At 73.0% G+C, this 55,373-nt stretch carries 52 protein-coding genes, 2 tRNA genes, 2 pseudogenes and 1 riboswitch; of the genes and pseudogenes, 27 read left to right on the forward strand and 29 right to left on the reverse strand.

The window, feature by feature from the left end:
• A partial coding sequence (locus C6N75_RS32070) for a CGNR zinc finger domain-containing protein (RefSeq protein ID WP_322888035.1) occupies positions 1 to 165 on the forward strand: 165 nt, incomplete at its 5' end.
• 41 nt (positions 166 to 206) lie between these two features.
• On the opposite strand, the pseudogene sodX reads toward C6N75_RS32070, so the two are convergent.
• Positions 207 to 773, reverse strand: a pseudogene (gene sodX / locus C6N75_RS32075) (nickel-type superoxide dismutase maturation protease); the annotation flags it as partial.
• Here sodX and sodN point away from each other — a divergent pair.
• Both sodN and C6N75_RS07680 read left to right on the forward strand, forming a co-directional pair.
• On the forward strand, positions 661 to 1,056 hold the full coding sequence (sodN, locus tag C6N75_RS07675; protein WP_105868096.1) for a superoxide dismutase, Ni: 396 nt from the start codon (positions 661 to 663) through the stop codon (positions 1,054 to 1,056). The pseudogene sodX and the gene sodN sit on opposite strands and share 113 nt — an antisense overlap.
• Positions 1,057 to 1,287: 231 nt before the next feature.
• Positions 1,288 to 2,106 (forward strand): hypothetical protein, encoded by an 819-nt coding sequence (locus tag C6N75_RS07680; protein ID WP_105868097.1) that lies wholly within the window; start codon positions 1,288 to 1,290, stop codon positions 2,104 to 2,106.
• 15 nt (positions 2,107 to 2,121) lie between these two features.
• Here the strand turns inward: C6N75_RS07680 and C6N75_RS07685 are convergent, their stop codons facing one another.
• A complete protein-coding gene (locus C6N75_RS07685) occupies positions 2,122 to 3,072 on the reverse strand; it encodes a LysR family transcriptional regulator (protein WP_105868098.1) in 951 nt (316 codons plus the stop codon).
• Between the two features lie 179 nt (positions 3,073 to 3,251).
• Here C6N75_RS07685 and snpA point away from each other — a divergent pair, with 179 nt between their 5' ends.
• A complete protein-coding gene (gene snpA, locus C6N75_RS07690) occupies positions 3,252 to 3,905 on the forward strand; it encodes a snapalysin (protein WP_105868099.1) in 654 nt (217 codons plus the stop codon).
• Between the two features lie 112 nt (positions 3,906 to 4,017).
• Here snpA and C6N75_RS07695 read toward each other — a convergent pair whose 3' ends face one another.
• From C6N75_RS07695 to C6N75_RS07710, 4 genes are all read right to left on the reverse strand, one after another.
• Positions 4,018 to 4,479 carry a DUF6304 family protein gene (locus C6N75_RS07695; RefSeq protein WP_105868100.1) on the reverse strand — a complete coding sequence of 154 codons (462 nt, stop codon included), beginning with the start codon at positions 4,477 to 4,479 and terminating at the stop codon, positions 4,018 to 4,020.
• A 175-nt stretch (positions 4,480 to 4,654) separates the two neighbouring features.
• Complete coding sequence (locus C6N75_RS07700; protein ID WP_105868101.1) at positions 4,655 to 5,239, reverse strand: dihydrofolate reductase family protein; 585 nt, start codon at positions 5,237 to 5,239, stop codon at positions 4,655 to 4,657.
• Positions 5,240 to 5,341: 102 nt separating this feature from the next.
• Positions 5,342 to 6,397, reverse strand: coding sequence for a family 2 encapsulin nanocompartment cargo protein polyprenyl transferase (locus C6N75_RS07705; protein WP_105868144.1), 1,056 nt, complete (start codon positions 6,395 to 6,397; stop codon positions 5,342 to 5,344).
• An 89-nt stretch (positions 6,398 to 6,486) separates the two neighbouring features.
• A complete protein-coding gene (locus tag C6N75_RS07710; RefSeq protein WP_105868102.1) occupies positions 6,487 to 7,923 on the reverse strand; it encodes a family 2B encapsulin nanocompartment shell protein in 1,437 nt (478 codons plus the stop codon).
• Positions 7,924 to 8,361: 438 nt separating this feature from the next.
• Here C6N75_RS07710 and C6N75_RS07715 point away from each other — a divergent pair, with 438 nt between their 5' ends.
• Entirely contained in the window at positions 8,362 to 8,952 is a 591-nt protein-coding gene (locus C6N75_RS07715; protein ID WP_181160391.1) for an N-acetylmuramoyl-L-alanine amidase, read from the forward strand.
• 38 nt (positions 8,953 to 8,990) lie between these two features.
• Positions 8,991 to 9,950, forward strand: coding sequence for a 1-aminocyclopropane-1-carboxylate deaminase/D-cysteine desulfhydrase (locus C6N75_RS07720; protein WP_105868104.1), 960 nt, complete (start codon positions 8,991 to 8,993; stop codon positions 9,948 to 9,950).
• On the opposite strand, the gene C6N75_RS07725 is transcribed toward C6N75_RS07720, so the two are convergent.
• Entirely contained in the window at positions 9,923 to 11,524 is a 1,602-nt protein-coding gene (locus C6N75_RS07725) for a Na+/H+ antiporter (protein ID WP_105868105.1), read from the reverse strand. The genes C6N75_RS07720 and C6N75_RS07725 overlap by 28 nt on opposite strands.
• 69 nt (positions 11,525 to 11,593) lie before the next feature.
• Here C6N75_RS07725 and C6N75_RS07730 point away from each other — a divergent pair, with 69 nt between their 5' ends.
• From C6N75_RS07730 to C6N75_RS07740, 3 genes are all read left to right on the forward strand, one after another.
• Positions 11,594 to 11,854: a UBP-type zinc finger domain-containing protein gene (locus C6N75_RS07730; protein ID WP_105868106.1), complete on the forward strand. Its 261-nt coding sequence runs from the start codon at positions 11,594 to 11,596 to the stop codon at positions 11,852 to 11,854.
• Positions 11,855 to 12,169: 315 nt separating this feature from the next.
• Positions 12,170 to 12,583: an ATP-binding protein gene (locus C6N75_RS07735; RefSeq protein ID WP_105868145.1), complete on the forward strand. Its 414-nt coding sequence runs from the start codon at positions 12,170 to 12,172 to the stop codon at positions 12,581 to 12,583.
• On the forward strand, positions 12,580 to 13,632 hold the full coding sequence (locus C6N75_RS07740) for an RNA polymerase sigma factor SigF (protein WP_105868107.1): 1,053 nt from the start codon (positions 12,580 to 12,582) through the stop codon (positions 13,630 to 13,632). The genes C6N75_RS07735 and C6N75_RS07740 overlap by 4 nt, the downstream gene beginning before the upstream one ends.
• Before the next feature lie 11 nt (positions 13,633 to 13,643).
• Here C6N75_RS07740 and C6N75_RS07745 read toward each other — a convergent pair whose 3' ends face one another.
• A complete protein-coding gene (locus tag C6N75_RS07745) occupies positions 13,644 to 14,111 on the reverse strand; it encodes a hypothetical protein (protein ID WP_407703204.1) in 468 nt (155 codons plus the stop codon).
• Positions 14,112 to 14,201: 90 nt separating this feature from the next.
• On the opposite strand from C6N75_RS07745, the gene C6N75_RS07750 reads away from it, so the two are divergent.
• Positions 14,202 to 15,170: a diacylglycerol/lipid kinase family protein gene (locus C6N75_RS07750; RefSeq protein WP_105868108.1), complete on the forward strand. Its 969-nt coding sequence runs from the start codon at positions 14,202 to 14,204 to the stop codon at positions 15,168 to 15,170.
• Positions 15,171 to 15,488: 318 nt separating this feature from the next.
• Positions 15,489 to 15,746, forward strand: coding sequence for a WhiB family transcriptional regulator (locus tag C6N75_RS07755; RefSeq protein WP_003953983.1), 258 nt, complete (start codon positions 15,489 to 15,491; stop codon positions 15,744 to 15,746).
• A 177-nt stretch (positions 15,747 to 15,923) separates the two neighbouring features.
• On the opposite strand, the gene C6N75_RS07760 is transcribed toward C6N75_RS07755, so the two are convergent.
• Positions 15,924 to 17,393: a sensor histidine kinase gene (locus C6N75_RS07760; protein ID WP_105868109.1), complete on the reverse strand. Its 1,470-nt coding sequence runs from the start codon at positions 17,391 to 17,393 to the stop codon at positions 15,924 to 15,926.
• A 553-nt stretch (positions 17,394 to 17,946) separates the two neighbouring features.
• On the opposite strand from C6N75_RS07760, the gene nagB reads away from it, so the two are divergent.
• Entirely contained in the window at positions 17,947 to 18,732 is a 786-nt protein-coding gene (gene nagB, locus C6N75_RS07765; RefSeq protein ID WP_105868110.1) for a glucosamine-6-phosphate deaminase, read from the forward strand.
• A gap of 84 nt (positions 18,733 to 18,816) precedes the next feature.
• Here nagB and C6N75_RS07770 read toward each other — a convergent pair whose 3' ends face one another.
• From C6N75_RS07770 to C6N75_RS07785, 4 genes are all read right to left on the reverse strand, one after another.
• Complete coding sequence (locus tag C6N75_RS07770; protein WP_105868111.1) at positions 18,817 to 20,406, reverse strand: glycoside hydrolase family 3 protein; 1,590 nt, start codon at positions 20,404 to 20,406, stop codon at positions 18,817 to 18,819.
• 7 nt (positions 20,407 to 20,413) lie between these two features.
• Entirely contained in the window at positions 20,414 to 21,292 is an 879-nt protein-coding gene (locus C6N75_RS07775) for a carbohydrate ABC transporter permease (RefSeq protein ID WP_105868112.1), read from the reverse strand.
• Positions 21,289 to 22,296: a carbohydrate ABC transporter permease gene (locus C6N75_RS07780; protein ID WP_105868113.1), complete on the reverse strand. Its 1,008-nt coding sequence runs from the start codon at positions 22,294 to 22,296 to the stop codon at positions 21,289 to 21,291. The genes C6N75_RS07775 and C6N75_RS07780 overlap by 4 nt, the downstream gene beginning before the upstream one ends.
• 187 nt (positions 22,297 to 22,483) lie before the next feature.
• The gene (locus C6N75_RS07785) at positions 22,484 to 23,788 is read right to left on the reverse strand and encodes a sugar ABC transporter substrate-binding protein (RefSeq protein ID WP_105868114.1); all 1,305 of its coding nucleotides are present in this window, start codon (positions 23,786 to 23,788) and stop codon (positions 22,484 to 22,486) included.
• A gap of 306 nt (positions 23,789 to 24,094) precedes the next feature.
• On the opposite strand from C6N75_RS07785, the gene C6N75_RS07790 reads away from it, so the two are divergent.
• Positions 24,095 to 24,859 (forward strand): GntR family transcriptional regulator, encoded by a 765-nt coding sequence (locus C6N75_RS07790; RefSeq protein ID WP_105868115.1) that lies wholly within the window; start codon positions 24,095 to 24,097, stop codon positions 24,857 to 24,859.
• Between the two features lie 68 nt (positions 24,860 to 24,927).
• Here the strand turns inward: C6N75_RS07790 and C6N75_RS32200 are convergent.
• Positions 24,928 to 25,670 (reverse strand): annotated as a pseudogene (locus C6N75_RS32200) (aldo/keto reductase).
• Between the two features lie 281 nt (positions 25,671 to 25,951).
• Between C6N75_RS32200 and C6N75_RS07800 the strand changes: the two are divergent.
• From C6N75_RS07800 to C6N75_RS07820, 5 genes are all read left to right on the forward strand, one after another.
• Positions 25,952 to 26,260, forward strand: a complete 309-nt coding sequence (locus C6N75_RS07800) for a DUF3311 domain-containing protein (protein WP_105868116.1) — start codon at positions 25,952 to 25,954, stop codon at positions 26,258 to 26,260.
• On the forward strand, positions 26,257 to 27,921 hold the full coding sequence (gene mctP / locus C6N75_RS07805; RefSeq protein WP_105868117.1) for a monocarboxylate uptake permease MctP: 1,665 nt from the start codon (positions 26,257 to 26,259) through the stop codon (positions 27,919 to 27,921). The genes C6N75_RS07800 and mctP overlap by 4 nt, the downstream gene beginning before the upstream one ends.
• Before the next feature lie 97 nt (positions 27,922 to 28,018).
• Complete coding sequence (locus C6N75_RS07810; RefSeq protein WP_105868118.1) at positions 28,019 to 28,519, forward strand: GNAT family N-acetyltransferase; 501 nt, start codon at positions 28,019 to 28,021, stop codon at positions 28,517 to 28,519.
• Positions 28,520 to 28,575: 56 nt separating this feature from the next.
• Positions 28,576 to 28,740, forward strand: a riboswitch (cobalamin riboswitch).
• A 138-nt stretch (positions 28,741 to 28,878) separates the two neighbouring features.
• Complete coding sequence (locus tag C6N75_RS07815) at positions 28,879 to 31,290, forward strand: ribonucleoside-diphosphate reductase subunit alpha (protein ID WP_105868119.1); 2,412 nt, start codon at positions 28,879 to 28,881, stop codon at positions 31,288 to 31,290.
• Positions 31,290 to 32,309, forward strand: a complete 1,020-nt coding sequence (locus C6N75_RS07820; RefSeq protein ID WP_181160392.1) for a ribonucleotide-diphosphate reductase subunit beta — start codon at positions 31,290 to 31,292, stop codon at positions 32,307 to 32,309. The genes C6N75_RS07815 and C6N75_RS07820 overlap by 1 nt, the downstream gene beginning before the upstream one ends.
• Before the next feature lie 73 nt (positions 32,310 to 32,382).
• Here the strand turns inward: C6N75_RS07820 and C6N75_RS07825 are convergent, their stop codons facing one another.
• The 3 genes from C6N75_RS07825 to C6N75_RS07835 all read right to left on the reverse strand — a co-directional run bounded on the left by C6N75_RS07825 (position 32,383) and on the right by C6N75_RS07835 (position 35,094).
• Positions 32,383 to 33,081, reverse strand: coding sequence for a D-Ala-D-Ala carboxypeptidase family metallohydrolase (locus C6N75_RS07825; RefSeq protein WP_105868147.1), 699 nt, complete (start codon positions 33,079 to 33,081; stop codon positions 32,383 to 32,385).
• A gap of 247 nt (positions 33,082 to 33,328) precedes the next feature.
• On the reverse strand, positions 33,329 to 33,961 hold the full coding sequence (gene def, locus C6N75_RS07830) for a peptide deformylase (protein WP_105868148.1): 633 nt from the start codon (positions 33,959 to 33,961) through the stop codon (positions 33,329 to 33,331).
• A 152-nt stretch (positions 33,962 to 34,113) separates the two neighbouring features.
• Positions 34,114 to 35,094 (reverse strand): tetratricopeptide repeat protein, encoded by a 981-nt coding sequence (locus C6N75_RS07835; RefSeq protein WP_105868121.1) that lies wholly within the window; start codon positions 35,092 to 35,094, stop codon positions 34,114 to 34,116.
• Positions 35,095 to 35,372: 278 nt separating this feature from the next.
• On the opposite strand from C6N75_RS07835, the gene C6N75_RS07840 reads away from it, so the two are divergent.
• On the forward strand, positions 35,373 to 36,602 hold the full coding sequence (locus C6N75_RS07840) for a glycoside hydrolase family 64 protein (RefSeq protein WP_105868122.1): 1,230 nt from the start codon (positions 35,373 to 35,375) through the stop codon (positions 36,600 to 36,602).
• An 81-nt stretch (positions 36,603 to 36,683) separates the two neighbouring features.
• On the opposite strand, the gene rsrA is transcribed toward C6N75_RS07840, so the two are convergent.
• The 4 genes from rsrA to C6N75_RS07860 all read right to left on the reverse strand — a co-directional run bounded on the left by rsrA (position 36,684) and on the right by C6N75_RS07860 (position 39,430).
• Positions 36,684 to 36,986, reverse strand: a complete 303-nt coding sequence (rsrA, locus tag C6N75_RS07845; protein ID WP_105868123.1) for a mycothiol system anti-sigma-R factor — start codon at positions 36,984 to 36,986, stop codon at positions 36,684 to 36,686.
• Positions 36,983 to 37,645 (reverse strand): sigma-70 family RNA polymerase sigma factor, encoded by a 663-nt coding sequence (locus tag C6N75_RS07850; RefSeq protein WP_181160393.1) that lies wholly within the window; start codon positions 37,643 to 37,645, stop codon positions 36,983 to 36,985. Before C6N75_RS07850 ends, rsrA begins: the two co-directional genes overlap by 4 nt.
• A 272-nt stretch (positions 37,646 to 37,917) precedes the next feature.
• Entirely contained in the window at positions 37,918 to 38,568 is a 651-nt protein-coding gene (locus C6N75_RS07855) for an alpha/beta hydrolase family protein (protein ID WP_105868149.1), read from the reverse strand.
• Positions 38,569 to 38,614: 46 nt separating this feature from the next.
• A complete protein-coding gene (locus C6N75_RS07860; protein WP_105868125.1) occupies positions 38,615 to 39,430 on the reverse strand; it encodes an SOS response-associated peptidase in 816 nt (271 codons plus the stop codon).
• Positions 39,431 to 39,590: 160 nt separating this feature from the next.
• Between C6N75_RS07860 and C6N75_RS07865 the strand changes: the two genes are divergently transcribed.
• The 7 genes from C6N75_RS07865 to C6N75_RS07895 all read left to right on the forward strand — a co-directional run bounded on the left by C6N75_RS07865 (position 39,591) and on the right by C6N75_RS07895 (position 45,304).
• Entirely contained in the window at positions 39,591 to 40,340 is a 750-nt protein-coding gene (locus C6N75_RS07865) for a M50 family metallopeptidase (protein ID WP_105868126.1), read from the forward strand.
• Between the two features lie 107 nt (positions 40,341 to 40,447).
• The gene (gene aroA / locus C6N75_RS07870) at positions 40,448 to 41,794 is read left to right on the forward strand and encodes a 3-phosphoshikimate 1-carboxyvinyltransferase (protein WP_105868127.1); all 1,347 of its coding nucleotides are present in this window, start codon (positions 40,448 to 40,450) and stop codon (positions 41,792 to 41,794) included.
• A 12-nt stretch (positions 41,795 to 41,806) separates the two neighbouring features.
• Entirely contained in the window at positions 41,807 to 42,817 is a 1,011-nt protein-coding gene (gene rsgA, locus C6N75_RS07875) for a ribosome small subunit-dependent GTPase A (protein ID WP_105868128.1), read from the forward strand.
• Between the two features lie 87 nt (positions 42,818 to 42,904).
• On the forward strand, positions 42,905 to 43,228 hold the full coding sequence (locus C6N75_RS07880; protein ID WP_105868129.1) for a DMT family transporter: 324 nt from the start codon (positions 42,905 to 42,907) through the stop codon (positions 43,226 to 43,228).
• An 80-nt stretch (positions 43,229 to 43,308) separates the two neighbouring features.
• Positions 43,309 to 44,121, forward strand: coding sequence for a histidinol-phosphatase (gene hisN / locus C6N75_RS07885; protein WP_105868130.1), 813 nt, complete (start codon positions 43,309 to 43,311; stop codon positions 44,119 to 44,121).
• A 164-nt stretch (positions 44,122 to 44,285) separates the two neighbouring features.
• Positions 44,286 to 44,714, forward strand: coding sequence for a CBS domain-containing protein (locus C6N75_RS07890; protein WP_105868131.1), 429 nt, complete (start codon positions 44,286 to 44,288; stop codon positions 44,712 to 44,714).
• Between the two features lie 170 nt (positions 44,715 to 44,884).
• Complete coding sequence (locus tag C6N75_RS07895; protein WP_105868132.1) at positions 44,885 to 45,304, forward strand: Fur family transcriptional regulator; 420 nt, start codon at positions 44,885 to 44,887, stop codon at positions 45,302 to 45,304.
• A 125-nt stretch (positions 45,305 to 45,429) separates the two neighbouring features.
• On the opposite strand, the gene C6N75_RS07900 is transcribed toward C6N75_RS07895, so the two are convergent.
• The 4 genes from C6N75_RS07900 to C6N75_RS07915 form a co-directional block, all read right to left on the reverse strand.
• Positions 45,430 to 45,503: transfer RNA gene (locus C6N75_RS07900), tRNA-Met, on the reverse strand.
• Between the two features lie 66 nt (positions 45,504 to 45,569).
• The gene (locus C6N75_RS07905; RefSeq protein WP_105868133.1) at positions 45,570 to 47,420 is read right to left on the reverse strand and encodes an SEL1-like repeat protein; all 1,851 of its coding nucleotides are present in this window, start codon (positions 47,418 to 47,420) and stop codon (positions 45,570 to 45,572) included.
• Between the two features lie 337 nt (positions 47,421 to 47,757).
• A tRNA-Met gene (locus C6N75_RS07910) sits at positions 47,758 to 47,831 on the reverse strand.
• 95 nt (positions 47,832 to 47,926) lie between these two features.
• On the reverse strand, positions 47,927 to 50,917 hold the full coding sequence (locus C6N75_RS07915) for a UPF0182 family membrane protein (RefSeq protein ID WP_105868134.1): 2,991 nt from the start codon (positions 50,915 to 50,917) through the stop codon (positions 47,927 to 47,929).
• Positions 50,918 to 51,087: 170 nt separating this feature from the next.
• On the opposite strand from C6N75_RS07915, the gene C6N75_RS07920 reads away from it, so the two are divergent.
• Positions 51,088 to 51,645 (forward strand): PPA1309 family protein, encoded by a 558-nt coding sequence (locus C6N75_RS07920; protein ID WP_105868135.1) that lies wholly within the window; start codon positions 51,088 to 51,090, stop codon positions 51,643 to 51,645.
• 58 nt (positions 51,646 to 51,703) lie between these two features.
• Here the strand turns inward: C6N75_RS07920 and C6N75_RS07925 are convergent, their stop codons facing one another.
• The 4 genes from C6N75_RS07925 to C6N75_RS07940 all read right to left on the reverse strand — a co-directional run bounded on the left by C6N75_RS07925 (position 51,704) and on the right by C6N75_RS07940 (position 55,200).
• Positions 51,704 to 52,792 carry a YlbL family protein gene (locus C6N75_RS07925; RefSeq protein WP_105868136.1) on the reverse strand — a complete coding sequence of 363 codons (1,089 nt, stop codon included), beginning with the start codon at positions 52,790 to 52,792 and terminating at the stop codon, positions 51,704 to 51,706.
• 120 nt (positions 52,793 to 52,912) lie between these two features.
• A complete protein-coding gene (locus C6N75_RS07930; RefSeq protein WP_105868137.1) occupies positions 52,913 to 53,155 on the reverse strand; it encodes a hypothetical protein in 243 nt (80 codons plus the stop codon).
• A 265-nt stretch (positions 53,156 to 53,420) separates the two neighbouring features.
• On the reverse strand, positions 53,421 to 53,882 hold the full coding sequence (locus C6N75_RS07935) for a molybdenum cofactor biosynthesis protein MoaE (protein ID WP_105868138.1): 462 nt from the start codon (positions 53,880 to 53,882) through the stop codon (positions 53,421 to 53,423).
• A 208-nt stretch (positions 53,883 to 54,090) separates the two neighbouring features.
• The gene (locus tag C6N75_RS07940; protein WP_105868139.1) at positions 54,091 to 55,200 is read right to left on the reverse strand and encodes an SDR family oxidoreductase; all 1,110 of its coding nucleotides are present in this window, start codon (positions 55,198 to 55,200) and stop codon (positions 54,091 to 54,093) included.
• Positions 55,201 to 55,373: the final 173 nt, after the last annotated feature.

Consider the following 55,373-nt stretch of genomic DNA (forward strand, 5'->3'; position numbering starts at 1 on the left):
CCCCCCCCCCCCACCCCCCCCCGCCGCTACTGCTCGGACCGGTGCGCGACCCGGGCCAACGTCGCCGCCTACCGGGCCCGCAAGCGCCGCGAGGCCGGCGGGCCGGAGGACACCGGCCGCACCGCCGTCGCCAGCCAGGAGGCCACCGCGCCGATCGAGCGCTGACGCCCCGGCCGCATCCCCCGGTAGCGGGCCCGCACCCGCCCGAGGACCAGCTCCTCCGGCACGGGGCCGAAGGCGCGGCTGTCGGTGCCGTCGGCGGCCTCGCTGTCGCCCAGCACCCACCAGCCGCCGGGCCGCCAGTCCGCCAGCCGCTTCACGATCAGCAGGTCCTGCTGGAGCGGGTGGCGCAGCACCGCCACGTCCCCGGCGCGCAGCGGCGCCCCGTAGTGCACCAGCAGTCTGTCGCCGTGCAGCAGGGTGGGCACCATCGAGGGCCCCGCCACCTCGGCCAGCCCGAACACCGGGCCCCCGCCGCCCCCGCGCCGCCCGCTCATCGGCCCCGCTCCCTCACGTCCTGTTCCGCGCCTCGGATCATCCTCCACCGGTCCCATCCTCACCCTGGACTTTTGTCGTAAGCGCGCGGGGGCACCCGAGAAAAGCGCCGCCTCAGGGAGTAATGTCCCACCTGAGAAGACGATCACGAGGAAGGACGGCACCATGCTTTCCCGCCTGTTCGCCCCCACGGTGAAGGTCAGCGCGCACTGCGACCTCCCCTGCGGCGTGTACGACCCTGCCCAGGCCCGTATCGAGGCCGAGTCGGTCAAGGCCATCCAGGACAAGATGGCCGGCAACGACGACCCGCACTTCCAGGCCCGTGCCACCACCATCAAGGAGGAGCGCGCGGAGCTGGCCAAGCACCATGTCTCGGTGCTGTGGAGCGACTACTTCAAGCCGCCGCACTTCGAGAAGTACCCGGAGCTGCACCAGCTCGTCAACGACACCCTCAAGGCCCTCTCGGCCGCCAAGGGCTCGAAGGACCCGGCCACCGGCCAGAAGGCGCTGGACTACATCGCCCAGGTCGACAAGATCTTCTGGGAGACCAAGCAGGGCTGACCTGCCGCGCCACCCGACCGCACGGGGCCCGTCCGACACAGGACGGGCCCCGTCGGCGTACCGGCCGCGCACCGGCCGTGCGCCGGGGAGGGCCGGGGATGATCACCCGTCGTGGATCAGTCCTCGCGGCGGAAGGCCGCCGTCCACAGAAACCCGCGCCGCGCGGCCACCGGCCGTCCAGGGGGCGGGCGTTGGCGCATGCGCAGCGTGTCCGGAGGGTAACGTCGAGCCATGTCGACACCTCCGCCGCCCTATCCGCCCGGCCCCCACCAGCCCGGCGTGCCCGCGCCGCACAACCCCTACACGCAGCCCCTCGGGCAGGTGCCCGGCCGGCCCGGACCGGACGGCGGCCACCCGCCGATACCGCCGGGCGCGCCCGGGGCCCCGCCGCCCGGCGGCCGCCGCGCCCCCGGGTGGCTGTGGGGCGCGGGCGGCGCGGTGGTGGCGTCCGCGGTGTGGGCGGCGGCGCTGTTCGGCTTCGGGGTGCTGGGCGGTCCCAGACCGGAGTTCGGCGGGCACCGCTTCGCCTCGGACCTGTGCGGGACGCTGCCCTTCGACGGCTTCGAGGAGCGCTACGACTTCCAGGACCTGGAGGACGACGACGGGTTCGACTCCCGGCAGAAGGGCATCGACCAGAGCTCGTGCAGCCGCGGCATCAACGACAGGGACGCGGAGGACAAGGAGTTCGCCGACGGCTATGTCTCCGCGTACGCGAACTGGCACAAGGGCTCCGACCCGGCGGGCGAGTTCGCCTCGCTTCAGGCCGCCTCCGAGGACCGGTCGGACGGCGACCGCACCTACGAGACGGAGCCGGTGCGCGGCCTCGGCGACGAGGCGTATGTGACGACGTCGACGCAGAAGGACACCGCCACCGGCGACAAGGAGCTGGACAGCATGTCCCTGGCGGTCCGGGACGGCTGGTTCACCCTGGAGCTGTCCTGGAGCTGGTACGGCTCCGACGACGACGGCGAAGTGCCTTCCCGCGGCGAGCTGCGGGAGCTGCTGGAGCAGGAGACGCGCACGGCCCTGGCGGCCCTGCGCGAGCGGTGAGCGGGTCCGCTCCTCTCAGGCGGCCTTGATCAGCGGGCTGCCGTGGCAGCGCAGCCACTGCCGGTAGGCGCGGGCGCGCAGGGCCGCCTCCCGGTAGGCGGCGACGAGTTCGGCGTGGACGGCCGGGCCGGCGGGGAAGCCGGGTCTTCCGTACAGCAGCAGCCGTACGCCCAGCGGGTCGCCGAGTAACGGGCGGATCGCCATGTCGTCGCGCGGGCCGGAGGTGGGCTGGCAGGGGGCGACGGCCTCGCCGGCGACGATCAGCGAGGTCGCGGTGTGGTAGTCGGCGTGCAGGATGGGCGGGTCGATGCCGGCCTCGTCCAGCACCCGGCGCAGCCCGTCCCACTCGCCGTCCACGGTGGGGTCGACCATCCAGCGGTCGCCCGCGAGGTCGGCGAGGTCCACGACCGGCGAGGACGCGGCCGGGTGGTCCAGCGCCATGGACACGAACTGCGGCTCGCGTTCGACCAGCACGTGCCGCTCCAGGCCCTCCGGCACCCGCAGCGGGCAGCCCTCCACCTCGTGCACGAAGGCCACGTCGAGCTGGCCGGCGGCCAGCGCCCGCAGCAGGGCGTTGGCGGAGACGTCCATGTGCAGGGTGATGTCGGTGCCGGGCAGCCGTTGCCGCAGCTTGCGCAGCCAGCTCGCCAGCGCGCGGCTGGCGGTGGAGCCGACCCGCAGCAGCGCCCCGTCCGGGCAGGCGGCCGCCGCCCGGGTCTCGATGACCAGCGCGGCCATCTGCGCGACCAGCGGGCGGGCCCGGCTGAGGACGGCCAGCCCCAGCGGGGTGGGCCGGCAGCCGCCCCGGGCGCGGGCGAACAGCTCGGCGCCCAGCGCGTGCTCGATGCGCCGGAGCTGCGTCGTCAGCGACGGCTGGCTGACGCCGAGCTGCCGGGCCGCCTTGTGCAGGCTGCCGGTGTCCGCGATGGCGCACAGCGCCCGAAGGTGCCTCACCTCCAGTTCCATGCCCGCAGAGTAGGGCTGGCACCGCGCGCCACACCAGACACGGCAAGGGAGTCGGGAGCGGTGATACGCCGGGGTTATCACCCGTTGGCATCATCCGTGGGGGGCCAGGTTTCCCCGAGACTCATGGCTGACCGGACGGCCTACCCAACCGTTCCGGCATTCCCCCCAAGGAGCCCCCCATGAAGCACACCAAGGCCGGGCTGGCCGCCGCCCTGGGCCTCGTCGCCGCGATCGCCGCCGTGCCGTCGGCCGCCGTCGCCGCACCCGCACCTGCCGCGCCCACCGCCGCGTTCGCCGCCTACAACGGCTCGGGCGAGGAGGCGAAGGCGAACAAGGCGTTCTTCGACGCGGTGATGAAGTCGGTCGCCGAGAAGCGGGCCGCCAACCCGGCCGCGCTGGCCGTCACCGTGCGCTACTCGACCGCCAACGCCCCGAGCTTCCGCAGCCAGATAGCCAACTCCACCAGGATCTGGAACAGCTCGGTCACCAACGTGCAGCTCCAGGAGTCCAGCTCCAGCCCGGACTTCCGCTACTACGAGGGCAACGACTCGCGCGGCTCGTACGCGTCCACCGACGGGCACGGCCGGGGCTACATCTTCCTGGACTACCGGCAGAACCAGCAGTACAACTCCAACCGGGTCACCGCGCACGAGACCGGCCACGTGCTGGGCCTGCCGGACACCTACTCCGGCCCGTGCAGCCAGCTCATGTCCGGCGGCGGCCCCGGCCCGTCCTGCACCAACGCCGTCCCGGACTCGCGCGAGCGCTCCCGGGTCAACCAGCTCTGGGCGAACGGCCTGGCGTCCGCCGCCAAGGCCGCCAAGGTCGGCTGACCCGCACCTCGGCGGGCGGCCGGCCGGCGGCCGGCTGACCGCCCGTGACACACCGGAGCACCGGAGCCCCTCGCGGCCCGGTGCTCCGGTGCGTGCGCTCCCTGCAACCGGGTCAGACGGACGCGGCCGCCGGTGCGCCGGCCCGCTCGAAGCGCGTGCCAGGCGGCAGTTGACGGCGGACGCGGTCCAGGGCCTGCTCGAAGTCGCCGCCGGCCAGGCCGGACTCGTAGGCCGCGCCGCCCCAGTGCAGGGTCAACTGGAGGTCCACCCGCTCGGGAGTGCCGTCGGACGCCGGCTCGCCCAGCGCCAGCAGGCAGCACAGGGTGGCGGGCTGGACCGAGCCGTCGGCGAGCGCCACCGGCAGCGGCAGGTCCCACTCCAGTACGCAGTCGGCCAGCGGCAGTCCGCCGTCCGCCTCGGCCGCGGTGAGCGCGTCGAGCCTCGTGCCCGCGTATTCCACGCCCCTGACCCGGACGGCGGTGCGCCGCCCGCTCTCCGCCGTGACCGCGACCGCTTCCGCGCCGCGGCGGTCCCGGTACCAGCCGGTCCGGACTTCCGTCGACTCCGATGACATGGCGCGGACTGTAGCGGTACGGCGGGCCCCGGTGCGCGGGCGGTGGTCCCGGCCGCCGGACTTCAGCCGTTCTCGGACCGGTTGTCCCCGGCCGGCGGTCAGCGGCTCGCGGGCGGCGGTCGGCGGCTCGCGGGCGGCGGTCGGCGGCTCGCGGGCGGCGGTCGGCGGCTCGCGGTCAGCGCTTGCGCTGGTAGGTGCGCACCATCACGCCGTTGGCGAAGGTCTTCACGTCGTCCAGCGCGAAGTCGGTGACGGAGAAGACCGCGCCGAACATCGGCATGCCGGAGCCGTACACCTGCGGGTAGGTCTTGATGACCAGTTCGTCGATCTCGTCCAGCAGCAGGCCGGCGACCTCCGCGCCGCCGCACAGCCAGACGTCCAGCGGGCCGTCCTCCGCCTTCAGTTCGCGCACCCGGCCGGGCAGGTCCTCGCGGACCAGCTCGACGTTCGGGTGCGGGGACCGGGCAAGGCTGCGCGAGGCGACGATCTCGCGCAGGTGCCCGTACGGGCTGGTGATCCCCAGGTCCAGCCCGACCTGGTAGCTGCCGCGGCCCTGGATGACCGTGTCGAACCGCTTCAGCGGCAGGTCCTCCAGGCCGTTCATCGCCCGGTAGGCCGACGGCAGGGTGTCCGGGTACTCGGCGGTCAGCCAGTCGAGGTAGTCACCGGTCGTGAACGCCTGCATCGAGGTGGCGTCGCCGCCGACGTCCCCGATGAAGCCGTCCAGCGAACAGGCGATGAGGTAGACGAGCTTGCGCACGAGGGGGCCTCCGGGCCGTGGGTCCGAGCCACCTCGGCGCCGTCGCCTCGGTGACACTGGGTCAACGACCCTACTGGACGGGTGAGACCGCCGCGGACGGGTTCAGCGGGTGCGGCGGGTGACGTACTCGGCGAGCGCCAGCAGGTCGCCCGCGGCGGTGAGGTCCGGCACCGCCCGGGAGAGCTGGTGGACGGCGAGCGCCATCCGGTCGGCCGCCTCCGCCTGCGCCCAGTCCCGGCCGCCGGCCCGTTCGACCGCGTCGGCCGCCCGCCGCACGCCGTCCGGGCCGAGCGAGGGCCGGGCGTACAGCTCGGCCAGCTCCCGTCCGGCCGGCGTCCCCGAGCGCAGCGCGGCGACCACCGGCAGGGACTTCTTGTGCGCGGCCAGGTCCGCGCCGGCGGGCTTGCCGGTGCGGGCCGGGTCGCCCCAGATGCCGATCAGGTCGTCGATGAGCTGGAAGGCGAGCCCGGCCTCCCGCCCGAAGGCGTCCAGCGCGGCGACGTCGTCGGGGCCGGCGCCGGCGAACAGCGCGCCGACGGCGCAGGAGCAGCCGAGCAGCGCGCCGGTCTTGGCGGTCGCCATGGCCAGGCACTCGTCCAGGGTGACCTCGTCGGGGGCGCGGTCCTCGAAGGCGCAGTCGTCCTGCTGGCCGGCGCACAGCTCGATGACGCAGTCGGCGAGGCGGCCGGAGGCGGCGGGCGCGGCCGGGTGCGGGCCCTCGGCGAGCATCCGCAGCGCCAGCGCCAGCATGGCGTCGCCGGCGATCAGCGCGTCCGGTATGCCGAACACCGCCCAGGCGGTTGCCCGGCCGCGCCGGGTGGCGTCCTGGTCCACGATGTCGTCGTGCAGCAGCGTGAAGTTGTGCGCCAGCTCCACGGCGGCGGCCGCGCGCACGGCGGCGCGCGGGTCCCCGCCGAGGGCCCGGGCGGCGGCGAGCACCAGGGCGGGCCGGATCGCCTTGCCGACGGGCGGCCCGGTCTCCGGGCTCCCGTCGGGCTGGGTCCAGCCCAGGTGGTAGAGCGCGATCCGCCGCACCGGCGGGGGCAGCGTCTCCACGACGGCCCGCAGTTCGGGGCCCACCGCGCCGCGGGTGCGGTCCAGGAGCCCGGCGGCTCCCCGCCCGTCGTCCCCGGTCACGGCGTCCGCCGGGGTGGTCATGGTCACGGTCTTCTCCTCAGCGGTACGGGAGGGGGCGGCCCGGTCCGGCGGGCGGGGCGCCGGCTGTGCGCCCCGCCGCGGTCCGGCGCTCAGCGCCAGCGGCTGACCTCGACGTTCTCCAGGACGCCCAGGGCGTCCGGGACCAGGACGGCGGCCGAGTAGTAGGCGGTGACCAGGTAGGAGATGATCGCCTGCTCGTCGATGCCCATGAAGCGGACGGACAGGCTGGGTTCGATCTCGTCGGGGATGCCGGTCTGGTGCAGCCCGACGACGCCCTGCTCGTCCTCGCCGGTGCGCAGGCACAGGATGGAGGTGGTGCGGGCGTCGGAGACCGGGATCTTGTTGCACGGGAAGATCGGCACCCCGCGCCAGGTCGGGATGCGGTGCCCGCCGACGTCGACGGACTCGGGCACCAGGCCGCGCCGGTTGCACTCGCGGCCGAAGGCGGCGATGGCCTTGGGGTGGGCGAGGAACATCTTGTTGCCGCGCCGCCGGGAGAGCAGTTCGTCCATGTCGTCCGGGCTGGGCGCCCCGTCGTGCGGCTGGAGCCGCTGCCCGTAGTCGCAGTTGGCGAGCAGCCCGAACTGCGGGTTGTTGATCAGCTCGTGCTCCTGGCGCTCGCGCAGCGCCTCGACGGTGAGCCTGAGCTGCTGCTCGGTCTGGTTCATCGGGTGGTTGTAGAGGTCGGCGACCCGGCTGTGCACCTTCAGGACGGTCTGCGCGACGCTCAGTTCGTACTCGCGCGGGGCGGCCTCGTAGTCCACGTAGGTGTTCGGGATGACCGCCTCGCCGACATGGCCGGCGGACAGGTCGATGGCCTTCTCGCCGTGGCTGTTGGTGCGCTGGTGCGGGAGGGCGCTCTGCTGCTCCAGGTGGCCGGCCAGGGACGCCGCCCGCTCGGCGAGGTTGCGCACGTCGGCGTGGGTGAGCTCCAGGACGGTGCACCGGGTGGCGGCCCGCACGGTCGCCTCCCAGGTGCCGTCCGCGCTGGTCAGCGCCGTGTCGCCGAAGTAGGCGCCGTCGGCGAGGACGCCGAGCACCGCCTCGTCCCCGTACGGTCCGGTCCCGATCCGCTCGACCCGGCCGTGCGCCAGCAGGTACACCCGGTCGACGCTCTCGCCCTCCCGGGCGATGACGTCGCCGGGCGCGAACTCCTGCTGCGTGCAGCGCTGCGCCAGCTCGTCGAGCGCCGCCTGGTCCTCGTAGCCGCGCAGCGCGGGCAGTTCGCGCAGCTCGGCCGGGATGACCGCGACCCGGTCTCCGGTCTGCACGAAGGTGACCCGCCCGTCGCCGACCGCGTAGCTGAGCCGCCGGTTCACCCGGTACGCGCCGCCTTGGACCTGCACCCAGGGGAGCATCTTGAGCAGCCAGCGGGAGGTGATCTCCTGCATCTGCGGCACGGACTTGGTGGTGGTCGCCAGGTTCCTGGCCGCGGCGGTGCCGAGACTCTGCTGTGCGGATCCCTGCCCGCCGCCGGTCTCGCCGCCGCCGACCGAACCCGTCGTATCGACCGAACCAACCGTCATGAACTGTTCCCCTCGACCCTGTCGGACCCTGCCGGTCCGCCCACTGCTTCTCTGCACGGGCCGCCGACGACCGGGAGATCACTGGGCGACCTACGGGGACGAGCCTGTCAGCGCGTCGGGTGACGGCGCCATTACACGAAGGAGTGGGAATGAAGACGTGAGCGGCGGGGCAACATGCCTGTCCCTCACCCGGCCGGCCCAGCCCGGGAACCCCTCGCGGGCGATGGCCGAAACCTTTCGCCGTCGTGGACGCTCTGCGCACGATTGGGGACGGAGGGTGTTCGAACGGGTAGGGAACCGGTACCGGCAGCACCGGTTCCGCCGCCCTCACCGCCTGCCCCCCGTCCCCGGGGCCCGACGCGGTCGAGACACGGCCGGGCGCCGTCCGTACCACCTTCCGATCCGCTCCCCCACGGTCGCTCACGTAAGGAGGCGGTCATGGCCACACCCATGTCCGCGAGTTCGTTCCTCGACGCCCTACAGGACGAGGGGCTCACCGTCGTCCAGGTCGGCTCCTGGCGCACCCACAACCGCAACCACAAGGGCCCCTGGGGGCCCGTGCACGGCGTGATGATCCACCACACCGTCACCAGGGGCTCCGCCGCCACCGTGCGGATCTGCCGGGACGGCTACGCCGGACTGCCCGGGCCGCTGTGCCACGGGGTCATCACCAAGGACGGCAGGGTCCACCTGGTCGGCTACGGCCGCGCCAACCACGCCGGGCTCGGCGACGACGACGTGCTGCGGGCCGTCATCGCCGAGACGTCCCTGCCGGCGGACAACGAGTCCAACACCGACGGCAACCGGCACTTCTACGGCTTCGAGTGCGAGAACCTCGGCGACGGCCAGGACCCCTGGCCGGAGGCGCAGTTGCTGGCCATCGAGAAGGCCGCCGCCGCGGTCTGCCGCTGGCACGGCTGGAACGAGCGGTCGGTGATCGGCCACCTGGAGTGGCAGCCCGGGAAGATCGACCCGCGCGGCTTCTCCATGAACACCATGCGCGGCCGGATCGGCCGCCGGCTGGGCTGACCGCCCGGCGCCGCGGGGCGGGGCGGGACAATGGGCGGGTGACCGACCCCGCCGCGCTCCGCCCCGCCCTGCCGTCCCCGCTGACGGAGGCCGCGGACGAGCGTTTCGCCCGGCACGGCGTACGGCTGCTGCTGAAGCGGGACGATCTGATCCACCCCGCGCTGCCCGGCAACAAGTGGCGCAAACTGGCCCCCAACCTCACCGCCGCGGCGGGGCGTCCGGTGCTCACCTTCGGCGGGGCCTACTCCAACCACCTGCGGGCGGTGGCCGCGGCCGGCCGGCTGCTGGGCTTCTCCACGACCGGCGTGGTGCGCGGCGACGAGCTGGCCGGCCGGCCGCTCAACCCGTCGCTGGCCCGGTGCGCCGCCGACGGGATGCGGCTGCTGTTCGTGGACCGCGCGACCTACCGGGCCAAGGACGATCCGGCGGTGCTGGCCGAGCTGCTCGGCCAGGCGCCGGAGGGCAGCACGGTGGTGCCCGAGGGCGGCAGCAACGCGCTCGCCGCGCGCGGCTGCGCCGAGCTGGGCCGGGAGCTGCGCGGCCGGGCCGACGTGGTCGCGGTGGCCTGCGGCACCGGCGGCACGCTGGCCGGGCTGGCCGCCGGCCTGGGGCCCGGGCAGCGGGCGCTCGGCGTACCGGTGCTGCGCGGCGGCTTCCTGGGCGGCGAGGTCCGCGCGCTCCAGCGGGCGGCGTTCGGCGGCCCGGCGGGCGTCTGGAGCCTGGACGAGCGGTTCCACCACGGCGGCTACGGGCGGACCACCCCGGCCCTGCACGCCTTCGCCGACGACTTCGCCGCCCGGCACGGCCTGCCCGTGGAACGGCTGTATGTGGCCAAAATGCTGTACGGGTTGACGGTGCTGGCGGACGAGGGCGCGTTCCCCGCCGGTTCCACCGTGGCCGCCGTGGTCACCGGGTCGCCGGGCCCCGGCGACCCGGGCGGCCCGCGCGACCCGGGCGCGGAGCCGCCGGATCAGGCCGCGCCGCCGGCCTCGCGGTAGGCGGCGGCCTCCTCCAGATCCAGCTTGCGCAGCAGGGTGCGCATCATCTCGTCGTCGATCCGCCGTGCGTCGCGCAGCTTCACGAACACCTCCCGCTCGGTCTCGATCATCTCGCCGGCCAGCCGCCGGTAGGTGTCGTCGGCGGACTCCCCGGTGATCTCGTTGACCGCGCCGAGGCGCTCCCAGACCGCGTTGCGGCGGCGCTCCAGCACCGCGCGCAGCCGGTCGGCGAGCGGCCCGGGCAGGGTGTTGCGCTCGTCGGCGAGGAGTTCGTCCAGCTTCCGCTGGGAGGCGGCGGACGCCTGGCTCTGGGCCTGCGCCTCGGCCAGCGTCTCGGCCTGCGCGTTGCGGCCGGGCAGCTTCAGCAGCCGGATCAGCGGCGGCAGGGTGAGCCCCTGCACCACCAGGGTGCCGATGACGGTGGTGAAGGTCAGGAAGAGCACCAGGTTGCGGGCCGGGAACGGCTCCCCGCCGGCGGTGACCGGGATGGAGAAGGCGATGGCCAGCGACACCACGCCGCGCATCCCGGCCCAGGAGAGCACGATGGGCGAGGTCCACGGCAGCTCGGAGCGGCGCTCGCGCAGGGTCGGGGAGAGCACCCGGATCAGGTAGGTGACGGGGAAGACCCAGATGAACCGGACGACGACCACCGCCAGGAAGACGGCCAGCGCGTACCAGGCGGCCTCGCCGACGCCGTACGCCCCCAGGCCCCGTACGACGTAGGCGAGCTGGAGTCCGATCAGCGCGAAGACGGAGGACTCCAGCACGAAGGCGACCACCTTCCACACCGCCTCCTCCTGGATGCGGGTGGCGAAGTCCACCTGCCAGGAGCGGTGGCCGAGGTAGAGGGCGACGACCACCACGGCCAGCACCCCGGAGGCGTGCACCCGCTCGGCGACGGCGTAGGCGACGAACGGGATCAGCAGCGAGAGGGTGTTCTTCAGCAGCGGGTCGCGCAGCTTCCGGCGCAGCCAGTGGATCGGCACCATCAGCACCAGGCCGACGCCGACGCCGCCGAGCGCGGCGAGGGCGAACTCGGCGATGCCGCCGGCCCAGCTCACGCCCTCGCCGACGGCGGCGGCCAGCGCCACCTTGAAGGCGGTGATCGCGGTGGCGTCGTTCACCAGCGACTCGCCCTGGAGGATGGTGGTGATCCGGTGCGGCAGTCCGAGCCGGCGGGCGATGGCGGTGGCGGCGACCGCGTCCGGCGGGGCGATCACCGCGCCGAGCACCAGGGCCGCTGTCAGCGGCAGGTCGGGCACCACCAGGTAGGCGAGGTAGCCGACGACGACGGTGGCGAACAGCACGTAGCCGACCGACAGCAGCGCCACCGGGCGGATGTTGGCCCGCAGGTCCAGGTAGGACGAGTCCAGCGCGGCCGTGTGCAGCAGCGGCGGCAGCAGCAGGGGCAGCACGATGTGCGGGTCCAGGGTGTAGTCCGGCACCCCCGGCACGTAGGAGACGGCCAGGCCGACCGCGACCAGCAGCAGCGGCGCGGGGACGGGTGTGCGGCGGGCCGCTCCGGCGATCGCGGCGCTGGCCGCGATCAGCGCGACCAGTGGCAGTACGTCCATGGGCCCCGTCCCTCTCCCCGCTCGCCGCCGCCGTGGCCTCGTCGCCGCGACCGTCGTAACCTGGCCATCATGATCGAGTGTGCGCACCTGGGGGAACTGCCGCGCCCCGAGCCGGGGCCGCTGACCGACACCTGCCCCGAGTGCCGGGCGGCCGGCACCCACCCCGTGCAGTTGCGCAAGTGCCTGGTGTGCGGGCACGTCGGCTGCTGCGACTCCTCGGCCGGGCAGCACGCCACGGCCCACTTCGAGCAGACCGGCCACCCGGTGATGCGCACCTTCGAGCCGGGCGAGGACTGGCGCTGGTGCTTCGCGGACGCTTCCCTGGTGTGAGCCGGCGCGCGGCCCGCGCCGGCACGGAAGGTGGGTGCGGCGTCACGATCCGGCACCGCCGCGGTTCGGCGGCGCGGCGCCTGGGTACGTCAACCCTCCGCCGGATTCTCGCGATTGGTGACCGCAGACCCCTAGCCACAGAGCGTACTCATATGCTTACCATGAGTGACAACGGCCGGGGCAGGGCTCTGGCGACACGGCACCACGGATCGCGATAGCGTCACGCGGGTCACGCATATCCGCGTACCGCACCGGTTCCCGGCGGGCTGTCTCCCCCGGGGCCATGAGAGAGCTTGTGCCACCTTGGAGGTGAAGGTGTCCCAGATCGCAGGCGAGCCCGGGACCCAGGACTTCGTGGAAGTCCGGCTGCCCGCTGCGGGTGCCTACCTGTCCGTGCTGCGTACGGCCACGGCCGGACTGGCGGCCCGGTTGGACTTCACCCTGGACGAGATCGAGGACTTGCGCATCGCGGTGGACGAGGCGTGCGCGATCCTGTTGCAGCAGGCCGTGCCCGGCTCGGTGCTGAGCTGCGTCTTCCGCCTCGTCGACGACGCGCTGGACGTCACCGTCTCGGCCCCGACGACCGACGGGCGGGCCCCGGAGCGCGACACGTTCGCCTGGACGGTGCTGTCCGCACTGGCCGGCAAGGTCGACTCGTCCGTCGCCGACGACCGGACGGTCTCCATCAGCCTGTACAAACAGCGCGGCGCGGGTCCCGGGCCGGCGTGAGGAACGGGGACGGTCCGGTGCGAGACGAGGAGCGCGAGGAGCGCGGCCCCCGGGCGCTGAGCTCGCCGGAGGGCATCCCGGAACAGCAGGCACGGCCGCACCCGGTGGACGGCCTCGACGACGCGCCCGCGCCGGCGCGTCCGGGGGTCGCCTCCCGGACGGACCGGCGGGGGAGGGCGGAGCCGATGAGCGAGCAGGCGGACGAGCGGAGCCGGCAGGAGCCGGCCGAGCGCGTGGCGGAGCCGGGCCGGCAGCAGCGGCGCGGCCGGGCCGACGGGCGGGCGGAGCGCCAGGCCGCCGACCGGGGCGGGGCGAAGGAGCTGTTCCTCCAGTTGCGGGATCTGCCGGACGGGTCGCCGGCCCGGGCCGAGCTGCGCAACCAGTTGGTGCGGATGCACCTGCCGCTGGTGGAGCACCTGGCCCGGCGGTTCCGCAACCGGGGCGAGCCGCTGGACGACCTGACCCAGGTCGCCACCATCGGGCTGATCAAGTCGGTGGACCGGTTCGACCCGGAGCGGGGCGTGGAGTTCTCCACGTACGCCACCCCGACGGTGGTCGGTGAGATCAAGCGGCACTTCCGGGACAAGGGCTGGGCGGTGCGGGTGCCGCGCCGGCTCCAGGAGCTGCGGCTGTCGCTGACCACGGCCACCGCGGAGCTGTCGCAGTTGCACGGCCGCTCCCCCACCGTGCACGAGCTGGCCGAGCGGCTGGGCATCTCGGAGGAGGAGGTCCTGGAGGGCCTGGAGTCGGCCAACGCCTACTCCACGCTCTCGCTGGACGTGCCGGACACCGACGACGAGTCGCCGGCGGTCGCCGACACCCTGGGCGCGGAGGACGAGGCGCTGGAGGGCGTGGAGTACCGCGAGTCGCTCAAGCCGCTGCTGGAGGGGCTGCCGCCGCGCGAGAAGCGCATCCTGCTGCTGCGGTTCTTCGGCAACATGACCCAGTCGCAGATCGCCCAGGAGGTCGGCATCTCGCAGATGCACGTCTCCCGGCTGCTCGCCCGCACCCTGGCGCAGTTGCGGGAACGGCTGCTCGTCGAGGAGTGATCCCGGCGCGCTCAGGCGCGTGGGCGGATGTTCAGCGCCCTGGTGGTGGACGGGTGAAACAGCAGCACCAGCCCGGTGACCGCCAGGGCCGCCAGCACGATCCCGGCCGGGATGGCGGTGCTGTCGGCCTGGAGCAGCGTCCAGGCCACCGGCAGCGCCATCAACTGGGTGACCACCGCCGGGCCGCGGCTCCAGCTCCGGCGGCGCAGCAGCCCGCGGGCGGCGATCAGCGGGATCACGCCGAGCGCGAGCAGGGTGACGCCGCCGGTGACCGCCTGGGTCAGCCCGTCGGGGTGCCCGGTGACGCTGGTCACCAGCAGGTAGATCCCGCCGGCGAAGAGGGCGAGCGCCTCCGCGCCGGCGATGGCCGCCGCGCCGGTCAGCCGGGCGGCGCTGCGGCCGGGGGCGGCGTCGGTCGCCTGCTCGGCGGTCGGGTCCGCGGCGGGCTGCTGGTCGGGGCTCTGCTCGGCACTGCTCACCCCTGAAGCGTATCCGCCGGGACGGCGGCACAGGCCGGGCGGGCCGGGCGGCCCTGGGATCGGTACCGCGCGGTAGGTAACCTGGCGGGCATGCGCGCGCTTCTCGTGGTCAATCCGGCAGCCACCACCACCAGTGCCCGCACCCGCGACGTGCTGATCCACGCGCTGGCCAGCGAGATGAAGCTGGAGGCGGTGTCCACCGAGCACCGGGGCCACGCCCGCGACCTGGCCCGGCGGGCCGCCGAGTCCGGGGACGTCGACCTGGTGGTGGCGCTGGGCGGCGACGGCACGGTCAACGAGGTGGTCAACGGCCTGCTGCACCACGGCCCCGACCCGGACGGCCTGCCGCACCTGGCGGTGGTGCCCGGCGGCTCCACCAACGTCTTCGCGCGCGCCCTCGGGCTGCCCAACGACCCGGTGGAGGCGACCGGGGCCATCCTGGACGCCTTGGCCGAGAAGCGGGACCGCACCGTGGGCCTGGGCCTGGCGTCCGGGACGCCGGACACCGAGGACGAGTCGGTGCCGGCCCGCTGGTTCACCTTCTGCGCCGGCCTCGGCTTCGACGCCGGGGTGATCGGCCGGGTCGAGCAGCAGCGCGAGCGCGGCCGGCGCTCCACCCACGCGCTCTACATCCGGCAGGCGATACGGCAGTTCCTGGGCGAGCCGCGCCGCAGAGCCGGCAGCATCTCGCTGGAGCGGCCCGGGCACGACCCGGTCGAGGGCCTGGCGCTGTCGATAGTCTGCAACACCTCCCCCTGGACCTACCTGGGCAACCGCCCGGTGTACGCCTCCCCCACCGCCTCCTTCGACACCGCGCTGGACGTGCTGGGGCTGGACCGGCTGTCCACCCCGACGGTGGCCCGGTACGCCACCCACCTGCTCACCTCCACCCCGGAGCGCGGGCCGCACGGCAAGCACGCGGTGGCCTTCCCGGATCTCACGGACTTCGCCTTGCATTCGAAGGCGCCTCTCCCCTTCCAGATGGACGGAGACCACCTCGGGGTGCGTACGAGCGTGACGTTCACAGGCGTTCGCCGTGCACTGCGTGTGATTGTGTGAGTAGAAGGGCCATTGGCCCTTTATCTCGAACGCATGGGCGCGCATCCACCCCATAGAAGTACGGCTGTGACCTACCCGACACCGAGGAATCAAAAAAAATCTTCCGGAAGGGGTTGTATCCGTTCCCGAGGTTTGGGAATCTCTACATGGCGATCGGGACGGCCCGCAGCACCGGCCTCCTCTGAAAGCCAGAATCCCTCCTCACACCCAGGACCTCCACGGTTCCTTCAACCGTCGGCCCTTCCCTTGTCGGGGGATTCGTGAAAGCGTTCACATTCACAAGCAACTATGCAGCAACACCAAGGAGAGGTAGCAGCCATGGACTGGCGTCACAACGCCGTATGTCGTGAGGAAGACCCCGAGCTGTTCTTCCCCATCGGCAACACCGGTCCCGCGCTGCTGCAGATCGAGGAAGCCAAGGCTGTCTGCCGTCGCTGCCCCGTCATGGAGCAGTGCCTGCAGTGGGCGCTCGAGTCCGGCCAGGACTCCGGCGTCTGGGGTGGCCTCAGCGAGGACGAGCGCCGTGCCATGAAGCGCCGCGCCGCCCGCAACCGGGCGCGTAACGCCAGCGCCTGACCGACGCCACCGCTCACGGCCCCACCGGCGGCGCGCACAGCGTGTGCGCAACACCCGCCACTTCGAGCCGCAGCACGCGGAAGTAACCAGCAGTACCCCACAGCATTCGAGCCCCGGCCGAGAAAGAGACGGCCGGGGCTCGCTGCTGCACTGGGCTGAATAGCTATACGGCTGACGCTATTTCTGCGGACTCACCGGTACGTCGAGAACGACGCGGGTGCCGCGCTCCGGAGCGGGCCGCATGTCGAAAGTGCCGCCCAACTCGCCTTCCACGAGTGTCCGTACGATCTGCAAACCGAGATTCCCGGCCTTCTGCGGATCGAATCCGGCGGGCAGGCCCCGGCCGTCGTCCTGCACGGTGATCAGCAGCCGCGCGTCCGCCGCCCGGCTGTCGCCGCGCACCGCCGACACCTCCACCGTGCCCTGCTCGCCGGGGGCGAAGGCGTGCTCCAGGGCGTTCTGGAGGATCTCGGTCAGCACCATGGACAGCGGGGTGGCGACCTCGGCATCCAGGATGCCGAAGCGGCCGGTACGCCGGCAGGCGACCTTCCCGGGGGAGATCTCGGCGACCATCGCGATCACCCGGTCCGCGATCTCGTCGAACTCCACCCGCTCGTCGAGGTTCTGCGACAGCGTCTCGTGCACGATGGCGATCGAGCCGACCCGACGCACCGCCTCGTTCAGCGCCTCCCGGCCGCGCGCGGAGTCCATCCGCCGGGACTGGAGCCGCAGCAGCGCGGCCACCGTCTGGAGGTTGTTCTTCACCCGGTGGTGGATCTCCCGGATGGTGGCGTCCTTGGTGATCAACTCACGCTCGCGCCTGCGCAGTTCCGTCACGTCCCGGAGCAGCACCAGCGAGCCGATGCGGGCGCCCTTGGGCTTGAGCGGGATGGCGCGCAACTGGATGACGCCGCCGTTGCCCTCCACCTCGGTCTCCCGGGGGGCGTAGCCGCTGGCCAGCTTGACCAGCGCCTCGTCCACCGGCCCCCGGGACGGCGCCAGCTCGGCGGTGATCTGCCCCAGGTGCTGACCGACCAGGTCGGCGGCCAGCCCGAGGCGGTGGTACGCGGAGAGGGCGTTCGGCGAGGCGTACTGCACCACCCCGTCGGCGTCCAGCCGCAGCAGCCCGTCGCCGGCGCGCGGGGAGGCGTCCATGTCGACCTGCTGCCCCGGGAAGGGGAACGTCCCGGCCGCGATCATCTGCGCCAGGTCGGAGGCGGACTGGAGATAGGTCAGCTCCAGCCGGCTGGGGGTGCGGACGGTGAGCAGGTTGGTGTTGCGGGCGATCACGCCGAGCACTCGCCCCTCCCGGCGCACCGGGATGGACTCCACCCGGACCGGGACCTCCTCCCGCCACTCCGGGTCGCCCTCGCGCACGATCCGCCCCTCGTCCAGCGCCGCGTCCAGCAGCGGCCGGCGCCCGCGCGGGACCAGGTGGCCGACCATGTCGTCCTGGTAGGAGGTGGGCCCGGTGTTGGGCCGCATCTGCGCCACCGACACGTACCGGGTCCCGTCCCGGGTGGGCACCCAGAGCACCAGGTCGGCGAAGGAGAGGTCGGAGAGCAGTTGCCACTCCGACACCAGCAGGTGCAGCCACTCCAGGTCGGAGTCGCCGAGGGCGGTGTGCTGGCGGACGAGGTCGTTCATGGAGGGCACCCGGCGAGCGTACCCGTGCCCGCACCCGTGCTTCCCGGCCACCCGCGCTTCCCCACCGCCCCGGCCGAGGCCCCAGGGGCGCGCCGGCGGCGAAGCCGACGCCGAAAAACAGCGGGCCGCGGCGCCCGGGGCGGGACCCTCAACCCGCCGGGGCACCGCAGCCCGGAGTTCCCGGCCATCGGGTGTGCGGTCCCATGGCCGTGGATGAGGTCTCGGCGCAGTCAGGGCAGAGAGCACCGGGACCCCGTCCCATCCTCCTGTGCGGGGAGGATGGAAGTCGCTGTACCGCCATTGTGGACTAGACCATTCGGCGTGTCCATCCTGCGGGCGGCGGCCCCCATCCTCCCCCACGCCCCCGGTAAACGCCAGATTCCCGCACGGCGGCGGCCAGGCGGCCCTCCGGGGCGCTTCCCCGCCCGTGTGGCAGCGCCTCCCGCCCCCTGTTCCCCTGGAAGGGAGAGGCCGGAAGAGAGGGCCATCCGAGGGAGGCGTTCTGCTAGATTGGTCTATACCACATGTCCCTCAGCTGATCGGCAGGCCCAGCGTGGAAATCGTCATCGTCCCCGACGCCCCGGCAGGCGGCGAAATCATCGCCGAGGGCATCGCCGCCCTGCTGCGCCGCAAGCCCGACGCCCTGCTCGGCGTGGCCACCGGCTCCACTCCCCTGCCGATCTACGACGCGCTGACCGCCAAGGCGAGGGCCGGCGCGGTGGACGTCTCGCGGGCGCGGATCGCGCAGCTCGACGAGTACGTGGGGCTGCCGGCCGGGCACCCGGAGTCGTACCGCTCCACCGTGCTGCGCCAGGTCGTGGAGCCGCTGGGGCTGCCCGAGACCGCCTTCATGGGCCCGGACGGCTCGGCCGACGACGTCCAGGCCGCGTGCGAGGCGTACGACCGGGCGCTGGCCGAGGCCGGCGGGGTGGACCTTCAGATCCTCGGCATCGGCACCGACGGGCACATCGGCTTCAACGAGCCGTGCTCCTCGCTGGCCTCTCGGACCCGGATCAAGACGCTCACCGAGCAGACCCGGGTGGACAACGCCCGCTTCTTCGACGGCGACATCGAGCAGGTGCCGCACCACGTGATCACCCAGGGCATCGGCACCATCCTGGAGGCCCGCCACCTGGTGCTGCTGGCCACCGGCGAGGGCAAGGCCGAGGCGGTGGCGCAGACCGTCGAGGGACCGGTCGCCGCCGTCGTCCCGGCCTCCGCGCTGCAAATGCACCCGCACGCCACCGTCGTCGTCGACGAGGCCGCCGCTTCCAAGCTGAAGCTGGCGGACTACTTCCGGCACACCTACGCCGCCAAGCCCGGGTGGCAGGGCATCTGACCCCCGCAGCACGAAGAGAGGGCCGGGTTCCCCCCACGGGAATCCGGCCCTCTCGGCTGTGTCGGCGGCTCTGTGCGCGGCCGCTCAGACGCCGCGGGCGACGACCTCCGCCGCGGCGGTGGCGCAGACCCGGGCCGCGCCGTGCGTCGCGATGTGCAGCGCGCCGCGCGGAGGCGACTGGTTGAGGCCCATCTCGACCACCACGGTGTCCGGGCGGGCGGCGAGCACGCCGTCCAGGACGGCCGTCATCCAGGGGTGGCGGTGCGCGTCGCGGACGGCGACCACGATCCGGCGGTCGCCGGCGTCGGCGAGCAGCCGCTCGGCGGGGGCCTCGGGGCCGTACGCCGCCGTGGAGCTGCCGGGGACCAGGCGGGCCAGGTCGGGGCCGAGGCCCCAGGGGGTCTCGTCGCCGACGGCGATGTTGGCCTCCGCGGCGAGCGCGGCGACGTGCAGCGGGCCGGTGGGCGCGGGCGCGGCGCCGGTGACGGCGAGCGCGCGGCGGGCCGCGACCAGGCCGACGTCGGCGCGGAACCCCGTACCGCCGTCGTCGCCGGGGGTGTCCGAGCCGGGCGCGACCCCTCCTACGGTCCGCGCCGGGGCAGTCCCGGTCGCGGAAGCCGCGCCCGGCTCGGTCTGGGGGCTCCCGGACCGGTGGGACCGGGTCCAGGAGGCGAGGGCGCGGACGCGCGCCGCGGCGTCGGCAAGCCGCTCCTCGGCCAGCTCGCCGGTGCGCACGGCCGTGACCAGGGCGTCGCGCAGGCGCAGCACGGTGTCCTCGTCGTTGAGTCCGCCCCCGACGCACAGGGCGTCGGCGCCGGCGGCGACGGCGAGCACGGAGCCGCGCTCGATGCCGTAGACGGCGGAGATGGCCTGCATCTCCATGCCGTCGGTGACGATGAGGCCCTGGTAGCCCAGTTCCTCGCGGAGCAGTCCGGTGAGGATGCGGGGGCTGAGGGTGGCCGGGCGGTCCGGGTCGAGGGCGGGCAGCAGGATGTGCGCGCTCATCACGGCCAGCGAGCCGGCTTCGATGGCCGCCCGGAACGGGGTGAGTTCGCGGGAGCGCAGGGTGTCGAGGTCGGCGTCGATGCGCGGCATCGCCAGGTGGCTGTCGACGTTGGTGTCGCCGTGGCCGGGGAAGTGCTTGGTGCAGGCGACGACGCCGGCGGCCTGCATGCCCTCGATGTAGGCGACGGTGTGCCGGGCCACCAGGGCCGGGTCGGAGCCGAAGGAGCGGACGCCGATGACCGGGTTGCCCGGGTCGGAGTTGACGTCGGCGGAGGGGGCCCAGTTGAAGTCGACGCCGCACTCGGTGAGCCGGCGCCCGAGCGCGTACGCCACCTCGCGGGTGAGGGCGGGGTCGTCGACGGCGCCCAGCGCGTGGTTGCCGGGGAAGGAGGAGCCGGTGTGCACCTCGAGGCGGGTGACGTCGCCGCTCTCCTCGTCGATGGCGACCAGGACGTCCGGGTTCTCGGCGCGCAGCTCGGCGGTGAGGGCGGCCACCTGGGCGGGGTCGGCGACGTTGCGGCCGAAGAGGCCGACGGCGGCCAGGCCCTCGCCGACGCGGCGCAGCAGCCAGTCGGGGGCGCGGGTGCCGTCGAAGCCGGGCTGGAGGACGGTGAGCGCGTCCCGGGTGAGGGTGTCGTCGGTGGTGGTGCCCTGGACGAGTGTGGTCACGGGGGCGTCATCCCTTCACGGCGCCGGAGGTGAGGCCGGCGGCCATCTTCTTCTGGATGATCATGAAGAACACGACCACGGGGAGCGCGATCATCGTGGACGCGGCCATCAGCGCGCCGTAGTCGGTTCCGCGCTCGGTGGTGAACGTCATCAGCCACACGTTGAGCGTGTACTTGGAGTCGTCGTTGATCAGGATGTACGCGAAGAGGTACTCGTTCCACGCGTTGACCAGGGCGAAGATGGAGGCGGCGGCGAGCCCGGGGGCCAGCAGCGGGAAGACGACGCGGACGAAGGCGCCCATCCGGGTGCAGCCGTCCACCATCGCCGACTCCTCCAGTTCGACGGGGATGTTGACCACGAAGCCGCGGATCATCACCACCGCGAACGGCAGGGTGGAGACGAGGTAGACGACGATCAGGCCCCAGTACTCGTCCAGTCCGCCCATGGCGTTGAGCTGGGCGTAGATGGGGATGAGCATCGCGGTCGGCGGGAGCATCTGGACCAGGATGAGGACCATCAGCAGGGCCTTGCGGCCGTAGAAGCGGAAGCGGCCGATGGCGAGCGCGGCGAGGGTGGCGATGATCATGCCGCCGACGACGGCGGTGACCGAGACGATCAGACTGGACTGGATGGCGGTCTCGAAGTTCGGCTGCTTCACGGCGCGGGTGAAGTTGTCGAAGGTGATCGAGGACGGCCAGAGCGTCTGGTCGTAGGAGCGGATCTCGTTGTTGGGGCGGAGCGCGCTGACGATCAGCCAGTAGACCGGGAAGGCCATGACGACGGCGGTGACCAGGCCGATGACGTCGTAGTGCCAGCGGGACTTCTTGCGGTCCGGGCGCAGCTCGGGGGTCTCGGTGGACGGGGAGGGCGCGGTGGAGGTGCTCATTCGACCTCTCCTGTCTTCATGAGCTGACGCAGGTAGTAGACGGCCACACCGGACAGCAGGACCACGGTGATCAGGGCGATGGCGCTGCCCTGGCTGAACGAGGTGGACTCGAACGCCTTGGAGAAGGAGTAGAGGCCGAGGGTCTCGTAGTCGGGCTCGGGCTTGTTGCCGCGCAGCAGCCAGATCTGGCCGAAGACGTTGAAGTCCCAGATCACCGAGAGGGTGGCGACCATGGTGAAGACCGGGCGGATGACCGGCCAGGTGACGAACCGGAAGACCTTGGCGGCGCCGGCGCCGTCCAGGGCGGCGGCCTCCTCCAGTTCCTTGGGGACCTGGGTGAGGGCGGCGTAGAGGGTGATGACGACGAACGGGATGGCGCCCCAGATGACCAGCAGGGAGATGATCGCGAAGCCCTGCTTGGGGTCGAGGAACCAGTTGTGGCCGAGGAAGTCCTCGCCGGCGACCTTGGCGATCAGGGTGTTGATCAGGCCGTAGTCGGAGTCGGCGAGCCAGCGGAAGATGGAGGCGGCGACCATCAGCGGCAGCGACCAGGCGGCGACCAGGGCGGCGGTGAGCACCAGGCGCACCCAGGTGGTGAGCCGGGTCATCAGCAGCGAGAGCAGCAGCCCGACGGCCATGGTGGCGGTGACGCAGACGGCCATGAAGACGATCGTGCGGCCGGTGACGGCCCAGAACTCGCCGTCGCCGAGGATGTTGGTGAACTGCTCCAGGCCGACCCACGGCGGGGTTTCGCCGGTCCACAGTTCCCGGCGGCCCAGGTCCTGGAAGGACATGATGACCGTCTTGACCAGTGGGAAGGCGTAGACGGCGGCGACGGCGAGGATGGCCGGGCCGACGAGCAGGTACGGAAGGAGGGCGCCCTTCCGCCGCCGTGGCCGGGGGTGGGACTTCGCGGGTGCCGCTCCGAGCGGGGGCTGCGCCGCTTCGGGGGAGCGTGGTACGGGTACCGGCGGACCGGCGGCCTTTTTCTCGGCGACAGTCACCTGGCTGACCTTCCGTGTGTTCGTGCAACCGAAAGCGGCGGCCGGCGGGGCCCGTGGGCGAGGCTCCCGTGGGCGGTCGTCCCGCCGGCGCCGGTGGATCCCTTCGCCGGCCCCCGGGGAAGGAGGGGGCCGGCGGCCGTGGTCCGGCCGGGGCGGGGGACGGACCCGCCCCGGCCGGACCGCCGGCTCAGGACTCCTTGTTGATCAGCTCGTTGACCTTGGCGTCGGCGGCCTTGGTGGCGTCGGCCACCGAGGTGCCCTTGAGGATCTGGAGGAGCATGTTCTCCAGGACCTCTTCCTTCTCGATGGAGGTCCAGCCCGGGGCGATCGGGGTGAACCAGGCGTCCGGCACCGCGTTGGCGATGGGGGCGGTCTCCGGCTTGGCCTTCAGCGGTTCGAGCTGCTTGGTGTTGTTGGGGAGGATGTTCTTGCTCGCGAGCACCTCCTGCGACTTCTCGCTGGTGTACATCGCGATCCACTCCTCGGCGAGGTCGGTGGACTTCGACTTGCTGATCACGCCGAGGTCCGAGCCGCCGATGAAGGAGGGCAGCGCCTTGCCGTTGGGGCCGGGCATGCCGGCGGTGAAGATCTTGCCGGTGAGCTTGGCGTTGCCGTTGCCCTTGCCGTCGGTGACCGAGCCGGCCTCCCAGCCGTTGCCGTAGAGCACGGCGGCCTTCTCGTTGGCCATGACGTTGGCGTGGTCCTGCTCGTCCTTCGTCTGGTCGGCCTTGTTGTACTTCTTGACCAGGTCGATGAAGTGCTGGATGCCCTGCTGCGCCTCGGGGCTGGAGAGGGAGGACTTCCACTCCTTGGCGCCCTCGTCGTACTCGGCGATCTTGCCGCCGTACGCGGCGACGTAGGACATCGCGGCGTACCAGTAGCGGCCCGGCAGGTAGAGGGAGGAGAAGCGCTTGTCCTTCTTGCCGTACTCGGCGGACACCTTGTCCATCACCTTGAGGAACTCGGCCTCGGTGGTGGGCAGGGTCTCGGCGCCGCCCTTCTTCAGCATGTCGGCGTTGTAGATGGCCACGCGGGCGCCGGCGTAGTAGGGCACGCAGAACTGCTTGCCCTCGTAGGTGCAGGTGTCCTTCAGACCCTGGATCCAGGTGTCGGAGTTGTCGTACTTCTTCGGGTCGATCTCGTTGAGCGCCCCGTTGAGGATGTACGTCATGGTCTCGGTGTTGCCGAGCTCGACCACGTCGGGGAACTTGTCGCCGCCGAGCGCGGTGTCGAGCTTCTTGGTCTTGTCCGCCCACTGCTGGTACTGGACGTCGACCTTCACGCCCGGGTACTTCTTGTTGAACTGGGCGTTGACGTCCTTGACCAGCTCGGGCCAGGTGGACTGCGCGTCGACCATCAGCCAGACCGTCAGGTCGCCCTTGCGGTCCTTCGGGTCCTTGGCCGCGTCGCCGCCCCCGTCCGACCCACCACAGGCCGCCACCGACGCCATCATGGCCGCTACACCGATCGCTGCTGCGAGCTTGCGCTTCACGGGTCACCCTCCTCAAAGGGATGCAAAGGAACCACCCCACCCCCCGGGATGCGCGCAGTACTTGAGGACGCGTGCATTGATCCTGCGTGGGCCGTGGACCTGGTCTTTAGTGGTTTAGACCAGTAACCGGGAGCTTGGCCTAGACCTTTAGGGGTGTCAAGGGTGTATAAGAAGGGCAGTCGGGTCCGTTACGAGACCGACACCTGAGGCGGGGCCCGACCAGCCGTGACCGGTCCGTGCCACCATGTGAGCCAAGTGACGGAGGAGCCGGTGACGGCAACAGCACAGGAGTCGGGAAGGCGGGTCATGACCACGGACGGGGGCGGCACCGAAGCCGAGAGCGGGCCCGCGACCCGCACCGCGCGCGTGCCCAAGTACTACCGGCTCAAGCGGCACCTGCTGGACATGACGCAGACCATGCCGCCGGGCACCCCCGTGCCGCCCGAGCGCACGCTGGCCGCCGAGTTCGACACCTCCCGCACCACCGTGCGCCAGGCCCTCCAGGAGCTGGTCGTCGAGGGCCGGCTGGAGCGCATCCAGGGCAAGGGCACCTTCGTCGCCAAGCCGAAGGTCTCCCAGGCGCTACAGCTCACCTCGTACACCGAGGACATGCGCGCCCAGGGCCTGGAGCCCACCAGCCAGTTGCTGGACATCGGCTATGTGACGGCCGACGACACCCTGGCCGGGCTGCTGGACATCTCCCCCGGCGGCCGGGTGCTGCGCATCGAGCGGCTGCGGCTGGCCAGCGGCGAGCCGATGGCCATCGAGACCACCCACCTGTCGGCCAAGCGCTTCCCGGCGCTGCGGCGCTCGCTGGTGAAGTACACCTCCCTCTACACCGCGCTCGCCGAGGTGTACGACGTGCGGCTGGCCGAGGCCGAGGAGACCATCGAGACCTCGCTGGCCACCCCCCGGGAGGCCGGGCTGCTGGGCACCGACACCGGACTGCCGATGCTGATGCTCTCCCGCCACTCGCGCGACGAGAACGGCGAGCCGGTGGAGTGGGTCCGCTCGGTCTACCGCGGCGACCGCTACAAGTTCGTCGCCCGGCTCCAGCGGCCCAACGGCTGAGCACACGGGGCAGAGGGGCCGCACCCGGTCGGACGGGTGCGGCCCCTCTGCCATGCCGGGGCGGGGCGTCAGCGGCCGGCGGCGTCCAGCCTGGCGCGCTGGTCCTCGCTCAGCACCAGCTCCAGCGAGCCCATGACCTCCTCCACCTGCGCGATCCGGCTGACGCCCACGATCGGCAGGAGGCCCGGTTCGGCGTCCAGCAGCCAGGCCAGCACCGTCTGGTTGAGGGTGGCGTCCAGTTCGCCGGCCACCTCCGCCAGCGCCGCCGGCCTCGGCGGGGTGCCGGGATGGTCGTACGCCGCCGGGACCGTCTCCGGACGGGAGTAGCCGCCGCTGAGCAGGGCGCTGTACACCCACAGCCGGGTGTCGTCCTCGGCGCGTACGTAGTCCAGCGGGTCGTCGGTGACGTGGACGTGCGCGGAGGACGGCAGCGCCGGGTCGGCGCGCGGCTGGAGGTAGGAGTGGCGGTACTGCACATGCGTGTAGCGGGGCCGGTCGCCGGCCGGCGCACGGGCCCGCCCCACCCGCCACACCGCGTGGTTGCTCACCCCAGCTCGCCGGCCTTGCCCTCCTCGGCCAGCTCGGCGAAGGCCCCCACCGTCTCGTCGAGCGGGACGGAGCGGTCCTCCAGGTGCGCCCAGAAGACGTCGACCCGGTCGGTGCCGAGCCGGCGCAGGCTGTCCTCCAGGGCGGCCCGGACGGTCTTGGCCCCCAGGCCCTCGGGGGCCTCCAGGTCCAGGCCCGGTGCGGTGGGCCGGGCGCCGCACTTGGTGGACAGCACCAGGGAGTCGCGGTTGCCGCGCTCGGCCATCCAGCGGCCTGTCACCGCCTCGCTCTCGACGCCGGTGGTGCCTCACGGGGACGGCGCGCTTGTTGGTCTGGACCATTCTGGATCGACGTCCGCCGCGCCGCCGGGAATTGCGGACCATCCCGGCGAAGGGCCGTGAGCCCCGGCCGGACGCAGCCGATGAGATGCGTCCGTTATACGGACGGGGGTTCCGCCGGGCGGGACGGTCGCCTAGATTGCCGACCCATTACCAGCCTGTGACAGGCCGCTCTGCGGCAGCTCAGCGAGGGGACGGAGGCGCGCGGATGGCAACGGAGCCGGAGGAGCGGAAGCCGGAGGGCCAGGGGCCCAGACCCCCGGGCGAGGCGGGCGCGCTGCCCGTCGTCACCCCGGTCCGGGTGGTGATCGCCCTGTGCCTGGTCGCGCCGTTCGTCGCCATGCTGTGGGTCGGCTCCTACGCGCGGATCGAGCCGACGCTCATCGGCGTCCCCTTCTTCTACTGGTACCAGATGGCCTGGGTGCTGGTCTCCACCGTGCTGACGGTGGTCGCCTACCAGCTCTGGCACCGCGAGCAGCGCGCCCGCAAGGCCGCGAAGGGGGGTGCGGCGAAGTGAAGGACGGCGTGAACGGCGTGGCACTCGCCGTCTTCCTCTTCTTCTTCCTGGCCGTCACCGTCATGGGCTTCCTGGCGGCCCGCTGGCGCAAGGCCGAGAACGAGCACAGCCTGGACGAATGGGGCCTGGGCGGCCGCTCGTTCGGCACCTGGGTGACGTGGTTCCTGCTGGGCGGCGACCTCTACACCGCGTACACCTTCGTCGCCGTCCCGGCGGCGATCTACGCGGCGGGCGCGGCCGGCTTCTTCGCGGTGCCCTACACCATCCTGGTCTACCCGCTGATCTTCACCTTCCTGCCCCGGCTGTGGTCGGTCTCGCACAAGCACGGCTACGTCACCACCTCGGACTTCGTCCGCGGCCGGTTCGGCTCCAAGGGGCTGTCACTGGCGGTGGCGCTCACCGGCCTGCTCGCCACCATGCCGTACATCGCGCTGCAACTGGTCGGCATCCAGGCCGTGCTGGACGTGATGGGCCTCGGCGGCGGCGAGTCCACGCACTGGTTCGTCAAGGACCTGCCGCTGCTCATCGCCTTCGGCGTGCTCGCCGCGTACACCTACTCCTCCGGGCTGCGCGCCCCGGCGCTGATCGCGTTCGTCAAGGACACGCTGATCTACCTCGTCATCGCGGTGGCGATCATCTACATCCCGATCAAGCTCGGCGGCTTCGGCGCGATCTTCGACGCGGCCGGGGACGCCTTCGCCCAGGAGAACCCGGCCACCGGCAAGCCGCGCGGCGCGCTGGTGCCGGGCGAGATGGGCCAGTGGGGGTACGCCACGCTGGCGCTCGGCTCGGCGCTGGCGCTGTTCATGTACCCGCACTCGATCACCGCGACGCTCTCCTCCCGCAGCCGGGACGTGATCCGCCGCAACACCACGATCCTGCCGCTGTACTCGCTGATGCTGGGCCTGCTGGCGCTGCTGGGCTTCATGGCCATCGCGGCCGGGGTGAAGGTGACCAACGGCCAGCTCGCCATCCCGCAGTTGTTCGAGAACATGTTCCCGGACTGGTTCGCCGGCATCGCCTTCGCCGCGATCGGCATCGGCGCGCTGGTCCCGGCCGCGATCATGTCGATCGCCGCGGCCAACCTCTTCACCCGCAACATCTACAAGGACTTCCTGAAGCCGGACGCCACCCCGGCCCAGGAGACCAAGGTGTCCAAGCTGGTGTCGCTGCTGGTGAAGGTGGGCGCACTGGTCTTCGTGCTCACCATGGACAAGACGGTCGCCATCAACTTCCAGCTGCTGGGCGGCATCTGGATCCTCCAGACCTTCCCGGCCCTGGTCGGCGGCCTGTTCACCCGCTGGTTCCACCGCTGGGCGCTGATCGGCGGCTGGGCGGTCGGCATGGTGTACGGCACGGCCGCCGCGTACGGGGTGGCCTCGCCGACCCAGAAGCACTTCGGCGGCTCCTCCGCGGAGATCCCCGGCATCGGGGAGATCGGCTACATCGGCCTGACCGCCTTCGTGCTCAACGTCGTGGTCACCGTCGTCCTCACCTTCGTGCTGCGGGCCGTCAAGGCCCCCGACGGGGTGGACGAGACGCACCCCTCGGACTACACGGCGGACGCCGGGGACCCGGGCGTGGCCGCCGAGCTGCCCGAGATCACCGAGGGCATCGGAGAGGGAGACGCGAGGAAGGACGGCGACAAGGCCCCGGCGTAGCGCCGAAGGCCGCCGGTCCACCCGTTTCGCCCAGTGCGGGCCGCCGCGCCTCCCTCCGGGGAGGCGCGGCGGCCCGTCGCGCTGCACGCTTGCCCTCATGGACATCACCATCAGGGCGGTACGCCCCGAGGAGCACGCCGCGCTCGCCGAGGTCACCGCCCGCGCCTACCTGGCCGACGGGCTGCTGGACTTCGGCGAGGCCGACGAGCACCTGCTCGCGCTGCGGGACGTGGCGCGCCGGGCCGCCGAGGCGGAGGTCCTGGTGGCCGTGGACGACACCGGCACGGTCCTCGGCGGGGTGGCGCTGGCGGCCGGCCCCGGGGCGTGGGCGGACCTCGCCGGGCAGGGCGAGGCGGAGATCCGGATGCTGGCGGTGGACCGGCCGGCCCGCGGCCGGGGGGCGGGCGAGGCGCTGGTGCGGGCCTGCGTGGAGCGGGCCCGGACGGCGTCCGGCTGCCGGCGGGTGGTGCTCTCCTCCCAGGTGGCCATGGACGCCGCCCACCGGATCTACCGAAGGGTCGGCTTCACCCGCACCCCGGCCCGCGACTGGGCCCCCGTCCCGGGCGTCACCCTGCACACGTACGGCCGGGACATCTGAGCGGTACACGGCTCGCCCGACACAACATCTGGGGGGTGCTTTCGCGAGCGCCCCCCACATGTATGCTCATTCTCGCTGTCGCCGCAGGGGAATCCGGTGTGAGTCCGGAACTGTCCCGCAACGGTGAGACCGGTGTGCCGCACCCCGGTACGCGCCCATTCGGCGCCGTACCGGTCCCGCACACCGCGAGTCCGACGACCTGCCGGCAGTGCTCCCGGACCGACCGGCCCGGGTGCCCAGACGTCCGGGCCTCGCGGAGTGGGCCGGTGGACGCGAGACGCGCTGCCCCGTGCCCGGGCGGCCCGCCGTCGCTCCCCGACCTCCCGCCGGCCCCGAGCCGAGCGAGGGAGAGCCCCCACGTGACCATCGCGCCAGCCGATCCGGCCTCACGCGTCACGGAACCGGAGCAGACCGCGGGGGTGAACGCCGACGGTCCCGGGACCGCCCTGCTGCGCACCCTGACCGACCTCACCGCCGACCTGCCCGACACCGACCCGGGCCGGGTCGCCGCCGCCGCGCTGCGCGGCCGGCACGCCGGGTCGGACGAGGCCGAGCTGCGGGAGCTGGCCACCGAGGCGGCCGCCGGGCTGATCTCCGAGGACCCCGCCTACTCCAGGCTCGCCGCCAGGCTGCTGGCCCGCACCATCGCCGAGGAGGCGGCCGGCCAGGGCGCGGTGTCCTTCTCCGCGTCGGTCGCGGTGGGCCACCGCGAGGGCCTGATCGCCGACCGCACCGCCGGCTTCGCCGCGCTGCACGCCGAAGCCCTCGACGCGCTGATCGACCCGGTCGGCGACGACCGCTTCGGCTACTTCGGGCTGCGCACCCTCTACTCCCGCTACCTGCTGCGCCACCCGATCACCCGCAAGGTGATCGAGACGCCGCAGCACTTCATGCTGCGGGTGGCCGCCGGGCTCGCCGAGGACGACTCGGCGCGCGCCGTGGACGAGGTGGCCTCGCTGTACCGGCTGATGAGCAAGCTGGACTACCTGCCGTCCTCGCCGACGCTGTTCAACTCCGGCACCCGGCACCCGCAGATGTCCTCCTGCTACCTGCTGGACTCCCCCGCCGACGAGCTGGACTCCATCTACGACCGCTACCACCAGGTGGCGCGGCTCTCCAAGCACGCCGGCGGCATCGGCATCGCGTACTCCCGCATCCGCTCCCGCGGTTCGCTGATCCGCGGCACCAACGGGCACTCCAACGGCATCGTGCCGTTCCTGAAGACGCTGGACGCCTCGGTGGCGGCGGTCAACCAGGGCGGGCGGCGCAAGGGCGCGGCCGCGGTCTACCTGGAGACCTGGCACGCGGACATCGAGGAGTTCCTGGAGCTGCGGGACAACACCGGCGAGGACGCCCGGCGCACCCACAACCTCAACCTGGCGCACTGGATCCCGGACGAGTTCATGCGCCGGGTCGACGCCGACCAGCCCTGGTCGCTGTTCTCCCCGGCCGACGTGCCGGAGCTGGTGGACCTGTACGGCGCGGAGTTCGACGCCGCCTACCGCGAGGCGGAGGCCGCCGGGCTGGCCCGCAAGTCCATGCCGGCGCGCGAGCTGTACGGCCGGATGATGCGCACCCTGGCGCAGACCGGCAACGGCTGGATGACCTTCAAGGACGCCGCCAACCGGACGGCCAACCAGACCGCCGAGGCCGGCGCGGTGGTGCACTCCTCGAACCTGTGCACCGAGATCCTGGAGGTCACCGACGACGGCGAGACGGCCGTCTGCAACCTGGGCTCGGTCAACCTGGGGGCCTTCGTCAAGGAAGGAGCCGACGGCGGGAGTATCGACTGGGAGCGGCTGGACGCCACCGTCCGCACCGCCGTGACCTTCCTCGACCGGGTCGTCGACATCAACTTCTACCCGACCGAGCAGGCCGGCGACTCCAACTCCCGCTGGCGTCCGGTGGGTCTGGGCGCGATGGGGTTGCAGGACGTCTTCTTCCAGCTCAAGCTGCCCTTCGACTCCCCCGAGGCGCGGGCGCTGTCCACCCGGATCGCCGAGCGGATCATGCTCGCCTCCTACGAGGCGTCCTGCGACCTCGCCGAGCGGCACGGCCCGCTGCCGGCCTGGGAGAAGACCCGCTCCGCGCGCGGTGTGCTGCACCCGGACCACTACGACGTGGAGCTGACCTGGCCGGAGCGCTGGGCGGCGCTGCGCGAGCGGGTCGCCGCCACCGGCCTGCGCAACTCGCTGCTGCTGGCGATCGCCCCGACGGCCACCATCGCCTCCATCGCCGGCGTCTACGAGTGCATCGAGCCGCAGGTGTCGAACCTGTTCAAGCGCGAGACGCTGTCCGGCGAGTTCCTCCAGGTCAACGCCTACCTGGTGCAGGAGCTGAAGAACCTCGGCGTGTGGGACGCGCAGACCCGCGAGGCGCTGCGCGAGTCGGGCGGCTCGGTGCAGGGCTTCACCTGGGTGCCGGAGGACGTGCGGGCGCTGTACCGCACGGCGTGGGAGATCCCGCAGCGCGGCCTGATCGACATGGCCGCCGCCCGCACCCCGTTCCTCGACCAGTCGCAGTCGCTGAACCTCTTCATGGAGACGCCCACCATCGGCAAGCTGTCGTCGATGTACGCGTACGCCTGGAAGCAGGGGCTGAAGACGACGTACTACCTGCGCTCCCGCCCGGCCACCCGGATCGCCCGCGCCGCCTCCGGCCAGGCCCCCGCCGCCGCGACCGCCGCCACCATCCCGGTCCAGCAGGCCGCCGACCCGGACGCGGTCGCCTGCTCCCTTGAGAACCCCGAGTCCTGCGAGGCATGCCAGTGATGAGCACCACCGACACCCAGAAGAACCTGCTCGACCCGGGCTTCGAGCTGACCCTGCGTCCGATGCGCTACCCGGACTTCTACGAGCGCTACCGCGACGCCATCAAGAACACCTGGACCGTGGAGGAGGTCGACCTCCACTCCGACGTGGCCGACCTCGCCAAGCTGTCCCCGGGCGAGCAGCACATGATCGGGCGGCTGGTGGCGTTCTTCGCCACCGGTGACTCCATCGTCGCCAACAACCTGGTGCTGACGCTCTACAAGCACATCAACTCCCCCGAGGCGCGCCTGTACCTCTCGCGCCAGTTGTTCGAGGAGGCCGTGCACGTCCAGTTCTATCTGACGCTGCTCGACACCTACCTCCCCGACCCCGCGGACCGGGCGGCCGCGTTCGACGCGGTGGAGAACATCCCCTCCATCCGCGAGAAGGCGCAGTTCTGCTTCAAGTGGATGGACTCGGTGGAGACCATCGACCGGCTGGAGACCAAGGCCGACCGGCGCCGCTTCCTGCTGAACCTGATCTGCTTCGCGGCGTGCATCGAGGGCCTGTTCTTCTACGGGGCGTTCGCCTACGTCTACTGGTTCCGCTCGCGCGGTCTGCTGCACGGCCTGGCCACCGGCACCAACTGGGTGTTCCGGGACGAGACGATGCACATGAACTTCGCCTTCGAGGTCGTGGACACCGTCCGCAAGGAGGAGCCGGAGCTGTTCGACGAGCAGCTCACCCAGCAGGTCACCGACATGCTGAAGGAGGCCGTGGAGGCCGAGCTGCAGTTCGGCCGCGACCTGTGCGGCGACGGCCTGCCCGGCATGAACACCGAGTCGATGCGCGAGTACCTGGAGTGCGTCGCCGACCAGCGCCTCCAGCGCCTGGGCTTCGCCCCGGTGTACGGCTCGCAGAACCCGTTCTCCTTCATGGAGCTCCAGGGCGTGCAGGAGCTGACCAACTTCTTCGAGCGCCGCGTCTCCGCCTACCAGGTGGCGGTGCAGGGCTCGGTGGACCTGGACGAGGACTTCTAGGCTCCGGCACGGGCCTGACGGCGGCCCGCCCCCTTCGTGCGGAGGGGGCGGGCCGCCGCCGTCCTCGCGCGGGTCAGATCCCGCAGCTCGGCGCGGACCAGAAGCGGCCGGCCCGGTGGTCGAGGTGGGTGTGGTCGCCGTGGCCCGGGTAGCCGGGGCCGAGGATGCCGTTGAAGCCGTGGTTGCGGGCGGTCTGCGCCAGCTTGCACAGCGAGTGCGGCCCGGACCCCAGGTCGGCGGCGTCCCCGTGGAGGTGGCGGCTGCTCGCGGCCCCGCCGACCGCGTCGTTGCACGCCTTCGAGCGGAAGCCGCTGGTCACCCGGATCGGCTGGTCGCCCAACGCGTGCCGCAGCGCCTCCAGCTTCCACATGGTGCGCAGGGCGTTGGACTTGGCGGTGGCCGCGCCGACCGCGCCGCCGGCCCAGGTGGTATTGCAGTCGTTCAGCTCGGCGTAGGCGAAGTGGACCGGCGTGCAGTCGTCGTCCTGGAGGGCGTAGATCTTCTGGAAGGTGGCCGGTCCGGCGACGCCGTCGGGGCTGAGCCCGTAGGCGGACTGGAAGCGCTTGACCGCCGCGGTGGTGGCCGGCCCGTAGGCCCCGTCCACGGCGAGCACCCCGCCGCTGCCCGGGTAGCCGGCCACCCGGATCTGGAGCTGGGTGACGTCCGCGCCGCTCGCCCCCTGGGAGAGGGTGCGCGTCCAGGTGTAGCAGCCGTCGGCGCGCGCCGCGCCGGCGGTGGCGACCACCCCGGCCGCCGTGGCAGCCATGAGCATGACAAAGCTGAGCAGGAACCGTACGGACGTGCCGGTCACAGGACCTCCCGGAGCGGGACAGCGGACGGGACGGGAGCGGGGCCGGGGAGAGCGCCCGCGCGCCGTCCGTCCGAGCCTGGCGGCCCCCTGCCCCGTACGTCAACGGGGCGCGGGGAAGCGCCAGTCGTCCGCCCCATGGCGCTCGGGCGAACGGGACGGCCCGCGCCCTCGTGGGTGAGGGCCGCGGGCCGTCCGGGGGCGGGGGCGGTCAGTCGTTGGCGACCACCGGGTAGCGCGGGGTGCCCTCCGCCATCTGCCGCAGCGCGTCCTTGCGCTCCCGCTTGGAGAGGCGGTCGATGTAGAGGTAGCCGTACAGGTGGTCCGTCTCGTGCTGGAGGCAGCGGGCGAAGTAGCCGGTGCCGCGCACCCTGATGGCGTTGCCCTGAAGGTCCTGGCCGCGCACCACCGCGTAGTCGGGCCGGGCCAGCGAGGCGTAGGCGGTCGGCACCGACAGGCAGCCCTCGTTGGAGTCGTCCAGCGCCCGCAGCTCGGGGGCCAGCTCCTCCAACACCGGGTTGCACACCACACCGGTGTGCCGCACGCCCTGGTCGTCGGGGCAGTCGTAGACGAAGACCTTCAGGTCCACGCCGATCTGGTTGGCGGCCAGGCCCACGCCCTCCGCGGTGCGCTGGCTGGCGAACATGTCGTCCACCAGCGCCGCCAGCTCGTCGCCGAAGTCGGTGACGTCCTTGCACTCCTTGTGCAGCACCGGATTGCCGACGACCGTGATGGGGCGGGAGGTGCCGCGCTCCCGGTGGGCCGCCTCGCGCTCCTCGCAGTCCTCGGTGTCCACGACGAACCCCTCGTCGTCCACCCGCGCCGCCGCCTGCTGCTCCGCCATGTCCGCCACTCGCGCCTTCCTGGATCCCGTCCGACCGCACCGCCACCGGCGACCGGGACCGGTCCGCGGTGAGCCGTGTGCCCGTACAGCCTAGTCCGTGCCGGCACGCCCCAGCGGGGTGTCCGCCAGGTCCCGCGCCGCGGCCCGCCGCCTCAGCAGACCTCTTCGAGGTCCCGCCACTCGCGGCTGTCCGGGCTGTCGGCGACCCAGCCGTCCAGCAGCCCGCGCACCAGCCCGGGCGGCGCGGCGATGCCGCACTCCCGCTCCGGCACCCACAGCTCGCCCGGCGAGCGGTGCCCCAGCGGACCGGGGTGCCCCGGCTCGCTGCGGTCGTGCGGGTCCAGGTGCTCGCCCTCGCCCTCGGCGGCCGGCATGGTCGACTCCGAGCAGGAGCGGCACAGCAGCCGCACCGAGGACGACCAGTCCTCGGCCGCGAAGCCGGCGTCCGCCGCCAGGCGCTCCAGCGCGTCCCGGTCGGCCTCGGTCGCCGCCTCCAGCAGCACCACCCAGGTCGGCACCGGGGACGGCGCCCACAGCTCGATCTCGTCGAACACCGGGAAGCTGTGCCCGGCGCCGGTGGTCCGCTCGCCGTGCGGCACGCCGTCGTGCAGCACCACCTCGCCCCAGCGGCGGCCGGAGGACGGCAGCGGCACCGACAGCACCTCGATCCGGGCCGGGTCCAGCCGCCGGCCCCACACCACCTCGGCCTCGCCCTCCGGCGACAGCCGCACCGCGGCGCTGCCCAGCTCCATCCCGGCCGGCTCCCCGCCGGTGACCGCCGAGCCCGGCACCTTCAGTCCGTAAGCCTGCCAGGCCCGCCGCGCCAGCGGCCAGTCCTGGAGCGCGGTGGCGGCGATGCCCACGTTCCACCAGTCGGGGGCCCCGGCCTCCTTGTCCAGCAGGGCGACCGCCCGCAGCCCCGCCGCGCGGGCCTGCTCCCAGTCGTGCCGGAACTTGTGCAGCAGCGCCAGGTTGAACCACGACTCCGAGAGCCAGGGCTCCAGATCGGCCGCCCGCGTCAGCAGCGCGCCCGCGTCCTCGTACCGCCCGTCCCCGATCAGCGTGAACGCGCGGTCGGTGGCCTGCCGCCACGAAGCGGAGGGCCGATGCCGTACCTTCCCGAAGATCCTCACGATTCCCGCCTGCCGGTCGCCGAGGGGCTCTGCCCCCGAACACCCTCTTGTTCGCATCCAACCATGCCGAGCAGGACCCCCGCTCATTACCCACTGGTTACCCGCCCTGCCCCTCCCCACATCCCAGTCCACCCTGAACGTTCCGAGGAAACAATCCGTACACCTTGACGAGTTGTTCTGGCCACGCCAATCTGAGAGCGCTCTCAGAGCGCTCTCGTCTCCCCACGACGCGGGCTCTCCCCCCACGACCTCGTCTGACGACGACGAGGAGGTAACCCATGCCGTCCACCAAGAAGTTGCTCCTGGCCACCGCCGCGGCGGTGCTGGCCGCGACCGGGCTGACCGCCACCGGGACGTTCGCCGAGCGGGCCGACGCCGCGCAGGAGCCCGGACCGGCCGCCGCCGCGGCCGTGCCGGCCACCATCCCGATCACCTTCACCAACAACTCCGGCCGCAACCAGCCGGTGTACCTCTACAACCTGGGCACCGACCTGGCCAGCGGCCGCCAGGGCTGGGCCGACGCGGGCGGGACCTTCCACCCGTGGCCGGCCGGCGGCAACCCGCCCACCCCCGCGCCGGACGCCTCCATCGCCGGGCCCGCGAACGGCCGCTCGCTCACCCTGCGGCTGCCGAAGTTCTCCGGCCGGGTCTACTTCTCGTACGGGAAGAAGCTGGACTTCCGGCTGACCACCGGCGGCCTGGTGCAGCCGGCCGTGCAGAACCCCGCCGACCCCAACCGCAACACCCTCTTCAACTGGTCGGAGTACACGCTCAACGACGCCGGGCTGTGGATCAACAGCACCCAGGTCGACATGTTCTCCGCCCCCTACGCGGTCGGGGTCAAGGGCGGCAACGGCCAGACCCGCACCACCGGGCACCTCAGGCCCGGCGGCTACCGCGGCGTGATCGACGCCGTCCGCAACCAGCCGGGCGGCTGGGGCGGGCTGATCCAGAACGGGCCGGACGGCTCGGTGCTGCGGGTGCTCTCCCCCGGGCACGGCGTGGGCGCCGGCGCGCTCCCGGCCGGCGTGATGGACGACTACATCAATCGCGTGTGGAGCAGGTACGCCGGCTCCACGCTCACCGTGACGCCGTTCTCGAACCAGCCGAACACCAAGTTCTTCGGCCGGGTCCAGGGCGGGGTGATGAACTTCACCGACGGCTCCGGCCGGGTGGTCACGTCCTTCCAGAAGCCGGACGCGGACAGCGTGTTCGGCTGCTACAAGAAGCTGGACGCCCCCAACGACCAGGTGCGCGGCCCGATCTCGCGGACCCTGTGCGCGGGCTTCAACCGCTCCACCCTGCTGGTCAACGCCAACCAGCCGGACACCTCGAACGCGGACTTCTACCGGGACGCGGTGACCAACCACTACGCCAGGGCGATCCACTCCCGGATGGCCGACGGCAAGGCGTACGCGTTCGCCTTCGACGACGTCGGCGCGCACGAGTCCCTGGTGCACGACGGCAATCCGCAGCAGGCGTACGTCACGCTCGACCCGCTGGACTGACACCGGCCCCGGCCGGCTCGCGAAACGGCCCGGCCCACCGCGCGGCGGCGCGGTGGGCCGGGCTCCCCCGCGACCTGCGGGCTACTCCGGTGCGGTGGTGGGCGAGATGTCGTGTTCCGGCACCGGCTCCCCGGCCCGGATCAGCTCGATCCGCCCCATGACCTTGGAGCGCAGGTCGCTGGGCACGTCGTCATGGCCGCAGCACCGCTTGACCAGCTTCTTCACGGCCTGCTCCAGGCCGTACTTCTCCAGGCACGGGGAGCACTCCTCGAAGTGGACCTCGAACTTGGTGCAGTCCCGCTCCGGCATCTCCCGGTCGAGGAACTCGTACAGGTGGTCCAGGATCTCCGAGCAGTCCGTCTCGTGCGGCTCTCCGCAGCTCATGAGCCCGAGCCCTTCCGGTCGTCCGACTTCCCGGCGCCGGCGGGCACGAGCCCCCGCTCCCGGGCGTAGTCCTCGAGCATGGTGCGAAGCTGGCGGCGGCCTCGGTGCAGCCGGGACATCACCGTGCCGATGGGCGTGCCCATGATGTCGGCGATCTCCTTGTAGGCGAAGCCCTCGACGTCCGCGAGGTAGACCGCGATGCGGAACTCCTCGGGGATGGCCTGGAGGGCCGACTTCACGTCGGAGTCCGGCAGGTGGTCCAGCGCCTGCGACTCGGCGGACCGCAGGCCCGTCGACATGTGCGACTCGGCCCGGGCCAACTGCCAGTCCTCGATCTCCTCGGCCGCGCTGCGCTGCGGTTCGCGCTGCTTCTTGCGGTACGAGTTGATGAAGGTGTTGGTCAGGATGCGGTACAGCCACGCCTTGAGGTTGGTGCCCTCACGGAACTGGTGGAACGACCCGTACGCCTTGGCGTACGTCTCCTGCACCAGGTCCTCGGCGTCGGCCGGGTTGCGCGTCATGCGCAGAGCCGCCGAGTACATCTGGTCCAGGTACTCCAGGGCGTCCCGCTCGAAGCGCGCGTTGCGCTCGGCCGGGGTCTCCTCGTGGCCGCCGTGGCCGCCGTCGGCCCCCGTGTCGGTCCCAGTGACCGGACCCACCTCCTCAAGCGGTGCGGTGGCGAGACCCGGTGCGGACCCGCTCGAATCGGAGGATAGTCGACCCTGCTGCGACAGTCCCTTCCGATGCGCTCCGCCCCCGGTGCCGCCGGCCGTGGTCCGCGCCGCGGGCAGCACCACCCGGACCGCGTCCGCGGCGGCCTGCGGGCGGCTCGGGCAGATGGTCGAACCCATGCGTCGGACTCCCTACTCCTGGCGTGTTGCCTGCGAGCGCTTCAACAGCGGGAGGCCGCCCGGCATTCCCGTACCGCCTGCTACAGGCCGCGCAGCCACGCGGCGGTCCGGCCGGTGATCACCGCCAGCGCCTCGTCCTGGCCGACCGGGGCCCGCTTGGGCACCGCGAAGCCGTGGTCGGCGAAGGGCACCTCCACCAGCTCGTGGCCGCCGTCGGGGAACTCCGCGGGCCGCCCGAACGGGTCGGCCGCGCCCTGCACCACCAGGACGGGGACGCCGCCGCCCGCGCCGAGCAGCTCCGCGGCGCGGGAGTTCTCCGGGCGGCCCGGCGGGTGCAGCGGGAAGGACAGCGCGAGGACGGCGTGGGCGCCCAGGTCGTGCGCGGTGCGGCAGGCCACCCGGGCGCCGGCGCTGCGGCCGCCGGCCACCACCGGGCGTCCGGCCGCCCGCAGCGCCGGCCACAGCTCGCGCCACGCCTCGTCGAGCCGCTTGGGGGCCGGGGCGAGCTTCTTCCCGGCGACCCGCCAGGGCTGCTCCACCAGGGCGACGGTGACCCCGCCGGCGGGCAGGGCGGCGGCCAGCGCCACCAGGTCGCGCGCCTCGACGCCGCCGCCCGCGCCGTGGCCGAGGGCCAGGACGAGGGCGGCGCCGGGCGACTCGTACCAGTGGATGCGGGCGTCCCCGGCACTGGTGGGGACGGTCTCGGTGCGGGGATCGGCGGTAGCGCTCACCGGGCCATCCTGCACCGCGCCGGGGCGGCTCACGCGGAGCCGGTGCTCAGAACAGGGTCGGCTCCTCCGGAGCGGCTATCTCCTCGACCAGCTCGGGGCCGTTGTTGCGGACGTTGCTGACCGCGGTGGCGACCGGGTAGGCCCGCATCAGCCCCTCGAGCGGCGGGGCGAGCAGGTCGCGCAGTCCGTCGCCGCCGGTGCGGGAGGGGTCCAGCCAGGCGTCCCAGCGGTCGGGGGTGAGCATCAGCGGCATCCGGGGGTGGATGTCGGCGAGCGTGCCGGGGCCCTGGGCCGGGGCGACGCCCAGCGGGCCGGTCTCCGCCTCGGTGGTGATCACCGAGCAGGTCACCCACCACGCGTTCGGGTGGTCGTCGGGCAGGGTGCGGTCCCGCCAGAACTCGTACAGCCCGGCGAGCGCCATCACCGATCCGTCGGCCGGAGTGACGAAGTACGGCTGCTTCCGGGGCCGCTTCTTCCTGCCCTCGGCCTCCAGTTCGCGCTCCTGGGCGCCGGTGACCCACTCGAAGTATCCGTCGGCCGGCAGCAGGCAGCGGCGCTCGGCGAAGGCCCGCCGGTAGGACGGCTTCTCGTGCACCGTCTCGGCCCGCGCGTTGATCATGCGGGCGGCGCCCTCGGAGGTCTTGGACCAGGAGGGGACCAGTCCCCACTTCAAGGTGCGGAGCTGGCGGACCGGCCGCTTGTCGTCGGCGCCCTTCACGGGGCGCTCCAGGACGGCGTACACCTCCTTGGTCGGCGCCACGTTGTAGTCGGGGGCGAGCGTCTCCTCGGGCTCCCACCGCTCGACCTCGAAGATCCCCGCCAGGTCCTCGGGCCGCCGGCTCGCCGCGTACCGTCCGCACATCGTCTCGCTCCACCCCTCCGTGTCGTCGCGCCGTCGCGCGCCCTTCGAGCGTACGGGGCCGGGCTTGAGCCGGTACGCCCGTTCGGGTGAGGGTGTGGTCTCCCGCACCTGTTCCGCGGGGCCGGGAACCCGTCAGGCGCCGCGAGGAGTCGTCCCCTACATGAGTCCGCACACACCGCTTCTTCCGACCGCCGCCCCGGACGGCTTCGACCCCGGGTCGCTGTGGGACCGGCTGTCGGGCCTGCAACCCGCGCCCGACCTGTGGCTGGTGATCGCCACCGCCGTCCTCGCGCTCGTCGCGGTGGGCCCGTACGCGCTGTGGAGGCTGTCCAGGAACGCGATCACCATCGCCCACGAGGGCGGTCACGGGCTGGTCGCGGTGGTCACCGGGCGGCGGCTGGACGGCATCCGGCTGCACTCGGACACCAGCGGGCTGACCGTGAGCCGGGGCAAGCCGACCGGCCTGGGCATGATCCTCACCGCGGCGGCCGGTTACACCGCGCCCTCGCTGCTGGGCCTGGGCGGGGCCTGGCTGCTGGCCGCGCACCGGATCACCCTGCTGCTGTGGGCGGCCACCGCGCTGCTGCTGGCGCTCCTGGTGATGGTCCGCAACGCCTACGGGGTGCTCACCGTGGTGCTGACCGGCGGGGCCTTCGTGCTGGTGTCCTGGCTGACCACGCCGCAGGTGCAGGCGGCGTTCGCGTACGCGGCGGTGTGGTTCCTGCTGCTGGGCGGGGTGCGCCCGGTGTTCGAGCTCCAGGGCCGGCGGCGGCGCGGCGGCGCCCCGGACTCCGACGCCGACCAGTTGTCCCGGCTGACGCACGTGCCGCCGGCGCTGTGGCTGCTGCTGTTCCACGCGGTGGCGCTGTGCTCGCTGATCGGCGGCGGGCGCTGGCTGCTGGGTCTGTAGGCCGCGCCGCCGGGCCTTTCGGGGGCCGGTCCCGGGGGGCGGTCGGGGGCTTCTCACCCCTCGGTCCGCGCGCGTCCGCGCCCCGGCCGCCCTACTAGAGTGAGGGCATGACCGCTACCCCCGCCCAGCCTGATCTCTGGACCGCTCCGCGCGCCGGCGGAGCCGTCGACGCGACCGTCACCGTGCCCGGGTCCAAGTCGGTCACCAACCGCGCCCTGGTGCTGGCCGCCCTCGCCTCCGAGCCGGGCTGGCTGCGCCGGCCGCTGCGCTCGCGCGACACCCTGCTGATGGCGCAGGCGCTGCGCACCCTGGGCGTCGGCATCGAGGAGGGCGTCGGCCCGGACGGCACCGGCGAGCGCTGGCGGGTCATCCCGGCGCGGCTGCACGGCCCGGCGGCGGTGGACGTGGGCAACGCCGGCACGGTGATGCGGTTCCTGCCGCCGGTGGCCGCGCTGGCCGACGGCGACGTGCGCTTCGACGGGGACCCCCGGTCCTACGAGCGCCCGCTGCACGGGGTGATCGACGCGCTGCGCGCGCTGGGCGCCCGGATCGACGACGGCGGGCGCGGCGCGCTGCCGCTGACGGTGCACGGCGCCGGGGCGCTGGAGGGCGGTTCGGTGGAGATCGACGCCTCCTCGTCCTCGCAGTTCGTCAGCGCGCTGCTGCTGTCGGCGCCGCGGTTCAACCAGGGTGTGGAGGTGCGGCACACCGGTTCCCGGCTGCCGTCGATGCCGCACATCCGGATGACGGTGGAGATGCTGCGGGCGGTCGGCGCGCAGGTGGACGAGCCGGAGACGGGCGGCGAGCCGGACGTGTGGCGGGTCTCCCCCTCCGCGCTGCTGGGCCGCGACCTCACCGTGGAGCCGGACCTGTCCAACGCGCAGCCGTTCCTGGCGGCGGCGCTGGTGACCGGCGGCCGGGTGGTCGTCCCGGACTGGCCGCAGCGCACCACCCAGCCGGGTGACGCGCTGCGGGAGATCTTCACCGCGATGGGCGGCTCCTGCGAACTGACCGAGCAGGGCCTGGTGTTCTCCGGCACCGGCGTGGTCCACGGCATCGACGTGGACCTCGGCGAGGTCGGCGAGCTGACCCCGGGCATCGCCGCGGTGGCGGCGCTGGCGGACTCGCCGTCGGTGCTGCGCGGCGTCGCGCACCTGCGGCTGCACGAGACGGACCGGCTGGCCGCGCTCACCAAGGAGATCAACGGCCTGGGCGGCGACGTCACGGAGACCGCCGACGGCCTGGAGATCCGGCCGCGGCCGCTGCGCGGCGGGGTGTTCCACACCTACGACGACCACCGGATGGCGACCGCCGGCGCGGTGATCGGCCTGGCGGTGCCGGGCGTGGAGATCGAGAACGTGGCGACGACCGCGAAGACCCTGCCGGACTTCCCGGCGATGTGGACCGGGATGCTCGGCCTCGAGACCGCGGGGGCGGCGGACCGGAATGCGTAGGTCCTGAAGCACATGCGGCGCTACGGCAAGCACACCGACGAGGACGACATCCGCTCCCGCCCCAACCGGAAGGGCAACCGGCCGCGGACCAGCATCCGGCCCAAGCACGAGGACGCCGCCGACGGCATGGTCCTCACCGTGGACCGGGGCCGGCTGACCTGCCTGGTGGACGGGCGGACCGTCACCGCGATGAAGGCCCGCGAGCTGGGCCGCAAGGCCGCCGTCGTCGGCGACCGGGTCTCCCTGGTCGGGGACCTGTCGGGGGCGAAGGACACCCTGGCGCGGATCGTGCGGATCGGTGAGCGGGCCTCGGTGCTGCGCCGCACCGCGGACGACGACGACCCCTACGAGCGGGTGGTCGTCGCCAACGCCGACCAGTTGGCGGTGGTGACCGCGCTGGCCGACCCCGAGCCGCGGCCGCGGATGATCGACCGCTGCCTGGTGGCGGCGTACGACGGCGGCCTGGAGCCGCTGCTGGTGCTCACCAAGTCCGACCTGGCCTCGCCCAAGGAGCTGCTGGAGCTGTACGGGGCGCTGGACATCCCGTTCGTCGTGACCAGCCGCGAGGAGCTGTACGAGGGGGACGGCGCGGACCGGGTGCGCGAGCAGCTCTCGGGACGGACCACCGCGTTCGTCGGCCACTCGGGCGTCGGCAAGACGACCCTGGTCAACGCCCTGGTGGGCGAGGAGCGGAGGCGGGTGACCGGCCATGTCAACGCGGTCACCGGGCGCGGCCGGCACACCACCACCTCGGCGCTGGCGCTGCCGCTGGCCGGGGCGGACGGCTGGGTGATCGACACCCCGGGGGTGCGGTCCTTCGGGCTGCACCATGTGGACCCCTCCCGGGTGATCCTCGCCTTCCCCGACCTGGTGCCGGGCACCGAGGAGTGCCCTCGGGCGTGCAGCCACGACGAGCCGGACTGCGCGCTGGACGCGTACGTGGCCCAGGGGCACGCCGACCCGGCGCGGCTGGAGTCGCTGCGCCGGCTGCTGGCCACCCGGGAGCGACGCGAGGGCGACTGACCGCCCGCAGGTCCGCCGGGAGGCCGGTGGGCTGTGTGCATACTCGCTGCCACGACGACCGTCAGCGGGACGCGGGAGGCACGGACGATGGCGTGGCTGCTGGTGATCATCGCCGGGCTGCTGGAGACCGGTTTCGCGGTCTGCCTGAAGCTGTCGCAGGGGTTCACCAGGCTGTGGCCCACGGTGGCGTTCGCGGCGTTCGCGCTGGGCAGCTTCGGGCTGCTGACGCTGTCGCTGCGCAAGCTGGACATCGGTCCGGCGTACGCGGTGTGGACCGGGATCGGCGCGGCCGGCACCGCGATCTGGGGGATGCTGTTCCTCGGCGACCTGGTCTCGGTGCTGAAGATCGTGTCCATCACGCTGGTCATCCTGGGCGTGATCGGGCTCCAGCTCCCCGGCTCGGCGCACTGAGGTTCCGGGTGCGGGCGCGCGGCGGTCCCTCCGCCGGACGGGTGATCGTCGGCGCGCGGTCCGGGGTTAGAGTCGAGGGCATGGCCGACTACCACGATGACCTGCGTCTCGCCCATGTCCTGGCGGACGCCGCCGACGCCGCCACCATGGACCGCTTCAAGGCGCTGGACCTGAAGGTCGAGACCAAGCCGGACATGACGCCGGTGAGCGAGGCCGACCGGGCGGCCGAGGAGCTGATCCGCGGCCAGCTCCAGCGGGCCCGGCCACGGGACTCGGTGCTGGGCGAGGAGTACGGCGAGCAGGGCACCGGCCCGCGCCGCTGGGTGATCGACCCGATCGACGGCACCAAGAACTACGTGCGCGGGGTGCCGGTGTGGGCCACCCTGATCGCGCTGACCGAGGCCGGTCCGGGCGGCTTCCAGCCGGTGGTGGGGCTGGTGTCCGCGCCGGCGCTGGGCCGCCGCTGGTGGGCGGCGAAGGGCCTGGGCGCCTACACCGGCCGCAGCCTGACCTCCGCCTCCCGCATCCACGTCTCCCAGGTGGGGAAGATGGCGGACGCCTCGTTCGCGTACTCCTCGCTGAGCGGCTGGGAGGAGCAGGGGCGGCTCGGCGGCTTCCTGGACCTGACCCGGGCGGTCTGGCGCACCCGCGGCTACGGCGACTTCTGGCCGTACATGATGGTCGCCGAGGGCGCGATCGACCTGGCCGCCGAGCCGGAGCTGTCGCTGTGGGACATGGCGGCGCCCGCGGTGGTGGTGCAGGAGGCGGGCGGCTCCTTCACCGGTCTGGACGGCGCCCCCGGCCCGCACAGCGGAAACGCCGCGGCCTCCAACGGCCTGCTGCACGAGGAGCTGCTCGGCTACCTGGGCCGCCGGGACCCGGCGGCCGGGTAGGGCACGAGGCGCTCCCGGTGCGCGCCGGGCCGTTCGCGCCGCGCTCCCCCTTGTTGGCTCCGCCGCGGGCTGCCACTCTGAGAGGGATCCCACTTGTGAACTTGTGAACGGTTTCTCATGGCTCGATCATGCGGAGGCCGTCCACCAAGGAGGTGGTTCCATCCATGCTCGTCCGTGACGCCATGAGCCCGGTCGTGCTGACCGTCGGCCCCGCCCACTCCCTGCGCCAGGCAGCCATGCTGATGGCGGCCCGCAGGGTCGGCGCGGCCCTGGTCCTCGACCACGACACCACCGTCCCCGGCACCAGCGGCCTCGGGATACTCACCGAACGGGACATCCTCGTCTCGGTCGGCTCCGGTCAGGACCCCGACCTGGAACCGGTCGGCGCGCACACCACCAACAACGTGGTGCTCGCCACGCCCGACTGGACCCTGGAGCAGGCCGCCGCGGCGATGGCGCACGGCGGCTTCCGCCATCTGATCGTCGTCGACGGCGACGAACCCGCCGGCATCGTCTCGGTCCGGGACGTCATCCGCTGCTGGGCGCCCGCCCGCGCCGACGCGAACCGCCGCCCCACCGCGCTGAGCGCCTAGGGCCCGTCCGACGAAGAGCGCCGTCCGCCCGGAGGGCCGGCCCCCAGCACAGGGGCCGGCCCTCCCCGCCGACGGCGACCCGCTCGGCGCGTTGGACGCCGTCCAAGTCGATCAGCCATCCAAGACCACACACATTCAGACCTGGGGTGGCGTCCTGTTAGGCTGGCCTCATGAGTGACCTGTTGGAACGACTGCGTGGCCGGGGCTGGCGGATGACCGCTCAGCGCCGTGTCGTGGCCGAGGTCCTCGACGGGGACCACGTACACCTGACCGCCGACGAGGTGCACGCCCGTGCCGCCGAGCGGCTGCCCGAGATCTCCCGGGCGACCGTCTACAACACCCTGGGCGAGCTGGTGACGCTGGGCGAGGTGCTGGAGGTCTCCACCGACCGGCGCGCCAAGCGGTACGACCCCAACGCCCACCGCCCCCACCACCACCTGGTGTGCGCGGACTGCGGCGCGATCCGCGACGTGCACCCCACCGGCAACCCGATGGCCGACCTGCCCGCCGCCGAGCGCTTCGGCTTCACCGTCTCCGGCGTCGAGGTCACCTACCGCGGCCTGTGCCCGGACTGCGCCGCGGCCGCCTAGCCGCGCACCATACGCAGAAGGGGGGCGGGCCCGATGCGGGCCCGCCCCTCCTCTTCGCGTCCGCGCCCTGCGCGTGGATACGCCGGAGGCCCGATCCTGTTTCCAGGACCGGGCCTCCGGTTCAGTAGCGGGGACAGGATTTGAACCTGCGACCTCTGGGTTATGAGCCCAGCGAGCTACCGAGCTGCTCCACCCCGCGTCGGTGAACACCACCTTACGGGGCGGAGCTGACCTGTGCAAATCGATACCGGGCGGCCCGCACGGCTCAGGCGGTCAGCTCCTGGTGCAGCGCCTCGCTCAGCCGGGCGGCCCGCTCGGCCACCTCGGCCGGGCCCAGCTCCACCGCGCGGGCGCACCAGCGGCGCCCCTCGGCCAGCTCGCCCCGGCGGGCGGCCAGCAGCGCGAGCCGCAGCGCGGCCCGGCCGTGCCCGGCGCGGGCGGCCCGGGTCCACCACAGGCACGCCTCCCGCTCCTGGCCGTCCCGCGCCAGCAGCAGGCCCAGGTTGAACGCGCCGTTGCGGCTCCCCGCCTCGGCGGCCTCCCGGTACCAGCGGGCGGCCTGCGCGGAGTCGCCGCGCTGGGCGGCCAGCATGCCGACCCGCACCTGGGCCCGGCGGTGCCCCTGCTCGGCGGCCCGCTCGTACCACTCCTCGCACTCGCTCTTGGGCGCCCGGGACTCCCCCAGCGCCGGACCGCCGGCCGACGGCTGGCGCGCGTCCAGCACGGTGGCCAGCCGGAACGCCGCCTCCGCGCTGCCGCCGCCGGCCGCGCACCGCAGATGGCGCTCGGCCTCCTGCTCGTCGCCGTCCCGCAGCTTGGCCATGCCGACCTGTAGGGCGGCCTCGGTGTGCCCGGCCGCCGCGGCCCGCTCGTACCAGCGCAGCGCCTGGGCGTCGTCGTCCCGGCCGGCGTGCAGGATGCCCAGGTTGAAGGCGGCGTCCACGCTGCCCGCCTCGGCGGCCTTGGAGAACCACGGCTCGGCCCCGGCCGGGTCGCCGCCCTGGAGCAGCAGGATGGCCAGCGCGTTGGCGGCCTCCCGGTGCCCGGCGTAGGCGGCCCGGCGGTACCACTGCTCGGCCTGGGCGGTGCGGTTCTGCCCGGCGGACAGCAGCCCCAGGTTGTAGGCGCCGTTGACGTCGCCGGCGTCGGTGGCGGCCCGGTACCAGCGCTCGGCCGTCTGGTGCTCGCCGCGGGCGGCGTGCAGCGCGCCCAGCGCGTTGGCGGCGTTGCCGTCGCCGTCCTGGGCGGCGCGCAGCCACCACACGGCGGCGCTGTCCTCGTCGCCGGCGTCGCGCAGCAGGAAGCCGAGCGCGCAGGCGGCCCGCGCCTCGCCGTCCTTGGCGGAGGTCAGGTACCAGCGGCCGGCCTCCTTCAGCTCGCCGCGGCGCTCCAGGATCGCGCCGAGGTGCAGGGCGGCCCGGCGGTGTCCGCGGGCGGCGGCCTGGCGGTACCACAGCTCGGCCTGCTCGCCGCCCTGGCCGACCTCGGCGCCCTCCGCGCCGGGCCGCTCGGCCGCCGCCCGGTCCAGGGCGCGGGCCAGCTTGTAGGCGGCCTCGCGGTGGCCCTGCTCGGCGGCGGCCCGCAGCCACCGCTCGGCGCCCGCGTCACTGCGGTGCTCCAGCAGGTCGGCCAGCGCGTACGCGCCGAGGGCGTGGCCCTGCTCGGCGGACTGGCGCAGCCAGTACTCGGCGGCCGGCTCGTCGCCGCGCTCGCGGTGGTGCCGGCCCAGGGCGTGCGCGGCGGCCGCGGAGCCGGCCACGGCGGCCACCCGCCACCAGCCGGCGGCCTCGTCGGTGTAGCCGCGCTGGTGCAGCAGGACGCCCAGGTTGTTGGCGGCGGCGCGGTCGCCGTCGGCGGTGGCGCCGCGCAGATAGGGCTCGGCGCCGTCCAGGTCTCCTCGGCGCAGCAGCATCGCGCCGAGCACGCTCATCGCGGCGGTGTCGCCGCTGTCGGCGGCGCGGCGGTGGCCGGCCTCGGCCTCGACGGCGGCCTCGGCCGCCTCCAGGGTGGCGGCGTCCATGGCGGCGTCACCGGTCGCATCTGCGGCGCTACCGGCCTGCCTCTGCACAAAACGCCCTGTCTCCAACAGAGTTGCCCTGTCCCCCATAATTCCCATCGTCGCACCGTCCGCTACCCGCGTACACCTGGTATACCGCAGCCAGAGAGGTCACTTCAGCGTTTTGTCGACATGCCCACACAGAGACAAGTCAAACACGCGGCGGGTCAACTCCCTCCAGCAGGCTGGATCTTCGCACCCCGCACTGACAACGCCTGCCCCGTGAACGGCGGATGTCCCGTCCGAGTGTCCGTGAAGCGGGCCGTGTTGACACCGGCGGCTCGCCTGGACCGCGGCTAGCACGCGCATGCGACGGATCCGGCCGGGCCGCGGTCGGCCGCGTCCGGACATGACGAGGGCCCGGATCCCTGTAAGGATCCGGGCCCTCGTCTTTCAGTAGCGGGGACAGGATTTGAACCTGCGACCTCTGGGTTATGAGCCCAGCGAGCTACCGAGCTGCTCCACCCCGCGCCGTTGTGTTCACAACCCTAACACGACCGGGTGAGGGGCGATGACCACGGTGGCGGCGGACCGGGTGCACCCACGCACCCGGCCCGCCGCGACGCTCAGTCCCCGGCCGGCTTGTCGCCCGCCGCGGGCTTCTCCCCGGCAGCGGGTTTGTCGCCCGCCGCAGGCTTGTCTCCTGCCGCCGGCTTGTCGCCGGTCGCCGGGGTCTCCGCCTTGAGGCGGGCGTCCGCCTCGGCGGCCCGGCGCAGCGCGTCGGCCAGGGCGTCCTGGGACTTGCCGTACGCCGTCCAGTCCTGCTTGGCCAGCGCCGCCTCGCCGTCGTCGTACGCCTTCTGGGCGTCCGCGATGGCCTTCTGCAACGCGGCCTGCGCGTTGGCCGGCGGCTGCTCGGTGTCACCGGGCGGCTGGGTCGGCGGTGTCTGGCCGTCCACCCCGAACACGCCGTTCAGACCGGCCGCGAGGGTGTCCTCGAACACGGTGGTGTCCTTGGTGGTGTCGCCCTTGGGCTGGTCGGCGTCCACGTACGACACCGCCACCTTCTTCAGCAGCGGGTAGAGCGCGTTGCGCCCCTGCGCGTACACCGGCTCGACGTAGAGGAAACCGCCGTCGAGCGGCACGGTGAGCAGGTTGCCGTACTGGATGTCGGAGTCGGCGCCTCTGAGGTCGCGGACGAACTGCGCGACCGACGGGAGGGAGTTGAGCTTGGACTGCACCTGGGCTGGGCCCGGCACGTCCGAGGTGACTCTCAGCAGCCTGATCTTGCCGTAGTCCTTGCTGCCGGCGTCGGCGTCCACGCTCATGAACGCGCCCAGGTTGGGCCGCCCGCTGGGGGTGAACGTCGTGGTCAGCGAGAACTGCTGCTTGTCCTGGCCGGGCATCTTCAGGCTCAGGTAGTACGGCGGGACCGCGTTGCCGTCCTTGTTGGTCGGGTCGTCCGGCACCTGCCAGGCGTCCGAGCCGGTGTAGAACTGCGCCGGGTTCTGGATGTGATAGCGGGTGAGCAGCTCGCGCTGGACCTTGAACATGTCCTGCGGGTAGCGCAGGTGCTCCTTGAGGTCGTCGCCGATGGCGCTCTTGGGCTCCACGGTGCCGGGGAACGCCTTCATCCAGGTCTTCAGGACCGGGTCCTGGGTGTCCCACTGGTACAGCTTCACCGTGCCGTTCTCGGCGTCCACGGTGGCCTTGACCGAGTTGCGGATGTAGTTGACCTGGTTCTGCTGGGCGATCACCGCGCGGGTCTGGTTGTTGCTGGTCAGCGAGTCCGCGGTGGTGTCGCCGAGGGTGGTGCGCGAGGCGTACGGGTAGCCGTTGGTGGTGGTGTAGGCGTCCACGATCCACTGGATGCGCCCGTCGACGACCGCCGGGTAGGCGTCGCCGTCGATGGTCAGCCAGGGGGCGACCGCCTCCACGCGCTGCTTGGGCGTGCGGTTGTACAGGATCCGCGAGCCGTCGCCGATGGCCCCGGAGTACAGGATCTGCGGCTCGTTGAAGGCCACCGCGTAGGCGGCGCGGTTGAACCCGTTGGACAGGTCCACCCCGCTCTTGCCCTGGTAGCTGGTGGTCTTCTCGCCCTCGCCGCCGCTGGCGTCGTAGTCCAGCTCCTTCTGCGGGCCGCCGACGATCGAGTACTGCTCGGTCTTCTCGCCGTAGTAGATCCGCTGCTCGTAGCGGGGCAGGTCACCGCTGCTGGGCAGGCCGGACTCGGTGAAGACCGGCGAGCCGTTGGCGTCCACCGAGGTGCCGGCGGCGGCGATCGCGCCGTATCCGTGGGTGTAGGTGAAGTGGTCGTTGATCCAGTTCCGCTTCGGGATGCCGCGGATGTTCAGCTCGCGCAGACCGATGACGGTGTCCTTGCCCTCGTACCGGTCGACGTCGAGGGTGGCGGGGAACTGGTAGTACTTCCGCCGCTGCTCCAACTGCTGGAACGTGGGCGAGACGATGTTGGGGTCGAGCAGCCGGTAGCTGGCGGCGGAGTCGGAGTTGGCCCGCAGGACGCTCTTGTCCTTGACGGTGGACTTGCCGCTGTAGTTCTCCGCCTTGGTGTCGGCGATGTCGTACGCCTCGCGGGTCGCCGCGATGTTCTTGGCGATGTACGGGGCTTCCTTGGCCTGCTCGTTCGGCTGGACCTGGAACTTCTGCACGATCGCCGGGTACAGGCCGCCGATGAGGACGGCGGAGAGCACCATCAGGCCGAAGCCGATCACCGGGAGCTGCCAGGTGCGCCGCCACAGGGTGGCGAAGAAGAGCACCGCGCAGATGACGGCGATGCAGAACAGGATGGTCTTCGCCGGCAGGTAGGCGTTGGCGTCGACGTACCGCAGTCCGGTCCAGTTCCCGGTGGCCTTGAAGTCGGAGGACTTCACCGCCAGGCCGTAGCGGTCCAGCCAGTAGGCGACGGCCTTGAGCGCCACGAACACGCCGAGCAGCACCGACAGGTGCCCGGTGGCGGCGCCGGTGGCGCGCGCGCCGGGGCTGGTGACGCGCAGCCCGCCGTACAGGTAGTGCGTGAGCGCGGCGGCGACCAGCGCCAGCACGGCGGCCGCGAAGCCGAAGCCGAGCAGGAAGCGGTACCAGGGCAGGTCGAAGGCGTAGAACGCCACGTCCAGGCCGAACTGCGGGTCCTTCTGCCCGAAGGGCACGCCGTTGACCCACATCAGCCAGGTGCGCCACTGGCCGGAGGCGGAGGCTCCGGCGATCAGCCCGACCAGCGCGGTGATCGCCAGCAGCACCCACTTGCGGTAGGGGGCCAGGCCCATGCGGTACCGGTCCAGGCTCTGCTGCTCCAGCGACATGGCGCTGAGCGGCGGGCGCAGCCGGTAGGCCAGCCACATGTTGAGGCCGACGGCGAGCGCCATCAGCAGCCCGAAGACCGCGAACAGGCCGATCTTGGTGAGCAGGGTGGTGGTGAAGACGGAGGAGTAGTCCACCGAGCGGTACCACAGCCAGTCCGTCCAGAACCCGGCGAACATGACGAAGAGCATGGCCAGCACGGCCAGCACCCCCAGCGTCATGAGCAGGGTACGGGCCCGCCGGGACGGCCGGCCGACTCTCATCCGTGGCCCGGTCGGGCCTCCGCCGCGGTCCGGCATCTGGAAAGCCAACGTGCGCCCCTCGAGTTCGCGATCGTGTTCTGGAAGCTGCTGTGCCGTCTGCGGCGACGGCTTCGTACGGGCCCAGCGATGGTAGAGCCCACTGATGCAACTTACTGAGGCTTTACCTAGTTCCCGCATCCGGGGCGGAAGGAGGCAGGATATTGACCATGTCTGATGTCTCCCCCTCCGGTCCCCCGATGGCCGCCAGCCCGCTGACCCGCGCCGTGCTGGAGATCGACGAGTACGCGGCCGGGCTCGGCTGGGACCGGCCCGCCCGGCTCTTCGCCCTGGTCGACACCGCGAAGCTGCGCGCGCAGGAGCCGGGCCTGGCCGCCCAGCTCGGTATCGACGGGGAGGAGACGCCGGCCGCACTCACCCCGATCGAGCAGGACGAGATCCCCGCCGACCGGCCGCTGGACGAGTTCCTGGGCACGGTCGCCTGGCCCGACGCGGTGGCCGGGTGCGCGATGACGGTGGAGCGGCTGATGCTGCCGCCGTCGGCCGAGGGCTCGGTGCCGGACGGCCTGGACGAGGCGAAGCTGGCGCAGTGGGTGGCCCGGCACCCGGACCGCCAGGAGGTGCGGATGACGGTGGCGGTGCTGCGCGACGGCGCGCGGGAGTCGGCGCTGCGGCTGCGCGCCAAGGACTCGGCGACCGAGGTGCTGACCGGCTCCGACCTGGTGCCGGGGCTGGCGGACGCGCTGGCGGCGACCTTCGAGGAGTAGGGCCCGCGGCGGTACGGGGCGGGGGCGCGCGCTCCCGCCCCGTGTCCGGCTGTCCGGCTCAGCCCGCCGAGCAGCTCGGCAGCTCGGCGGTGTCCCCGGCGCGCAGCTTCTCCAGGGAGCTGACGGCGCTCTTGAGGGTGTCGACCTTGATCAGGGTGAGCCCGTCGGGGATGTCGGCGGCCGCGGTGGCGCAGTTGTCGGCCGGGGTGAGGAAGTAGCGGGCGCCGGCCTCGCGGGCGCCGACGAGCTTCATGGTGATGCCGCCGATGGGGCCGACCTTGCCCTCGTCGTCGATGGTGCCGGTGCCGGCGATGAACTTCCCGCCGGTGAGGTCGCCGGGCTGGAGCTTGTCCACCAGGCCGAGCGAGAACATCAGCCCGGCGCTGGGGCCGCCCACGTCGGCCAGCTTGATGTCGATGGGGAACGGGAAGGTGTGGTCGGTCTGGGCCTCGATGCCGACGATGGCCCGGCCGCCCTCGGGGGCGGCGGCGGTGGTGAGCACCACCCGCTCGGTGCCGACCGGCTCCCGGCCCGCCTTCTCGGCGGCCGCCGCGTCCTTCGCCGGCACGATGGTGAACTCCACGTCCTGCCGGGGGCGGTGCTTGGTGACGAGCTTGGCGACGTCCTGCGGCTGGCGGACGGGCTGCCCGTCCACTGCCTTGATCAGGTCCCCGGCGTGCAGGCTGCCCTCGGCGGGGCCGTCCTTGAGGACGGAGCCGACGACGACCTGGGTGGCGACCGGCAGGCCGAGCTGTCCGAGGGCGGCGACCTTGGCGCTCTCCTGGGACTGGCTGAACTCCTCGGCGTTCTCCTGGGTGGACTGCTCCTCGGTCTTGCCGTCCGGGTAGAGCGTCTCGTGCGGCACGACCACGCTGTCGTGGGCGATCCAGCCGTAGATCGCCTCGGGTAGGTTCATCCGGTAGTCCGCGCCGGTGACCCGCACGGTGGTCATGTTGAGGTGCCCGCTGGTCGGGTACGTCTTGCGGTCGGAGACCTGGAGCACCGGCTCGCCGCGCGCGTCGCCCAGGGTGTTGACCGTGGGCCCCGGGCTCATCTCCGAGTACGGCACCGGGAAGAACACCCCCGCGCAGAGCAGCGCGATCAGGACGAGGGTGGAGGCGAGCATCGTCGCGGTGCGGCGTGGCATGGAACGACAGTACGGGAACAGCCTGTGAGTGCACCCCCGGGGCCGGTCCGTCCGGGGCGCTCGACGGCCGCTCTACGGTGATGCCGGGGCCGCTCCGCGGGGGGGGCGCGGCGGGCCGGGTCAGACCGGTTCGACGCTCTCCACGGCGTCCACCGGGTCCCTGGCTTCGAGGCTCTCCGCCGGGCGGGCCGGTGCGGCGGGCTCGGCGTCGGGGCGCACCTTCTCCATGGCGTCGCGGAAGCGGGCGTATCCCGCGAGCTCGGCGACGTCGCCGGTGGTGCGGTCCCGGGAGGCCCAGCCTCCCCATATCGCCGCGCCGACGGCGGCGAACAGCGGAATCAGCAACCAGGCCAGAACTGCCATCACGACCTCCCGTCCCCGTGTGCCAGACGGCACGCTGCGAGCGGCATGCCCGGCGGTGCGCGGCATGCATACAAGCGGCTGACCCCATCAGCAGATTAGCCCCTCACGCCTACAACGCTGCTGGCGGGGGGCGGGTTACGCAAATCGGTCGGGCGTCGGCCGTCCGGGTGGTCTTGGGAGCGACCCCGGCGGGCCGGGGCCCGCGACGGCGCACCGGGCAGGGCTCCGCCGGGGCGCGTCGTCGCGCGCGGCGGCGCAGAGTACCTCAGCAGGCGCCGACCCACTCCTCGGTGCCGTCGGAGAAACGCTGGTGTTTCCAGATCGGCACCTCGTGCTTGAGGTCGTCGATCAGCTTGCGGCAGGCCGCGAACGCCTCCGCCCGGTGCGGGCAGGAGACGGCGACGACCACCGCCAGGTCGCCGACGGAGAGGTCGCCGACCCGGTGCACGGCGGCCAGCGCGCGCACGGGGTGGTCGGCGGCCACCTTCTCGGCGACCCGGCGCAGCTCGGCCAGGGCGCTGGGGTGGCCGGAGTAGCCGAGGCCGTCGACGTCCGCACCGCCGTCGTGGTCGCGCACGGTGCCGACGAACAGCGCGGTGCCGCCGGCCGCGTCGTCGCCGACGGCCCGGAAGACCTCGTCCAGGGAGAGCGGGGTGTCGCGGATGTCCAGCAGGCGGATCGGGTCCTCGGCCGCGTACTCACCGGGATGCTCGTGCGTGGGTGCCATGAAAACCATGGTGCAGCACCGGACCGGCGGGACGGAATTGCCTCTTCGCCCGTCCCGGGCGGCTGTCGGCTTGGAGCCTCCTACAGGACCGCGGCGTCCCGGAGCCGGCGCCCGGAAGCCCGCGCCGGCTTCCGTACGCCGTACCGGCGGCCCGCTCCCACAGGCCGTACCGGACCCCGCGGCCCGCTCCCGTACGCCCTGCGCCGTACTAGAGCCCGCGGCGCCGCCGGGCCCGGCGTACCAGCGCGGCGGTGCCGAGCAGCGCGACGGTGGCGCCGGCGGCGGCCGGGGCGATGGCGTCCTTGGCGCCCAGCCGCCGGCCGGCCACCGTGTGCCGGCCGGCGGCCTCCTCCAGCAGCGCGGCCAGCACCTCCTCGTTGGTCCACGCCGGCCGCCAGCCCGCGTCGTGCAGCCGGCCGACGCTGACCACCCACGGGTGCATGGTGTACGCCAGGTCGCCCGCCGGGGACGGGGTGAGCCCGATCCGGTGCAGCCGGGCCGCCGCGCCCAGGGCGACCGCCGAGGGCAGCTCCATCCGGCGGATGCCGCTGAGCTGCTCGACGTCCTCCTGCTCCAGCCAGCCGTCGCAGCCCACCGCGAAGTCGCCCTCGACCTTCTCCAGCGCCGCGTACTCCAGCGCGCTGACCAGGTCCTCGACGTGGCAGAACTGCCAGGCGGGCCGGGATCCGGCGACCACCAGCAGCCGTGGCGACTCGAAGTAGCGGGTCAGCGCGGTGTCGGTGCCGCCGACCAGGACGGCCGGACGCACCACGGTGACGTGCAGGCCCGGGTGGGCGCGCGGGGCGCGGCGGGCCAGCCGTTCGATCTCCAGCAGGTCGCCGACCCCGGTGGCCTCGGCGGTGGCGCGCAGCTCGGCGTCCTCGGAGAGCGGGATGTCGTTGTCGGGCAGCGCCCCGTAGACCATCGCCGAGGTGCACAGCACCACCCGGTGCACCCCGGCGGCGGCCGCCGCGGTCAGCACGGTCTGGGTGCCGCGCACGTTGTGCGCGGTGCGCGCGGCCGGGTCGGTCTCCAGGTCGAGGTCGAGCGCGAGGTGCACCACGACGTCGACGCCGCGCAGCTTCTCGGCGATGGCCGGGTCCCGCACGTCCAGCACATGCCACTGCGCCTCGGCGCACTCGCCGCGCCGCTCGTCGATCGCGACGACCCTTCTGACCTCGTCGGACGCGGCCAGGCGCCGGGTCAGCAGGTCGCCGGCCCCGGAGGCCGCACCGGTGACGGCGACGACCGGACCGCGGCCTGCGGACGGGGAACGGGGGTTTCGCGCAGCGCGAACCTGCGGTTCTGGGGAACTCACCGGGCGACTCCAGCGGTTGTCTTCAGTACGTACGTTATGACGCGTACGTACCAGGTGGCGTCCATCCTGCCGCAGGCCGGGCCCCGGTGGGGCACCCGGCCCCGGGCGTGCCCGCGAGCCCCCGCCGGGCCGGGCGAAGGACCTACGCTGAATGGTGACGTCGGGCAGCCCCG

The organism is Streptomyces solincola (genome assembly GCF_002982015.1).
Lineage (GTDB): Bacteria > Actinomycetota > Actinomycetes > Streptomycetales > Streptomycetaceae > Streptomyces > Streptomyces solincola.

Coding starts and splice junctions, on each gene's coding strand:
- C6N75_RS07920 (WP_105868135.1), top strand. CDS start 51,088: ATGTCTGATGTCTCCCCCTCCGGTCCCCCGATGGCCGCCAGCCCGCTG.
- C6N75_RS07820 (WP_181160392.1), top strand. CDS start 31,290: ATGAGCACCACCGACACCCAGAAGAACCTGCTCGACCCGGGCTTCGAG.
- C6N75_RS07840 (WP_105868122.1), top strand. CDS start 35,373: ATGCCGTCCACCAAGAAGTTGCTCCTGGCCACCGCCGCGGCGGTGCTG.
- C6N75_RS07775 (WP_105868112.1), bottom strand. CDS start 21,292: ATGAGCACCTCCACCGCGCCCTCCCCGTCCACCGAGACCCCCGAGCTG.
- aroA (WP_105868127.1), top strand. CDS start 40,448: ATGACCGCTACCCCCGCCCAGCCTGATCTCTGGACCGCTCCGCGCGCC.
- C6N75_RS07705 (WP_105868144.1), bottom strand. CDS start 6,397: ATGACCACCCCGGCGGACGCCGTGACCGGGGACGACGGGCGGGGAGCC.
- C6N75_RS07865 (WP_105868126.1), top strand. CDS start 39,591: ATGAGTCCGCACACACCGCTTCTTCCGACCGCCGCCCCGGACGGCTTC.
- C6N75_RS07925 (WP_105868136.1), bottom strand. CDS start 52,792: ATGCCACGCCGCACCGCGACGATGCTCGCCTCCACCCTCGTCCTGATC.
- C6N75_RS07790 (WP_105868115.1), top strand. CDS start 24,095: ATGACCACGGACGGGGGCGGCACCGAAGCCGAGAGCGGGCCCGCGACC.
- C6N75_RS07760 (WP_105868109.1), bottom strand. CDS start 17,393: ATGAACGACCTCGTCCGCCAGCACACCGCCCTCGGCGACTCCGACCTG.
- C6N75_RS07755 (WP_003953983.1), top strand. CDS start 15,489: ATGGACTGGCGTCACAACGCCGTATGTCGTGAGGAAGACCCCGAGCTG.
- C6N75_RS07890 (WP_105868131.1), top strand. CDS start 44,286: ATGCTCGTCCGTGACGCCATGAGCCCGGTCGTGCTGACCGTCGGCCCC.
- C6N75_RS07730 (WP_105868106.1), top strand. CDS start 11,594: ATGATCGAGTGTGCGCACCTGGGGGAACTGCCGCGCCCCGAGCCGGGG.
- C6N75_RS07695 (WP_105868100.1), bottom strand. CDS start 4,479: ATGTCATCGGAGTCGACGGAAGTCCGGACCGGCTGGTACCGGGACCGC.
- C6N75_RS07880 (WP_105868129.1), top strand. CDS start 42,905: ATGGCGTGGCTGCTGGTGATCATCGCCGGGCTGCTGGAGACCGGTTTC.
- C6N75_RS07750 (WP_105868108.1), top strand. CDS start 14,202: ATGCGCGCGCTTCTCGTGGTCAATCCGGCAGCCACCACCACCAGTGCC.
- C6N75_RS07860 (WP_105868125.1), bottom strand. CDS start 39,430: ATGTGCGGACGGTACGCGGCGAGCCGGCGGCCCGAGGACCTGGCGGGG.
- C6N75_RS07715 (WP_181160391.1), top strand. CDS start 8,362: ATGGCCACACCCATGTCCGCGAGTTCGTTCCTCGACGCCCTACAGGAC.
- rsgA (WP_105868128.1), top strand. CDS start 41,807: ATGCGGCGCTACGGCAAGCACACCGACGAGGACGACATCCGCTCCCGC.
- C6N75_RS07930 (WP_105868137.1), bottom strand. CDS start 53,155: ATGGCAGTTCTGGCCTGGTTGCTGATTCCGCTGTTCGCCGCCGTCGGC.
- C6N75_RS07810 (WP_105868118.1), top strand. CDS start 28,019: ATGGACATCACCATCAGGGCGGTACGCCCCGAGGAGCACGCCGCGCTC.
- def (WP_105868148.1), bottom strand. CDS start 33,961: ATGGCGGAGCAGCAGGCGGCGGCGCGGGTGGACGACGAGGGGTTCGTC.
- rsrA (WP_105868123.1), bottom strand. CDS start 36,986: ATGAGCTGCGGAGAGCCGCACGAGACGGACTGCTCGGAGATCCTGGAC.
- C6N75_RS07680 (WP_105868097.1), top strand. CDS start 1,288: ATGTCGACACCTCCGCCGCCCTATCCGCCCGGCCCCCACCAGCCCGGC.
- C6N75_RS07935 (WP_105868138.1), bottom strand. CDS start 53,882: ATGGCACCCACGCACGAGCATCCCGGTGAGTACGCGGCCGAGGACCCG.
- C6N75_RS07725 (WP_105868105.1), bottom strand. CDS start 11,524: ATGGACGTACTGCCACTGGTCGCGCTGATCGCGGCCAGCGCCGCGATC.
- C6N75_RS07710 (WP_105868102.1), bottom strand. CDS start 7,923: ATGACGGTTGGTTCGGTCGATACGACGGGTTCGGTCGGCGGCGGCGAG.
- C6N75_RS07895 (WP_105868132.1), top strand. CDS start 44,885: ATGAGTGACCTGTTGGAACGACTGCGTGGCCGGGGCTGGCGGATGACC.
- C6N75_RS07915 (WP_105868134.1), bottom strand. CDS start 50,917: ATGCCGGACCGCGGCGGAGGCCCGACCGGGCCACGGATGAGAGTCGGC.
- snpA (WP_105868099.1), top strand. CDS start 3,252: ATGAAGCACACCAAGGCCGGGCTGGCCGCCGCCCTGGGCCTCGTCGCC.
- C6N75_RS07825 (WP_105868147.1), bottom strand. CDS start 33,081: ATGCTCATGGCTGCCACGGCGGCCGGGGTGGTCGCCACCGCCGGCGCG.
- hisN (WP_105868130.1), top strand. CDS start 43,309: ATGGCCGACTACCACGATGACCTGCGTCTCGCCCATGTCCTGGCGGAC.
- C6N75_RS07800 (WP_105868116.1), top strand. CDS start 25,952: ATGGCAACGGAGCCGGAGGAGCGGAAGCCGGAGGGCCAGGGGCCCAGA.
- sodN (WP_105868096.1), top strand. CDS start 661: ATGCTTTCCCGCCTGTTCGCCCCCACGGTGAAGGTCAGCGCGCACTGC.
- C6N75_RS07685 (WP_105868098.1), bottom strand. CDS start 3,072: ATGGAACTGGAGGTGAGGCACCTTCGGGCGCTGTGCGCCATCGCGGAC.
- C6N75_RS07905 (WP_105868133.1), bottom strand. CDS start 47,420: ATGGGAATTATGGGGGACAGGGCAACTCTGTTGGAGACAGGGCGTTTT.